This window comes from Pedobacter sp. KBW06, assembly GCF_003852525.1.
Lineage (GTDB): Bacteria > Bacteroidota > Bacteroidia > Sphingobacteriales > Sphingobacteriaceae > Pedobacter.
On record NZ_QAJL01000001.1, the window covers coordinates 589,667 to 647,337 of the forward strand.

Consider the following 57,671-nt stretch of genomic DNA (forward strand, 5'->3'; position numbering starts at 1 on the left):
ATGCCAACCAACAGGAACAACTGATCGGCTATGTCACACTTAAAGCAAATGTCAACTTTGACGAACATGGGTCCAGGATCCAGCTGGGAAAAGTACTCCCTCCATATATGGTACCACTGGTCATTGTCGTCATGGACAAAATGCCAAGACTGCCAAGTGGTAAAATCAACAGAAAAGAACTGCCTGTTCCTGAGGTATTGATGCAGGTAAAACCGGAAGAAACCATCGAGATTCATCCGGATGACCCTTTGCACAAAAGGGTAATGGCGGGACTCGCCTACCTGTTTCCAGGAAGAACCATCAATCCCGAAGACGATTTCTTTATGGACCTGGGCGGGCATTCCCTGCTCGCGGCCTCGCTCTCCTCCTGGCTGAGGAAAGAAGGCGGCGTTCAACAGGCCTCCCTAAAAGACATTTATACCAACCGTCCGATCAGTAAGCTGATCCAGACCTGGGAAATCGCAGCGGAAAAAGCAGAAAAGAACGCTAAAAAAGAAAAAGAACCTTTTCATAAGATCAGTTCCCTGCGGTACTGGATTTGTGGCATTGCACAAGGATTTTCTTTATTGGTCATTTACGGCCTTTTCGCCGCACAGATCTTTGTGCCTTATCTTGGCTATTATTACGAAGTGGCAAAAAGCGAAACCGATAACGGAGATACCTTCTGGGCGATCATTACGGCACTGGTCCTGTTCTGCTTCATTGCCCCTTTATTTTCTTTACTGAGCATTGTCTTAAAATGGCTCTTACTGGGAAAAACGAAAGAGGGAGACTATCCGCTCTGGGGAAGTTATTATTTCCGTTACTGGCTGGTTAAATCTATCCAGCGACTGGTTCCGCTTCAATTCATGAACGGCACACCGCTATATCCTTTTTACCTGCGGATGATGGGCATGAAAATGTCGCCGGATTCACAGATCAGCTCCATTACCGTAGGTGTGGAAGACCTGCTGGAAATAGGAAGTGATGTCAGCATCAGCTCAGGTGTGGTACTCAACAATGCCACGGTAGAAAACGGACTGCTGAAACTGAGAAAGATCAAAATTGCCGACCATGCCTATATCGGAAGTGGCGCCGTAATTTCCGGAGGAACAACGATTGAAGCCTGGGGCGAACTTCAGGACCTGAGCCACCTGCAGTCAGGACAAACCATTGCTGCCGGAGAAGTCTGGAAAGGAAGCCCTGCAGAACCTGTAGATAAGAAAAGACCGGAAGAACTGCCTCAGCCGATCCATGTTTCGGCTTTCAAAAGAAAGTGTTATGGTTTGCTATATACCATCCTGCTCATTCTCTTTCCCATCGTGATCCTGCTGCCCCTGATACCGGTAATTGAGATCCTGAACTACATGGACACACAGGCCCCGGATTACAATTTCAACTACTTTGTTCATATTCCACTGCTCACAATTTTATATTTATCCCTTTACACGGTAGAAACGGTAGTGCTTTCCAGATTGCTGCTGTATAAAATGAAACCAGGCACCTACCCTGTTTATGGCGGGGTATATGTCCGGAAATGGTTATCAGACCAGCTGATTTCAACCTCGCTCATCGTGCTGCATCCACTGTATGCTACGGTATACATCTCTTCCTTTTTCCGGATGCTGGGGGCTAAAATCGGTAAAAACACAGAAATTTCAACAGCCAGCAATGTCACCCATACGATGCTGGAGATCGGCGATGAATCTTTTATCGCAGATGCGGTAACTTTAGGTGAAGAAGACATCCGCGGACAACAACTGATCCTGGACCATACCAAAGTCGGAAACCGGAGTTTTGTAGGCAACAGCGCCCTGGTACCACAGGGTTATGAACTGGGTGATGACATGCTGATTGGTGTCTTATCGATCCCACCTACCGCGGAACAGCTGGAGCAAACCCATGCAAAGGACTGGTTTGGCTCTCCGGCAATTGCCCTGCCTAAAAGACAGGATAGTGGGAATTATCCGGCTTCATTAACCACAAACCCTTCCATTGGCAGAAAAACAGCACGTTTTCTCATTGAAGGAATCCGCATTATTCTCCCGGAAACGGTGATCATCTGCTGCAGCGTCTTGTTTGTAGCTTATTGCCATGACCTGGTGAAAGACCGGACCCTGTTACAAATCCTGAAGGAAACACCGAAACTTCCTTTTTATTATTTGTTCTATATGGGTGGCCCTGCATTACTGGTAACGCTGCTGCTGAAATGGCTTTCTATAGGAAAATTCAAAGCAGAACAACACCCGATGTGGACGCATAAGGTATGGCGCAGCGAAGCCAATACGACAACTTATGAGGCACTTGCTGTGCCTTTCCTGCTGGAATTCATGAAGGGCACCCCTTTCCTTCCAATGGTACTGAGCCTTTTTGGAGTGAAATTCGGAAAGAGGGTCTGGCTGAATACGACCGACATTACCGAGCACGATATGGTGAGCATCGGTGATGACAGCGCATTGAATGAAGATTGCGGGCCTCAAACCCACCTTTTCGAAGACCGCGTGATGAAAGTCGGCACCGTAAAAATCGGAGCGAGATGTAGCATTGGATCCAGATCGATCATTCTTTACAATAGTGAAATTGGGGATGATGTGAAACTGGAACCTCTTTCTTTGGTAATGAAAGGAGAGAAACTCGCCAATGGAACTGAATGGACCGGAAGCCCGATCAAATTATTATAAATGATGAAATGGAAAACAATCAGGATTTAATTAAAGAACTCATCACCCTTCTTGCCAATAACAGATGGCATGAAGAGGACATCAGCGAAATTTCAGAAACTGTAACCTTCGCTTATAACGACCCCGAAGCTTACCTTGATACGGATGAAGGTGCCGAATTGACCTGGTTGCTCGAGGTAGATCCGGAAGGGATCCCCGCATGGGTGATCTTCAATGAATTGTATGATGTTTTCGTTGTCTGTGATAAAATAGACGAATTACATGAACAAATTCAGGAAGTATGCCCTGAAGCACCTATCCCCGACTTCCCTTATGGACAGTTCCCTGCTACCCCCGACTATTTCATATGGCTGGATAAACTGCTAAAGGGAACGCCTCCAGGCTATCAGTTGATTTCATTTGGCGACAGCTATGGCGATAATCTTCAGGGCCTGATCGTCAGCCGGGCAGACACAGAAAGGATTATACATTTATGTAAACAACTGAACATTAAAGCCAGCAAATCCATGTTAGATTAACCGATTTTCATTACGCTTTTCCGCCCCTGTCCCTGATTATTTTCCATTAGCAGATGGGCTTCCTGTACCGTTTTCACACTGAGCTCCCCAACAACATGTATGGCTGGCGGACTAATTTTACCGGCTTCAATCAAGGCGGCAACCTGATTCAGGGACTCCCTGTAATAGCCCAGATTGTTGCCTAAAGAAGGGGCGTAATTGGAGATATTCATCACCACACAGCCCTTATCAAAGAGTAAACCTCTTGTTCGTTCAGTTCCTAAAAAGGTCACATCAAGATAGGTGCCGTTTACTTTCAGCACTTCTGCGGCAACTTCTGAAATCTCCCCTCCAACAATCTCCACCACAACATCAAATAGCTCCCCGTTATTCGCCGCAATGAGCTGCGCAGTAAAGTCTGTATTTTTATAATTGATCACCTGACTTTCATCCAGCCCCAGTGCAAGTAGCGCCTCCTTACTTTTTTGGCTTCCGGCAGTACTGATGATCTGATGAATTCCATGGGATTTCAATATAAGAATCAGAAAGCTCCCCACCGCCCCGGATCCCCCGGTAATAAAGATCTTTTGTTCCGGCCGGATCTTCATTCGCGTAAAACATTGCCATGCCGTTAGTCCGGCAGAAGGAATTGCTGCAGCTTCCTCAAAACTGATATTGGAGGGCTTATGGGCAATCATTATCGGGTTTATAGTCATATATTCTGCATAACTTCCATTGGACCCTTTGCTTCCTGATGCCGCCATCACTTCATCTCCAGGCAGAAAACCGGTTACCTGACTCCCTACTGCAACCACCACTCCGGACATTTCCCTCCCCAGAACCGGCGAAGTCATGAGCTGTTTCTCCCGCCGCCCTTGTCTCATTTGATAATCTATAGGATTAAATGCTGCCGCTTCAATCCTGATCAGTACCTCTTCTGCCCCTGGAACAGGATTTTCTATTTCAGCGAGATGAAAATGATCCACATCACCGAAACCTTCTAATACAATTGCTTTCATTTTAACTTTAGTTTTATATTTGTGAATAGCACCGTTGCAAACCTACAATACAAAAAATCAATTATCCATCACTCCCTTTTTTGGAAGTAACTCATAAAAAAATGAGTAGCCCTATGATCAAAGAAAACTCTTCAAATGCTGCCAACAAAGCCTTTCTGTTTCAATCCTGCCGGATTAATGCGGCTCTGGATGCCATTTCAGGAAGATGGAAAGCACTCATCCTCATTCACATCTACGAAGGCGTAAACCGCTTCAGCCTGTTAAAAAATGTATTGCCGGGAATCTCAGATCAGACCCTGGGCAAACAACTTAAAGAGATGGAAAGAGATGGGCTGCTTTATAAAGAGATCATCGCAGAAGTCCCGGTAAGGGTAGATTATCATTTGTCTGAGAAAGGAAAAGCCTTACAACCGATCCTGGTTAGTCTTTCCGATTGGAATGACATGAAATAAGTACTATACGTCGCTATTGATCACTTCCAGCAGCAGTTTATGCATTTCATCAGGATTAAAAGGCTTGGACAGGACATATAAAATTCCCATCTCTGCCAACCTCATCCTCACTTCTTCCAGAATATCTGCGGTAAAAATCACCACTTTTGTCGCCGGATGCTCTACCTGTACCTGCCTTGCCAATTGGTAGCCATCCATTCCGGGCATATGCAAATCGATTAAGATAATGTCAAACGCCTTCTCCTTCAACATCACCAATGCAGTATATCCATTATCAGCCTGCTCTGCATCAACACCAAAATTTCCCAATTGACGCCTGGCGACGAGCAGGTTAACCGGATTGTCATCAACAATCAGCAGATTTAATCCAGGCAGGATATTCCGGACCTGTCCTTCTCCCTTAAGTACTTTCCTCATTTCCGGCCTGTGGACAATCTTAAAATCGATTTCGAACTCAAATACGGTTCCTTCGTCCATTCTGCTCCGCAGTATGATCTCGCTTTTAAACAGACTCACCAGGCCTTTGGTGATGCTCAAGCCAAGTCCTGTACCCTGCTGCTGCCTGTGACTCGCCTGCTGTACCTGATGGAACTTATCAAACACGAGGTTATGAAGATGATCGGGAATCCCTATCCCGGTATCCTCGACCTTAAAAAGCACCCTCACGACATCTTCCTTTTTACTTAGGGTAGTCAGGCTCACCACAACTTCACCTTTCTCCGTAAACTTAATCGCATTCCCGATCAGGTTATTGAGGATTCTTCCCAGGCGCAGTTCATCAAAAAAAATGGTGGAAGGAATCTCCTCATCCATATGAAACTTCAGCTCAAGGCCTTTCACTTCTGCAAGGGAATCAAACTGTTTAATGATATTTCCCACTAAAGCAGTAAGATTGCCTTCCGTTTCATGAAGCTCCATTTTCTTATTTTCAATCTTTTCCAGATCCAGGATGTCGTTCACAAGATTCAGCAAATGGTTAGAAGAAAAGCTCAGGTGACCAATATATTCCCTCGCTTGAGGATCAGGAAAATCTTTCTGGTTCAAGAGGTTACAAATTCCGATAATCCCGTTCAGCGGTGTTCGTATCTCATGGCTCATGATGGAAAGAATTTCAGTTCTCTTCCTCGCCACCTGCTCTGCCAGGTTTTTGGCCGCAATGAGCTCCTCCTGATTTTTTCTATTGTGGGTAATGTCTTTTAAAATCCCCCTGAACGATTGCACTGTGCCATTCTCCAAAACCGGAACCCCTGCAAGTCTGACCCACTTTTTGTTCTTCCTGGCAGAAGTCAGCTCCAGCTCAATGTCAAAAGGCTGAGATCCTTTAAAGGCCTCATTCAGCGTATTCAGTAAAATGATTTTATTGGAATGGTCAAAGTAATCGAAAATAGATTTATAATCCAGGACCACATCATGGGCAAGATCTTTAATGTCGTTAATTTGCCGCGTGACAAATAAATCCCTGCTGAGCAAATGGTACTCCCAGCCTCCCATTTTAGAGATATCCAAACCTATATCGAGTAAGTTATTGATTCTTTTCAGCTCTAATGTGTTTTGCTGCAGCTGATCGCTCATCAGCTTTTTAGAGGTAATGTCTTCAATTACACAGATGACCCGAACGCCCTCCGCCGCTTTCCCCACATCAATCTTCTGAAATTTCGCGCAGTACCATAAATTTTTGTTCAGGTCAAAATCAGGATAAATACACTCCTGCCGTTCTCCGGAAGCAAGCAAAGCATTTATACATTCGATAAAAACATAAGCAAAACCACCCATAACCTCTATCAAGGTCTTGTCAATGAAGAGTTCAGGCGGCATAAACAGCTTTGTTTTATCTTTTACCCAGACTTTTTTGATCACAGTATGTTCATCCAGCTCCAGAATAATATCATCAAGTGATTCTATCAGCGACTGTAAACCGGCGGTCTTTCTCAATTGAACTTCCAGCTCCGGGGCCGTCTTATCAGACAGGTTGATAAAAGAAAGCATGCCATTGATAAAGGGTATTGCTGATTTTATTCCTTCATAATGCTCTGCGGTAAAGGCTGCTCCCGAGCGAATAAGATAGAACAGCCCAAGGATCCCATCTTTATCCCTGATGCTGCAGATCAACATACTTTGATCGCCGATTTTTTTAATCTGATAATGTTTCCCGGCATTCGCCCGGGTATTTTGAAAGGTGGCATGCAAAAGACCAATCTGCCCCTCATTTACAAAGAGGTCTCCTAACCTGTTTTTATTATTGATCAATCCTGCACAATTGCTTTTTGTAACCCCGCACAATTCCTGAAGCAATTGCCGCAGCACCTCTTCTTTATGCTCCGTAGCATAAAAAGCGTTCTGAAACTGCAAAAGCTTGTTAAAAAAAGCCAGATCAGGCTCTGCCAGATAATTATTTGTTAGATCAGCCAAGGACCGCATAGGATATTCATTATTCTTTAGACGCTTGCTCAATTTACATAAATAACCCAAAAACAAACCCTCTTACCGGAGATTTATGACATAAGTTAAATAGCAGGCAACATTATTTAGAGAAAGTCATTCTCACCTATGAATCTGGAAACCATCCCCTTACAAAACAGGGATTTCCGGACCGGCCAAAGCTAGGGAAAGAGCCGGGCCTGGTATAACATTCCCTGATCGGCAGCCAGGGCAAAGTTGGAAACCGAAACCCCCAGGAGCCTCACCTTCTTTCCTTCCAGGTCTACCGAAGCCAATAAGGATTGAGAAACCTCATTGACCATCGCTATGGTTTTGATCTCCTCCGTAAAGGATTTACTTCTGGTAATCTGCTTAAAATCACTGAATTTAATCTTCACCGTCAGCGTCCTTCCATAAAGCTTGTAAAGACTCATCCGCTGAAACACGATCAGGGCGATTCTTTCCAGTTCAGGGTTCATTTCCGACAAGCTTTCCAGGTCGTAAGAAAAAGTATCTTCAGCCCCGATGGATTTAGTTTCCTGATTGGGCTCTACTTTCCGATGATCGATGCCCCTTACAATCCTGTAAAAAAAACGGCCACTCTTCCCAAAAAGATGAACGAGCTCAGCTTCAGTCAATTTCTTCAGATCGGCACCGGTATGTAAACCCCTGATTTTCATCTTTTCAGCAGTCACCTTTCCCACGCCATGGAATTTTTCTACCGGTAACTGCGCGATAAATCGTTCTACCTTCGAGGGCCCGATAAAGGTAAGCCCATCCGGTTTGTTCATGTTGGAAGCCACCTTTGCTACAAACTTATTTACCGACACGCCTGCCGAAGCGGTCAGGTTCAGCTCAGCCTTAATCGCTGCCTTGATTTCTTTGGCAATATCTATGGCCGATCCGATTCCCAATTTATCATTACTCACATCCAGATAAGCTTCGTCCAGCGACAAAGGTTCGATCAAATCGGTGTACCTGCTAAAGATCTCCCTGATTTTCCGGGAAACGTCTTTATATACTGCAAATCTTGGGTAAACGAATATAAGATGAGGACAGAGCTGCTGCGCTCTTTTAGAGGACATCGCCGAATGAACACCAAAAGCCCTGGCCTCATAACTGGCCGTAGCAACCACCCCTCCACGTCCTTCCGGACCACCGCCGACAGCCAGGGGTTTCCCCCGAAGTGAGGGGTTGTCTCTTTGCTCCACAGACGCATAGAATGAATCCATATCAATGTGTATAATCTTGCGCTGGGGCTGTTGCTCTAAAGGATTCATAAGGCCGGGGCCCTAAAATTATAAAATAAAATCCTGAATAGCGATAAACAAGAAAGGCCTGCAAATTGCAGGCCTTTCTCATGACATTCAAAGTAGATTACTTTGTGTTTTTTTTCTCAGTTACTTCAGTACGGATGTCCTGAGCAAGGCCTTTTAAATCCTGCATTGCTTTACGTACTCTTGTACCAGCAGCACCGTTTCCTGAATTATAAAATTTGTCTGCATCAGCTTCAACGCTTGCAATAAGTTCTTTAAGTTTCGAGAATTTTTCCATGTTTTTCTTTCGTTTAAGATTTTAAATATATGATATAACGCTTTAAAGTTAATAATTATTGGATTTCCACCAAATGAATATTTATGGATAATACTCTTTTTTTTATTGAACAAGCCCATTTTTACACAAAAACTACCCTTAAACCCCTGTTTCGTTTAAATAAAACGAACAAATAGATGAACAAAACAGCACAAATATATTTTCAAAAAAATTGCCTGAAGGCCTAAAATAAGGCCTGACCGCTACTTTTTTAGTATAAATACTCCCGGAGAAGCGCCGATTTCGAACTGTTTTGTAAGGTCTTTATCGCTTTATCTTTCAACTGACGGATGCGCTCCTTACTCAGCTTAAAAATAAAGACCATGTCGTCAAGTGTGGTCTGAGGATAACCAAACAAACCATAGTAATAATAGATGATCTGCCGTTCCCTTTCCGACACGATCATTAAAAACCGGCGGATATCTACAAGCAGGGATTCCTGCCACAACCGCTGATCCGCAGCTGGTGCATTTTCATTCGGAATCAGGTCTTTCACCGTAGTATCGCTATCCTCGCTAAGCAATGCATCCAAAGATTGTGACATTGGGGCATGAGAAAGAAAATCAACGGCCTGTTCGTCGGAAATCCCCATCTCCTCGGCAATTTCCTCAACAGTAGGGAAACGGCCCAGCCGCTGCTCCAGCACCTCTGCCGCCCTATATGCCTTTGTAATCCCCACAACCTGATTTCCCGGCAACCGTACCACCCGCCTGTTGTCCGCAATAGATGCCATAATGCTCTGGCGAATCCACCATACCGCAAAAGAAATGAACTTAAAACCTTTGCTCTCATCAAATCGGCCACTTGCTTTAATCAGTCCCTTATTTCCCTCGCTAATCAGGTCCGAAAGCCTCAGCCCATGGTCCTGATAACCTTTGGCCACAGACACCACAAAACGCAGGTTGGCCCTGATCAGCTTATCGGCAGCAGCACGATCTCCCGCACTGATTCTCTTGGCCAGCTCAATCTCTTCTTCCGGGCTTAACAAATCAATCTTTCCAATTTCATTTAAATACCGCTCCAGTGAATCCGTTTTACGGTTGGTAATGGATGGTGATATCCTGAAATGTCTCATAAAAAATTTCAATAGGTTAATAATTCAGTTGGTTAATTAAAATCTGTGATGTAAATCCACAAAGATTTGCCTTTCAAAAAACCCGGTAAACATTAGTTTATAAGAGCGCAAGAAATCATGAATTGTGATCGCAAACAGAAGGCCTGACCAACACAACAAACATGATTTTCAGCCGCTTCCCGAAACAAACGTATAAAAAAATAAATACACTAAGTGCAAATTAAAAAAATATATTTTATTGACAAATAATACAATAAACAGTCTTTTTAACCAACAAATAAAAAACTACTTTTCAAAAAATATACACTAAGCAAAATTTTGACTAAACATAAATTTATGTAATAAAAAAAGCCAGCAATCTTGCTGGCTTTCCTGTAGACGATAAGAATATAATATGGTTATTTGATCTTCACTACCGCACCCGTCCTGACAGATTCGTCGCTGGCAAAAGCAACATTCAGACTATTGAGCGCATCCTGTGTAGGCCCGCTGAGGTCCAGATCCTCCAGTATTGCCCTCAGGAAATGACGCTGCTCCCTGGTACACAACTCCTGATGATCAGGCTCATCACTCAGGTCTATCCATTCATCCTGCTTTGAAAACTGCCCCTGTCCATCCAGCGCTGCATGATGGACTTTAATGGACTCAGTCTTGGTATGTGCATCAATCAGGTCAGACTTCCCTGCCCCTCCGGCCTCTTTTGCAAGAATCGAGACCGCACCCTTCGGCCCGATCACATCTTTCACAAAAAATGCAGTTTCACTGATCATCGGCCCCCAGCCAGACTCATACCAGCCCACAGAGCCATCCTCAAAACGAATCTGCAATTGCCCGTAATTATAATTACCCTCAGGTATATCCTCCGTTAAACGCGCACCAATTGCAGTCACCTGCACCGGTTTCGATCCTGTCATCTGACACATCACATCAATGTAATGCACCCCACAATCCACAATCGGGCTCAGGCTCTTCATCAGGTTCCGGTGTACCATCCATTTAGCCCCCTGGCTTTGCTGGTTCAGGTTCATGCGCATTACCAAAGGTTTCCCCAGATCCTGCGACAATTCAATAAACCGTTTCCAGGAAGGATGATACCGCAAAATATAACCAACCAATAACTTCCTGTTGTATTTCTTTGCAGCATCCGCAACCCGCTGTGCAGCTTCCATACTGTCTGCCAATGGCTTTTCTATAAAAACATGACAACCCTGTTCCATTGCCTTTATTGCAAAGGCTTCGTGCGTATCCGGATAAGTGGAAATGCAGACCGCATCGGGTTTTGTACTTTCCAGGGCCGCTTCGTAATCATTAAACAAAGCATAACCAGCACCTAACTTTTCATTCAACAGGACTTTACTTGCTCCTCTTGATACCAATCCGCAAATCTCAAATCCATCCAGCTCATGATAAGCAGCAGCATGGGATGCGCCCATATTACCGCAACCCACCACAAGTACCTTAATTTTTTTTTCTGACGACATATCTCAAATTTATTATTTTAATTGATAAAATGAAGACAGCACCGGCAGCAACTCAAATCAATCTGCTGAATTTTAATAAAGCCTCAGAATAATACCTTAAATTTGAGAACAGATCAATTATTAAATGGCATTCATCGACTATTATAAAATTCTGGGTATTGACAAGAAGGCTTCTCAGGACGATATAAAAAAAGCCTACAGAAAATTGGCAAGGAAATATCATCCGGACCTCAACCCCAACGACAAGGAATCAAACAAGAAGTTTCAGGAGATCAATGAAGCGAACGAAGCGCTTAGTGATCCTGATAAAAGAAAAAAATATGACGAGTATGGCGCAAACTGGAAAAACTCAGAACAGTTTGACCAGTCCCGAAGGTCACAATCAGGAGGACGTACCCAAAATCCGTTTTCCGGAGGAGGATATGGTGCTGCCGACTTCGGCGGCGGAGGAGACTTTTCAGACTTCTTTGAATCGATGTTCGGTGGCGGAAACAGAAGCTCAGGCAGAAGCAGCGTAAAATATAAAGGCCAGGATTACCAGGCTTCATTACAGCTTAAACTGCGGGATGCCTATAAAACCCACAAGCAAACCTTAACCGTTAACGGGAAAAATATCCGCATCACGATACCTGCCGGTATTGCAGACGAACAGGTCATTAAATTAAACGGGCATGGTGGCCCGGGTGTAAACGGAGGCCCTGCCGGCGACCTTTACATTACCATCAATATTGAAGAAGATGCGATGTTTAAAAGATTAAATAACGACCTGTACGTTCAGCAGGAAATCGACCTGTACATTGCCGTATTAGGAGGTGAAGTTACGATAGAAACCCTGGATGGAAAGGTAAAACTAAAAGTTCCTGCCGGAACACAGAATGGCACAAAGGTGAGGCTAAAGAACAAAGGATTTCCTGTCTATAAAAAGGAAGGGGAATTCGGAAACATGTTCATCACTTATGCCATCCGTATTCCTGCCGAGCTGAGCGACAAACAAAAAGAACTGTTTAAAGAACTACAAAACCTGAGTTAATCCCAACAGCCATGGAAACAGAATTCATCACCATCACTGAATATTGTATCAATTATGACATAGACCCTTCTTTTATCGTTTCTTTAGAAGAGTCAGGCATCATCATATTCACCATCATCGGAGAAGAAAAGTTTATCCATCAGGAACAATTCAGCGAGCTGGATAAATACATCCATTTACATTACGAGCTGCAGATCAATATTGAAGGAATAGATGCCATCAGGCATTTACTGCAGAAAGTAAGCCAGATGCAGGAGGAGATCAGGGAACTGAACAAAAAACTCCATCTGCAGGGATAAATTCAGCTTGCATTTTACAAAAAATTACTAAATTCACGGATGGCTTCATCTTATTCTCTTGCCGAAGATCTTTCTACCCTCCAGCAATATTACCCCTACGAAACTGAGGAGCCTTACTCACCTACTTTTAATATTGGCATTTACATGCCGGGAATGGTCATCACTGCCGATCAGCCCAAACTGATTAGAAAAATGCATTTCTCTATGGTTCCCTTTTTCTTTAAAGAGCGGAAATCAGCGATGTGTGATGCGAGAAGTTCCCAGATCCTGATCAAACCTGTATTTAAACAACTGGTTACTGCCAATAAACGCTGCCTGATTTTAGCCGATGGCTTTTACATCTGGCAGAGATTTGGCGCAGAGAAATACCCTTTCCGCTTCCAGCTAAAAGACCGTCAGGTCTTTGCAATGGCAGGACTCTGGTCGGCCTGGATCGATCCGGAAACAAAAGAAAGATACGAATCCTTCTGCATCGTCACTACCCCTGCCAATCCCCTGGTCAGAGAAATCAGGAAATCTATGCCGGTTATCCTGACTCCGGAAACCGAAAAAATATGGCTGAGCAAGGAAACAAACGAAGAAGAATTACTGGCCACCTGCACCGCCTACCCGGAGGAACAAATGATCAGGTTCCTGGTTTCCAAAGACATTGCAGACAGAAGCCTCAATGATGCAAACCTCATCAAACCGCTGAACTACGTTCCGGCCTAATCCTCAACTCTTTTAAAATGACTGATCAGGGCAGAAAGCTCAGACTCGGCAATGAGCCTGGGATCTGCAAATTGCTTTTTTAATAAATTTCGGGGAACCTTTACCAGACCGGTAGTGGTCTGTAAAATCACCTCTTTTTCTAACAGTGTATGAGAAAAATAATCTCCTACATTAGGGTTCAGCTCGGATAACCTGATCAACAGCTCATAAAATACAAAAACGGGAATACTCACAGCCCAAAGGTAAAGTAAGGCGCTTTTAATGTTAAATTATCATTACATCAACAAATACTCCTGATTTAACATAGCATTAACCAAAGCCGCAAATTCATTATTAAAAAAGATTATCCACATATGGATAAATTAACATTATCATAACATTCAAACTCATTATTTTGCGCCAAATATCAAAACTATGAGAATAAAACACCTACTTATCTACAGTTGCCTGACTATCTTCACTATAGCAGGTTGTTCAAAAAAAGACGAGACTCCCGCTACCTACAAAATTTCAGAAGATTTCGAAAATGGCCGTAAAACAAGCTATGCTGCTAAAAACGATACACTCATCACAGGGATCTGGAACTTTGATGACGCACTGGCGGGTAACCAGGCCGGAGATTTAAAAAACGGACTAAGAAGTGCCAGACTAAGAACCGGCAAGATCACCATGAATTTCGATGTAAGCGGCCTGAAAACCCTGTACATCAGTCATGGTAAATTTGGAAAAGATGCCAACTCTACCTGGCAATTGTTAATGTCAACAGATGGAGGTACTACTTTTAACCCATTGGGTGCAGAGATTCAGGAAAGCAATGTCACTTTGGTAACAGACTCCTTCCAGATTGATGTAAAAGGAAAAGTACGTTTCCAGATCAGGAAGAGCAGTGCAACAACCAGGATAAACATCGATGACATCACCTTTAAAGGAACAGGCGAGTCCGGAATCGTTCCAGGCAAACCGAAACCGGAAACAGATCCCGGAAATGGCGGCGAAACCCCTAATCCAGGCCCCTCTTCCAGAGACCTTGTGGTTGGTGCAGATGCGCAACCCCTAACGGGAGATGACAGCAATGCCTTGCTCGGAAACCCTTCAGAAGCCAGCGCATTAACACCTGAAAACTATCTTTTAGACATGCGTTATTACATGCAATCCTACAGCAGCAGCAGAGGGATCCCGAACTGGGTAAGCTGGCATATAGATGCCAAGAGCCTGGTTAAAGGAACCGAAAGACTGGATAATTTTGCATCCTATACAGGTTTGCCTTCTGCATTCTACAAGGTATTAAACAGCAGCTATACCGGCTCAGGTTTCGACAGAGGCCACAACTGCCCTTCCGGAGACCGCGTAAGCTCCAAGGAGGCCAATGGTGCAACATTTTTCATGAACAACATGATCCCTCAGGCACCAAATAACAATCAAAAAACATGGGAAGGCCTGGAAAGCTATCTGCGCTCACAGGTGACTTCCGGAAATGAAGTATATGTTGTCATGGGAAGTTATGGAACTGGTGGCGTAGGAAGTTCAGGAGCAATGACCACCACGATCGACAATGGAAAAGTTACCGTGCCAGGTAATGTATGGAAAATTGCCGTCATTATTCCTGAAGGAAATGGTGATGTTCAGCGCATCAGTGCTGCGACAAGAGTAATCGCAGTCAATACGCCAAACATCAACACCGTAGATTTCGACTGGAAAAAATACATTGTAACGGTAAGTGACATCGAGAAAGCAACAGGATATAAACTCCTTTCCAGCTTACCTCAACCGGTACAGGACGCTTTAAAAGTTAAAAAGGACTCGGGCAATTAAGCCGGGTTCCAAACCCATAAAAAACGGTTGTCCAATGTTGGGCAACCGTTTTTTTATTTCATACCGGCCCATAAAAGCCGGTTATTTAAGGCTTCAATACTGAGTGGATGTCCTATCTTTGTACTTACATGAAACCCTACCTCCGACTTTTCGACTTTTCCCAGAAAATCAACTATAAAACTGAGATCCTGGCCGGCCTGACCGTCGCCATGACCATGATGCCCGAATCCCTGTCTTTTGCCATCCTTGCCGGATTTCCTCCTTTGGCAGGACTATATGCCGCATTTATCATGGGACTCGTAACTGCCATTTTTGGTGGAAGACCCGGACTGATCTCCGGAGGTGCCGGAGCTACCGTAATCGTCCTGATCGCTTTAATGAAATCACATGGGCTCGATTATGTGTTCGCAGCAGTGGTCCTGGCAGGGATCTTTCAGATTGCCATCGGCTTATTTAAACTCGGCAAATTTGTACGCCTTGTTCCTCAGCCCGTCATGTTTGGCTTTGTAAACGGACTGGCAATCATCATCTTTATGGCGCAGCTCGAACAGTTCAAGGTCAATGTAAACGGAGAAATGCAATGGATGAGCGGCAATGCACTCTACCTCATGCTTGGACTCGTTGCCCTGACGATTGCGATTGTAGTCGCATTACCGAAGTTCACAAAGGCCATTCCCGCCTCTCTGGTGGCCATTATCGTGGTCTTCCTATTGGTGTTAGGATTTAATATTGATACTAAAACCGTTAAAGACATTGCTTCTGTTAGCGGGGGATTTCCTCCTTTCCATATTCCGGAGGTGCCTTTTAACCTGCAAACCCTGCAGGTCATCTTTCCCTACGCCCTGATTATGGCCGCTGTGGGTTTAACCGAAGGTTTATTAACCCTAAATCTCGTTGATGAAATTACCGACAGCAAAGGAAACAGCAACCGGGAATGTATTGCCCAGGGAACAGCAAACATGCTCAATGGCTTTTTCTTTGGCATGGGTGGATGTCCGATGATCGCCCAGACACTGGTAAATCTTTCTGCAGGTGCAAGGGCCCGTTTATCGGGAATCATCGCTGCGCTAACCATTCTCGTGATCATTCTCTTCGCTGCGCCCATCATAGAAAGGGTACCCATGGCTGCTTTAACCGGGGTAATGATCATGGTAGCCATTGGAACATTCGAATGGATGAGTTTCAAAATCGTCAACAAAATGCCAGGACAGGATATATTTGTCGGCATTCTCGTGGCCGGAATTACCGTCTGGCTTCACAACCTTGCCTTAGCCGTACTGGTTGGTGTGATCGTCTCTGCACTAATCTTTGCCTGGGAAAGCGCCAAAAGAATCAGGGTTAAAAAGTACCTGGACGACAATGGAATCCTGCATTACGAAATCTATGGCCCCCTGTTTTTCGGCTCCGTAGCAAATTTTAATGAAAAATTCGACGTAGCCAATGACCCCCGGGAAGTGATTATTGATTTTAAAGACAGCAGGATTGCCGACATGTCGGGGATTGATGCGCTCAATAAACTCACAGAGCGATACCATAAAGCAGGAAAAAAACTACAGCTTTTCCACCTGAGTCAGGATTGCCGAAACCTGTTAAAAGACGCAGAAGGAGTAATTGTCGTCAACATCCTGGAAGATCCCACTTATAGAATCGCTACAGAAAAACAATAATAGGGCAATGAAACCCATCCAGGGAGCTTATTCCTAAAAAATTCATGCCTAAAAAATAAATAAAACAATCACATGACTTTGAATTCTCTATATTAATCGTATTATTGCAATGTATTAATCAACACAACATGGGACTTACCAAATCAGAGATCTTTACCGACGAGCAAAACCAGTTGTCACAGCTTCTGAAAGCCATGGCACACCCTGCCAGGATTGCCATTTTACAAAGGATCCTCATTTCCAATACCTGTATCTGCGGAGACCTGGTAGAAGAACTGGGCCTGGCACAAGCCACCATTTCCCAACATTTGAAAGAACTCAAAACAGCAGGGCTGATCCAGGGAACCATCGAAGGTGTGAGTGTTTGCTATTGCATCAACCCGGTAACCTGGAAATTGATGGAAAAGCAATTGGGTGCTTTCCTGTCTGCTTACAAAGGCGAAGCTCATTGCTGTTAAAAAAAATTGTCCATATCAATCGTAAAATTGCAATATTATGAATACAACCACATTAATGAACTGGCAAAGCTTTAAATCAAAGCTTCAGGAGCATCCGGAACTGATGCTCCAGTTCCAATATGCCGCAGACAAGTGGGTAGATGCCTCTTACCACATCACCGAAATCAAACAGGCCCCTATCGTATCGGTAGACTGCGGCGGAGTGATGAACTCTTGGACGGAAATCATTGTCCAGCTTTGGGAACCTTCAGAAAAAGGCAGCGAAAGAGCCATGCAGGTGAGCAAAGCCCTGTCCATCGTGCAATTGGTAGAGAAAACTTTGCCATTAAATCCATTGGGCATCCTGAAGATCGAATTTGGAAATTCTCAATTCGACACCAGACAGATGTTTCCGGGAGCAATCAACCTGGATGGAGAAAACCTGATCGTTAACCTCATCCCTGATGCCACACAATGCAAAGCCATTGGCCGCGGAGGAAGTTGCGGTACAACCGATACCGGAGAAGAATGCTGTGCGCCTGCCGCGAGCGAATCAAAACCTAAAATTCAATTGATCAACCTTGCTTCCGACGGACCAGTATGTGGCCCGGATTCCGGATGCTGTTAATCGCTAATTTATAAAAACCAGGAAACCATGATGAAAAAAGTATTGGTATTATGCACTGGAAACAGTTGCCGCAGTCAGATTGCAGAAGGTTATTTAAGACATTTTGCTGGAAATAAAGCCATCATTTACAGCGCAGGCATAGAAACCCATGGCCTAAATCCAAGGGCCATAGCAACGATGAAAGTAGATGGAATAGACATTTCTGCCCATACCTCCAACAACATCGACGAATATCGGAACATCAACTTCGATTTTGTGATCACGGTCTGCGATAACGCGAAAGAAAACTGTCCTTATTTCCCTACCAAGGCCGTAAAATTCCATTACAACTTCCCTGATCCGGCAAAAGCAACAGGAACGGAAGATGAAATCAACGCGCAATTTGCAGCAGTACGTGAACTGATCAAGCACTATGCGCAGAACTTTGTAAACGAAAACCTCGGTTAGTCCTATGTCTGCAAATCACTGCTCCCCAATAAGCGAAAGAAAGAAACTTAGTTTTTTAGACCGCTACCTTACTTTATGGATCTTTCTGGCCATGGCCATCGGTGTTGGTGTTGGCTATTTCATTCCCTCCTCTTCAGGACTGATCAATTCCTTTTCCAGCGGAACAACCAATATTCCACTGGCCATCGGATTGATCCTGATGATGTATCCGCCACTCGCAAAAGTGAAATATGAAAATATGGGGGAAGTGTTTAAAGACACCAAAGTATTGAGCACCTCTCTGGTGCTCAACTGGGTTATAGGCCCCATACTGATGTTTATCCTGGCCATTACCTTCCTCAGGGATTATCCGGAATACATGATCGGACTAATCCTGATCGGTCTGGCCAGGTGTATAGCCATGGTGGTGGTATGGAACGAACTTGCAGAAGGAAACAGGGAATACGCGGCTGGGCTCATCGCCCTCAACAGCATTTTCCAGGTCTTATTATACAGTGTTTACGCCTATGTATTTATTACAGTCCTGCCCCCTTTATTTGGATTGAAAGGGCTGGAAGTAAACATTACCATTGCGCAAATTGCCGAAAGCGTGGCCATTTACCTGGGCATTCCTTTTGCCATGGGCATCATCAGCAGATACAGCCTCATCCGCTTAAAAGGAGAAAAATGGTTCCAGGAAAAGTTCGTTCCCTTTATCTCTCCCATCACCCTGATCGCATTGCTGTTTACGATTGTCATCATGTTTAGCCTGAAAGGAAAACTGATCGTTCAGATCCCTATGGACGTCGTTCGCATTGCCGTTCCATTGACCATCTATTTTGCCCTGATGTTTGTATGCAGCTTCTTTGCAGGAAGGTATTTCGGTGCAGACTATTCCAAAAGTACGTCGATTGCCTTTACCGCTACCGGAAACAACTTCGAACTGGCCATTGCCGTAGCGATTGGCGTCTTTGGCATCAACTCCGGACAAGCTTTTGCAGGTGTGATCGGTCCTTTAGTTGAAGTGCCTGCATTGATTGCACTGGTTAATGTCGCTTTCTGGTTCAGGAAAAAGTACGATATCAGCTAATATTCAACGAAGCAGGACAAAGGCTCTATTTTGGATATTATTAATTCTGCTTTCTTAATACATCATTCAGGTTTAATGGCTTGAGTAGTATTAACCTTCCTCGTATTAAAAGGAGGACCTAATGTCATTCCTATCAACTTCATATTCTTTCCATCAGGTTCAATAAACACAAACTCGTACCTTTCTTCTTCAGATGGAGCAAGGCATTTGACACCAATTTGAATCAGTTGAATTAATGAAACCGTTTTGATTTTTTTAAATTTCTCAAGGTTAATTTTCTCTTCCTTTTTACGGTAAATATTATAAAAAAAGGGGATTCCTGTTGCAGATGGATAACATCCGCATTTGAGAATATATACCATAGCATTCCCTTCTCTTTCAATAACAAACATCCTTTCCTTAACAGGGATTGCTGCTGTATCCAACAGGTAATAAACCGTATCTTTTTTACCTCCCCCTTTTTGTGCATGCAAATTTTGAGTACTAAAGAGTAGAAAGCCAAATAAACACATTACTATATTTTTCATAATTTATGAGTTTATTTACATCCTGTTTTCGGTATTTTATTTATTGATTCTAACTGTGCTACATTAAAGGCTTCCAATTCACTGAACTCGTTTAACCACCTTCTAGTCCTTCAGGAAACCAGGACGCATAACCAGCTACTTCCTGTTTGGCTTTATCAGAAACAGGAAGTTTCCAAATCTCAAAAAAACGACTAAGATTGGTCTTTGTGGCCTTAGAAATACCTACAAACCATAAGTCAATCTTCTCCTGATTTGACTTTGAATACCCTTCCTGCGGAACCGCCCTGAACGTTCGGTTCACTTCTTTGATCGGGCCCCATCCAAATTTATCAATCAGCTGGATATACATGCATAGCGCAATAAAAGGATCTTCAGCCCATTTTTCATAAGTCGGAAAGCTGGAAAGGTATTTCTTTACCTTTTCTTTTACTACTTCCTTGCTGGAGATCGCCTCATGGTTGTATATTCCTTTTTTTAACACCTGATCATACACATACATGGAATAAAGGTTTACACTTACCTCTCCAAGCCCATTAAAATCTGTGACCCAAAACTGATGGCGGTGCCCAAGCTCATGGAAATGGCCCCAGGAACCTTTTGAGCGAAGTATACTTTCATTCAACATCCATTCACAGCTCAGATCATCCGGTACCACAATCCGGTCGGGTATCGTAAACATATAGCCATAGGCCACCTGACGGTCAACGATCATACGCTCCTGATGAACCCTTTCTCTTGAAATAATCGCCAGATCTGCATCTGCATCCATAACTTCATTCCAAAATTCCATCAGCTTTGCCGGATGCTCCAACTGCCGGATGCGATAAGAAGGAACCGTCAGCACAATTTTATCTGTAGCCAGCTCTGCCCATGGGGCCGGATAATTGCGGATGCTGTTCTGCCAATCCGCTTCCGTCGTCTCTCCCAATTTAAAGTATGGCGCTTTAACGGCTCCTTCTACTTCAATATCGATGTTTTTTAGTTTAACCGAATCGCCAATATTAATCATCAGCAAACCTCCATAAGGAGAAAAAATCTCGGTTGTTTTTTTGTCGAGTTCAAAAACACGGGTTAAATCGACCCCATCCCTTGTCAATTGATCAGTTTCCATGAGGTCATCTTTATGAACACCAATCTGGGCTTTTAACTGCAATCCAAGATAGGAATCAGCTATCCTGACTTTCACCTTCTCTCCTGCGGGAATGTACAATCCGGTACTATGGGAGCGGTAAAAAACAGGAGGCGGATCCAGCAATCCCTGAGTTCCTACCCTGACCGTGATCACCACCTTTTCATTTACCCGCTCTGCATGATCAGGGACTTTCCCAGGAAAAAGATCGCTGGAAGGAGATTTCCAAACCGTATGCTCCCCAATACCCAGCTTTTTTTCATTCAGCTGCCTGGCGATATTATAGGCCCATTTTTTTCTGGGTGTGGAAATGTCTATCGGCTTTTCCATTGTAGGAATTCCCAGGCTATCCTTTACGCCAAAAATCACCTTTGCTTTCTCCAAAACCGCTGCACCCAAGGGACTATAGGCGGTCATCAAGCCGATTGTGGGTCTAACCCCATACTGTTCCTCCAGTTCAGAAAATGCAGGCTTCCCCTCCTTAAACAGCAAAGGAAATATGGTTTTCAATTGTAAATAAGCAGGGATATTATCGGTATATAAACGATTGTTAGCCGTTGTAGGCACCAACAAGGTATAGGCATTAAACAAACCCGCTTTTGTAAAAACATCATTTATTTTAATTAGGTCAGACTCAAAAGACTTTGACTTATCCCGGTTTTTAAAAATCTTCGGATAAGGAGAAGCAAAAATCAGCGTCCCACCTTCCCGGACAAAAGACTCAAGCTGAACCCTTTTCAGGGAATCTCTTACATCGTCCATCAGAAACAAGGTATGGGTATTCTTTTTGATCTGAAAATCCTTCACCTGATAAACTTCTCCTTTTTTCTCTTTTAATAAATCAGAAAAAGCACGATCTATATTTCCAAAAACACCAATTTTTCCTTTCCCTGCCCAATCTATCGTATTTCTGACCAGTTGAACAACAGACTTATCCCGCAGCAATTTATCCTGAAAATAGACAGGAGAACCAAACAAAATGAGCTTTCCTTTGCCCAATGTGGAGGAGGCTATCATAGAAATCATCGCGTCCAGATTATCTTCCAATTTTGCAAACGCAATCACCTCCGGCTCTTCATTTATGGTATAAAAAACCGAAAGCACCTCCGTACTGTCCGGAAGTGGAAGCTGCTGAACCCCTCTTAACAAAATAGCCTGGTCTTTATGCTGACCAAAACCAGCACTAAATACAAAGAGAAGCGAAAAAAGAAGACTAAACCGGATTTTGTTGCTGTTCATACTTTACGATACTTTCCTTAAAGAAAAGGAGAATAATCTGTAAATGAAAGTACGGGATCTATATCCTTCCTTAAAAAATAACATAAAATGTAGCCATACTTTAAAAAATTATATAAGTTTGCGATGTGAGATACTTAGCTTTCATATTTACGTTCTGCGTTCTGGCCCTTTCAGTATGGCCATGTTGTGACGATGAAGCTAACCTGAGCGCACATGAAACCCAATACAACGAGGTAAAAGAGGTCCCTTGCGATGCTGAAAACAGTCCGCATACCTGCTCTCCCTTTTTTCATTGCAGCAGCTGTCAGGCTTTCGCGCTTACCAGTCCTGCCTATCTTGCACAAACTACCGCACCCTTTAAAAAAGAAATCAGTTATCCTGAATTGCCCATTTCTCCGGTAATCTTATTTGCGGGCGACATCTGGCAACCGCCTCAGTTGGTATAAATCATCTCTTTTTCCCGATTTATTTATTTACCCAACCATTCATGGCCAGGATTTCCTGCCATTTAACAGGCTATAAAACAGACGCGACGTATGTTTGACAAGATTATTTATTTCTCCATCAAGAATAAACTGGCAATAGGTTTAATGACCCTATCCCTCATCATCTGGGGCATTTATTCCTTAACAAAGCTCCCCATTGATGCGGTTCCCGACATCACCAATAACCAGGTACAGATCATTACCCAGGCTCCAAGCCTGGGTGCCCAGGAGGTAGAGCAATTCATTACCGCCCCGATAGAACTGGCCATGGCCAATATCCCGGAAGTGATCGAGAAACGATCCATCTCCCGATCAGGAATTTCGGTAATCACCATCGTTTTCGAAGATGAAACCGACATTTACTGGGCAAGACAACAGGTTGGCGCTCAATTGAAAGAAGCAGAATCCAACATCCCTAAAGGCCTTGCTTCCCCCACCCTTGCCCCGATTACTACCGGGCTGGGAGAGATTTACCAATATGTACTCCATACCAAAAAAGGATATGAGAAAAAGTATTCTGCTACAGACCTCAGGACCTTGCAGGACTGGGTAGTCCGGACACAACTGGCCGGAACCAAAGGCGTGGCAGAAGTGAGCGGATGGGGAGGTTATGTCAAACAATACGAAATCGCCCTGGATAATGATAAGCTCAACTCCCTGAACATCACCATTGCAGACATCTATAAAGCCCTGGAAAACAACAATGAAAACACCGGCGGTTCCTATATCGAGCAACAAAGTAATTCCTATACCATCCGCGGCGTGGGTCAGGTAAAAAGCCTGGCTGATATTGAAAAGATTGTCGTTAAAAATATGGGCGGCGTGCCGATCCTGATCCGTGATGTGGCCACCGTTCAGTTTGGGGCAGCTACCAGATATGGAGCCGTTACCCGCGATGGTGAAGGCGAAGTGGTGGCAGGAATCACACTCATGCTAAAGGGTGAGAACTTCAATGAAGTCATCAAACACGTCAAACAAAGAATCGTTCAGATTCAGAAATCACTTCCGGAAGGTGTGGTCATCGAACCTTTCATCGACCGGACAGAGCTTGTGGGCAGGTCCATCAGTACGGTTCAGAAAAACCTGATTGAAGGGGCCCTGATCGTGATTTTTGTCCTGCTATTATTGCTGGGCAACTGGAGAGCTGGATTGGTGGTGGCTTCTGTAATCCCCCTTTCCATGTTATTCGCTTTTGGGATGATGCGCTTATTTGGCGTTTCCGGAAACCTGATGAGCCTTGGTGCCATCGATTTCGGACTCATTGTAGATGGTGCGGTCATCATTGTGGAAGCGATCATATTCCGGCTTAGTGCAAGAAATGCAGGTCATGATGCCATTCCGCTCAGTCAGCCGCAAATGGACGAAGAGGTATATACGGCTTCTTCTAAAATCAGAAACAGTGCTGCCTTTGGCGAGATCATCATCCTGATCGTTTACCTTCCGCTGTTGTCACTTGTCGGAATTGAAGGAAAAATGTTTAAGCCCATGGCTCAAACGGTGGTATTTGCCATAGTCGGAGCATTCATCCTCTCTATGACTTATGTTCCAATGATGACGGCTTTATTTCTCAGCAAAAACACAACGCATAAACCCAATATCTCAGATAAGATCATGGATGGCCTGCGCAGGGCCTATCAACCAGCCCTGGTACAGGTACTGAAATTCAAAAAATTAACCGTCGCCTTTGCCATCGTCCTTTTTCTCCTGACCCTTTGGGTATTCAACCGCATGGGTGGAGAATTCCTGCCGCAACTGGAAGAGGGCGATCTGGCCGTGGAAATCGCAATGTCGCAGGGAACCTCCCTCACACAGGTAGTGGAAACCTTCGGCAAGGCCGAAAAGATCTTAAAAGAACAATTCCCGGAGGTGAAACAAGTTGTCACAAGAATTGGAAGCGCCGAGATTCCTACCGATCCTATGCCGGTAGAACGGGGAGACATGATGGTGGCCATGAAACCTAAAGAAGAATGGACCAGTGCCAGCTCAAAAGCAGAAATGTCGGAGAAGATGGAGAAAGCATTGTCCATCTTACCGGGTGTCAACATTGAAATCACGCAGCCCATGCAAATGCGTTTCAATGAACTGATGACGGGTGTCCGTCAGGATGTGGCAATAAAAATTTATGGGGAAGACCTGGATGTTTTAACCCAGCAAGCCAATAAAATCTCCCGCTTAATTGCCCCGGTGCAAGGTGTAAATGAACCCTTTGTAGAGCAAGTGACCGGTCTGCCGCAGATTGTGGTAGAATACGACCGCGACAAAATCGCGCAATACGGACTGACGATTTCAGATGTCAATACCTTGCTAAAAACCGCCTTTGCAGGCAACACCGCAGGCGTCATCTTTGAAGGAGAAAAGCGGTTTGAAATGGTGGTCCGCCTGGAAAGAGAACTTAGAGAGAACATTTCCAGCATTGAAAACCTATACCTGCCACTTCCTTCGGGAAATAAAGTACCTTTAAATCAGGTGGCCAATGTTGCACTAAAAAATGCCCCTGCCCAGATCTCCAGAGAAGACGGAAAACGCAGGATCTATGTGGGTTTCAACGTCAAAGGACGGGATGTGGAACGTACGGTATCAGAAATTCAGCAAATCCTGGATAAGAAATTAAAACTGCCTTCGGGTTATTACCTGACCTATGGCGGACAATTTGAAAACCTGAAAAAGGCCAAAGACAGGCTGTCTGTTGCAGTTCCAATCGCCTTGCTCCTGATCATGGGTCTTTTATATGCCACCTTCAAATCATTCGGCCAGACGATCCTCATCTTTACGGCAGTTCCGCTTTCGGCAATTGGAGGAGTTTTCGCCTTACTGCTGAGGGACATGCCTTTCAGCATCTCTGCCGGCGTAGGTTTCATTGCACTTTTCGGGGTCGCCGTCCTCAATGGCATCGTACTGATCGGCTATTTCAATCAACTCAAAGAAGAAGGAATGACAGACATTTATCAACGGGTAATCGAAGGGACTAAAGTCAGACTTCGCCCCGTAATCATGACTGCCGCTGTGGCTTCCCTTGGCTTCCTGCCAATGGCCTTGTCCGGCAGCGCAGGTGCAGAAGTACAAAAACCACTGGCTACGGTAGTCATCGGCGGACTCCTTTCTGCCACCCTGCTGACCTTATTCGTCCTGCCTTGTCTGTACCTTTTGTTTGCAGATAAAAAGCTTACAAAGATCAAAACAGGCAGTTCAGCTAAGGTTCTGATCCTCGCTGCGGTCTTTAGTTTTACACTTGCAGGAAACAGCAGCCCGGTTCAGGCACAAAACAACCCGGCTCAGACACAAAGCAGCCCGACTCAGGCACAAAATATCAGCAGCCCGCTTAGTCTGGACAGCATCCTTTCCATGGCGGTTCAGAACAACCTGAAACTGAAATCTGCCAGTCTCGGAACCGCACATGCCAAAGCCCTCCAAAAAACAGGCTTTGATCCCGGAAAGACCGAATTTTCCCTTTCTCAGGATCCAACCAGTGGCGGAGGTAATGACAATGCCATCAATGTCACGCAGACTTTTGCATGGCCGGGCTTATACAAAAACCAGCAAAAGGTACTGAACCTGCAAACCGCCCTCTCCGAGCAATCGGTCCGATATACCCGTGCAGAAATCATCAGGGATACTAAAATCGCCTACTACCACTACCTGTACTTTCAGGAAAGCCTGAAAGTCCTTAATTTTCAGGACAGCGTTTACCGGAACTTCATTAAGAAAGCGGAAGTCCGCTTTAAATCAGGAGAGACCTCCAATTTGGAACTCATCACTGCCAGGAACAAATACCAGGAAGTACAAACCCTAAAAAACACAGCCAAAGCGGGATTAAGAGTCCAGGAGTTACAGCTTCAGCAATTGCTGAACACCAAAGCACCGATCTTACTGGCTGAAAAAACGCTCCCTGTGCTATCGCCCCGGGCAAATGAAACCTTAGGCAGCAGCAGCAATCCGCTGATGGATGTTCATCAGCAGCAGATTGAAGTGGCAAAGGCAAAAATCAGCCTTCAAAAGGCCAAAGCTTTACCTGATTTCACTCTTGGTTATAGTCAGCAGCTCGTAATCAGGTCTTTCGACCCCGCAAAACTGAACCGCGACTATACACCGGGCACCAGGATTGCAGGCCTTCAGTTTGGTGTTGCCGTGCCCTTGTTCAATGGCGCTGGCCGTGCAAAAGTAAAAAGCGAAAAGATCGCTGCACAGATGGCAGAAACAGAGTACCAGAATGCGCAGCATCAATTCGAAATTCAATATGAACAGGCATTTCAGGAGTACCTGAAAAACAAACAGACCGTTGATTATTACACCTCTGAAGGATTAAAACAGGCCGGGGAACAGTTGCGCATTGCACAAGTCTCTTTTGATCTCGGCGAAATCGGTTACATGGAATACGTCCAGAACATTTCGCTTGCGGTTCAAAGTAAGATCACTTACCTGGAAACCCTCAACCAATTAAACCAAACGACCATTCAATTAGCATTTATCAAAGGAGAATAATCAGATGAACTTATATAAAAAACAAATCCAGCTTGCCCTTATGATCGCCATTTCCATGAGCATCAGCCTGAGTTCATGTACCGGAAACAAGGAAAAATCAGCAGAAAAAACAGCGGCAGCCAAAGAAGAAGGGCATAGTGAAGAAGAACATGGGGAAGAAGGCCATAGCGATGAAATCGAATTGACGGAACAACAAATGAAGGCCGTAGACATTCAGATCGGCAAAATTGAAGAGAAAAACCTGACGGCAGTAGTAAAAGCCAGCGGACAACTCGCCGTACCGCCGCAAAATGAAGCCAAGGTAAACCTCCTTTCCGGTGGAATTATCCGCAGAATCAGTGTGCTGGAAGGACAGAAAGTAAAAAAAGGACAGGTCCTGGCCATCATAGAAAATCAGGACATGATCCGTTTACAGCAGGACTACCTTTCTTCAAAGAATGGGTTCAGCTTTGTTGATGCAGAATATAAACGTCAGCAGCAGCTCAAGGCAGCAGATGCAGGAACAGGCAAATCCTTCCAGCTTGCCGAAGCAAATTACCGTGCTGAACAGTCTAAAATCAAGGCTTTGGAACGCCAGCTGCAACAACTGGGCATCTCTCCTTCCAGGGTTTCTTCCGGTAAGATCAGCTCAGAAATCCCTGTCTTGGCCCCTATTGCCGGGACCATAGGTACAATTGCCGTTACCACAGGCGCGTTCATCCAGCCGGGAACTTCATTAATGGACATCGTAGACAATTCCAAGATTCACGCAGACCTGCTGGTGTATGAGAAAGACCTTTTTAAGGTTCATATCGGACAAAAAGTAAGCTTCAGGTTAACGAATCAGGAAAACCAACAGATTGAAGGGGTCTTAAACGGCATCAACAAATCTTTTGAAGACGATACCAAGGGGGTAATTGTCCATGCGGTCATCACGAGACCATTGAGCAACCTCATTCCCGGAATGTATGTAACCGGACTGATCAGCGTAGGAACGGCACTTTCCCCGGCTGTGCCGATTGATGCTGTGGTTAAAGCAGAAGGCAAGGAGTATATTTTCATCGTGGAAGAGGAAAAAGCAGAAGCGAAAGAAGCCGGCCATGGCACACATTTCAAAAAAGTAGAAGTCGTTACCGGAGTTTCAGAACTGGGTTATATCAACATTACCCCATTGGAAAAACTGCCGGCAAACACACGTTTGGTAACCAAAGGAGCATTTTACCTGCAGTCAAAATCTTCAGGCCCTTCAGAACACAGCCATTAAATTCCTAATTTAGCAAACAATGAAACAACAGATAGGGTACATGGCACTGGTAGTTGCCGATTATGATGAGGCCATTGCGTTCTATACCCAAAAGCTCCATTTCACCTTATTAGAAGACACTGTCCAAAGCCCTACAAAACGCTGGGTCAGAATTGCTCCTCCCGGATCTCCGGAATCCGGCCTTTTATTAGCAAAAGCATCGAACGGGGAACAGAAAAGCCGGATTGGAAACCAAACCGGTGGCCGGGTCTTTCTGTTTCTCTACACTGATGATTTCTGGAGAGATTATCAGGACATGACCGATAAAGGAATCAATTTCATCAGGCCACCAAAGGAAGAAGATTACGGAACGGTGGCTGTTTTTGAAGATCTTTATGGTAACTTATGGGACATCATACCATCAAAATAAACACGTATGACAAAAGACATAGAACACAGGCTCAAAAATAAGGACATCAACCCTACTGCCATGCGCTTACTGGTACTGGACTTCCTGACTAAACAGGTCGCCGCGATCAGCTTAAACGACCTGGAAAAAGGAATGGGGCCCTCAGACCGGATCACCCTGTACCGCACCTTAAAGACCTTTGAGGAAAAGGGACTGGTACACAGCATTGAAGATGGAACGGGGGCTACAAAATATGCTTTATGTGAAGACAATTGTGATGGCGACCATCACCATGACCTCCATGTCCATTTCTACTGTAACACTTGTAAAGAGACTTTTTGCCTGCCAAATACCAAAATTCCCGAAATCTCCCTGCCCAAAAGATTCCAGACGGAAGAAATGAACCTGATCATCAAAGGAATTTGCGATCAGTGCCATTCCGGCTAACATTGCAATAGCATTGCATCGTCATAGCGAGTACATTTGTACTATAAAACCTATGACGATGCAAGAATCTAAGAAACTCAAAGACTGCTGCTCAACAGAAGAAAACAGCAATACTGCTACCGCTACCGCGCCTCACAAACATAACGGTCAGGCGCATTCACATAAAAACCATAACCATGCGGGCCATGACCATAAGGATCATGACCATTCAGCAGAAGAACATTCTGATGATGACGGACATAACCATGGCTCCGGAGAACCTGAAGGATGGCAAAGCCACTGGCCATTGTTGACCTCACTGGCCATCGTTCTCGTGATGTTGACCCTGGAATATGGCTTCGACATCACGTTCAGCAATTACATCCAGCTGGCCATTTTTATCCCCGCCTATCTGCTTGCCGGATATAACGTATTGGAACTTGCCTTCAGAAAAGCACTGAGACTGGATTTCTTCAATGAATTTTTCCTGATGAGCGTGGCTACACTCGGTGCTTTCGCCATCGGTTCTTACAGTGAAGGTGTGGCCGTAATGGTGTTCTATTCTATCGGGGAATGGTTCCAGGATGCCGCAGTAAACAGGGCAAAAAGAAGCATTAAAGCCTTGCTGGACATCAGGCCGGAAAGTGTGGATGTGATCCGCGAAGGAAAAGTAAGTACGATTGCGCCTGCTGAAGTACAGATCGGAGAGATCATCCAGGTAAAACCGGGAGAAAAGGTGGCGCTGGACGGGGTTTTATATTCCGACAAAGCGACTTTCAATACCGCAGCCCTGACCGGAGAGTCCAAACCGGATGCTAAAGCCAAAGGCGAGCAGGTCCTGGCCGGAATGATCAACCTGAACCAGCTGGCACAGGTAGAAGTAAAATCACTGTTTAAAGACAGCAAACTGAGCAAGATTCTTGAAATGGTGCAGGATGCGACCGCCAGAAAATCACAAACGCAATTGTTCATCTCCCGGTTTGCAAAAGTATATACCCCAATTGTATTCCTCCTTGCCGTACTGGTGGTGGCCCTTCCCTATTTTATTGTCGCCAATTACAGCTTTCAGGAATGGTTTTACCGCGGACTGGTATTCCTGGTAATCAGTTGTCCATGTGCCCTGGTAGTATCTATCCCATTGGGTTATTTTGGGGGAATCGGACTCGCATCGAGAAACGGAATCCTGTTTAAAGGATCAAATTTCCTCGATGTGATGACCAAAATTGATACGGTGGTGATGGATAAAACGGGAACGCTGACCAAAGGAGTCTTCCAGGTACAGCAAGTGGTTACCGATGGCATTGCAGAAAAAGAGTTCATCCAACTCCTTGCGGCGATAGAAAGCAAGTCGACCCACCCGATCGCCACAGCGATCGCTCAGTACGCCGAAACCGAACCAAACCACGATAGTATTGGCGAAGTGGAAGAAATTGCAGGACACGGCTTAAAAGGGCTGATCAGCGGCAAAGAAGTATTGGCAGGGAATGCCAAACTGTTAAAAAAATACAATATCCCATATCCTGAAGAAGTGGATGCCATTGTAGACTCTGTAGTCGTGGTGGCCATCAATCAGCAGTTTGCCGGATATGTGACCATTGCCGATGAGATCAAGGAGGATGCAAAACAAGCCATCGCAGACCTGCATGCTTTAAACATTAAAACCGTGATGCTCAGCGGCGATAAACAAAGTGTCGTAGCTAAGGTTGCCGCATTCCTGGGCATTGACTTCGCCTTTGGCGACCTGCTTCCGGAACACAAAGTGGAGAAAGTAGAAAACCTTAAAAAAGAAGGAAGGTCAATCGCCTTTGTCGGAGATGGGGTAAATGATGCACCGGTAGTGGCATTGGCCGATGCAGGGATTGCCATGGGTGGCCTTGGAAGCGATGCGACGATAGAAACTGCCGATATCGTGATCCAGAATGACCAGCCTTCGAAAATCGTCTCTGCCATAAAAATCGGAAAAGTAACCAGAAGTGTGGTTTGGCAAAACATCATCCTCGCCATGAGTGTAAAAGTGATCGTGCTGATCCTTGGTGCAGGAGGTGTAGCGACCCTTTGGGAAGCGGTAATTGCCGATGTAGGGGTTGCTTTGGTCGCCATCCTGAATGCGGTGCGCATCCAGAGAATGAAAATGTAATTGCCAACCAGGTTTACTAATATGCTCATTCGGGCGACAAGAAAGTCGGATATTATCGCGGTATTGCATTTGCAACCGATAATATCCGATTTCTAATGAAACACCAATCCATTTTCTCCCTGCTGATCCTTTCGTTCAGCGCCCTGCTCTTTTCTTTCATCAATGACGATGGGTCCTGGACTTCCAGATTCCTCAACATCAATAAAAATGGCAGCATCACCTACCATCCTGACGAAAAAGGTAATACCATTCCGGATTTTAGTGCAGTTGGCTATCACCATGGATTAAAGGAAATTCCGCAAGTCGGGGTTGTTAAAACCTTAAATCCGGTAAACGGCGATGCAGGCGAGATGATTCAGAATGCCATAGATGAGGTTTCTGCGCTCCCTGCAGACGCGAATGGGCATAGAGGTGCCATTTTATTGACAAAGGGAACTTATGTCATTGCCGGAACCCTGAACATCGAAGCCAGTGGCATCGTTTTAAGAGGATCAGGAAACAACGCTGAAGGAACAAAACTCATTGCCACGGGAAAAGGATTGCGCTCGCTCCTTAAAATCAGGGGCAAGGGAAAAATCACAGAAGTCCCGGACAGCAGGGTTCAGATTACCGACAAATATGTTCCTACAGGCGCTAAATCTTTCAAAATAAGCAATACCAAAGGCTTAAAATCCGGCGATAAGATCATTCTTTTCAGACCGGGAACGGACAACTGGATTCATGACCTTCAAATGGACCGGATCGAGGCCAGAGAAGGCACCAAACAATGGACAGGCACGGACTACAACCTCAGCTATGAGCGGGAAATCGTTAAAATCCAGGGCAATACCGTCTTCATAGACAATCCGGTCGTAATGGCACTGGATCAGCAATACGGTGGCGGAAGCATTTTTAAATACGAATACAAAGGCAGAATTCAGGAAGTGGGGATAGAAAACATACTTTTTGAATCCGAATATGCCAGCGATACCGACGAAGACCATGGCTGGATCGCAGTAGATTTTGACCATATTGAAAATGGATGGGTGACCGGAGTCACCTCCCGTTTCTTTGGCTATGCCTGTGTGAGCCTGGATGGCGGAGCGAAAAACATCACGGTAAAAGATTCCAAATGTCTGGATGCAAAATCGGTGATTACAGGTGGAAAAAGGTATTCTTTCAATAATAACGGACAGCAAAACCTGTTCATGGACCTGGAAACGACTGAAGGCAGGCACGACTATGTGACCGGCGCAAAGACCTGTGGACCAAATGTATTTTACCATTGTAAGTCGAGAAATACACATGCCGACATTGGCCCTCATCATCGCTGGGCCAGTGGAACGCTATACGACAACATCGATACCGATGGAGAAATCAATGTTCAGGACCGTGGAAACTGGGGAAGCGGACACGGCTGGGCGGGGGTAACACAGGTAGTCTGGAACTGTAAAGTGAAGTCTGCAGCGATTCAAAACCCCTGGGTATCAGGTAAAAATTATGCGATTGGCCTGCAAGGTAAAAAGCTTGAAGGCCGGTTAAAAGGTAAACCAGATGGGGAATGGGAAGGGCAGGATCAAAAGGGTTTACAACCAGCCTCTCTGTTCCAGGCACAGCTAAGGGCCAGAGAATTGAATAAATAAAATGTAATTCCATATCCTACGGATATTAAAACATCTAAGCTGTAAAAATCGACCTCTCTACTTACCCCTTCGTCCCTCTTCTATTTCAGCTGTGGCAAAAACTGCCACAGTTGAACTTTCTATTAATTCGCCTTCTATGAAACATTGGACAAAAAATTAAACTCAAAAAACCAGCTCTTCGTTAATTAAAATTAAATAACTATCTTTATACGACGATTCAATTTAACCCAAAAATCTCAGGATCATTCGATAAAAAATCAAAAATCCATTTTCACTTTCCATCATATCAAGCATAGTTCCCTCTCTATTCGGGTCGATATTCCGTCGTACTGAGTCCACGGTAAGTCCACATTAAGTCCACGGCAAGTCCACGTTTTTCCGGTAAAAGCCGGACTCACCATGAACTTACTGTCATGCAAGCCTGGATTCAGTACGAACTCAACCCAAACTATCCCTACACAGGGATTAACTTCAACTTAAACTAACCTGAATTTACTGTCCTGTTGCTTTTAGAATAAAATCAACAATCACCTGCGGATTCGGAAGACTATGAGGGTGGTGTTTCCCTTCCGGCTTATGAATAATTTGAATATCCCCACCGGCAAGTTTAATCTTTTCCGCAAAGGGAAGGCTGTTTTCTGCCATTGGAACCACCTCATCGATATCACCGCAAACATGTAACATGGGATACTTTCCTTTTACGATGGCTTCAATCTGATCAATCGGACTGCCCTTAAAGGCCATAGCAGCTGCATCTGTCTGATAACCATAATCTTTCAGGAAGGTTGCCCAGCTTTCTTTACTTCCAGGCCCCTGCCCTTTTCCTCCCGGCCAGCTTTTGAGGTCCAGCACCGGATTATCGGCATACACACAGGCTACTTTGCCGGGATTGGCCGCTGCCCAGTTATAGACATAGACACCACCCCTGCTCATTCCTTCCATAACCGCTTTCTTTGCGAAGCCCATCTTTTGCAGTGAAGCGTAAAAATCATTCCAGATCCGGATGGATTCCGCATTGCCAAACAGCTCTGCTACATCACAATAGACCAAATAAAACCCTCTTTCCAGCAGGGCAATGTCGGTTTGTGGCTCATGTCCCCAAAACCTCGCCCTCCAGATCCAGGGCATTCCTTTGGCCACTTTCTTAGGCTGTACAATTCTTGCTTCACGCCCCTGAAAGCTATATTTAAGGCTTTCATAGCCGTAAAAGGAACCCACCTGTACCGGGGTTTTAAGTTTGGCCGCCACAGATTTTGTCTGTTTTGTCTGTTGTTTGATGAAGGATTCCAGGCGAAGCGCAATGAAATTATCGCCTGTAGCATTGGGATGGATTTTATCCGCCAGTAATGCTTCTTTATCTGCAAATAAGGAATAAAGATCGAGGATCTCCAGTTGCTCATCGAAGGCTATTTTTTGGATCACAGGGATCATGCTCTCCCTGAGGTAAGTTCCTGAAATGCCAAATTTCTCATCCGAAAAAGCCTTGATCGGGAGCAATAAAACCACCCTTGGCTTCGTGCTTAACCCTTTAAAAGCCCGGACCATGTCTTTATAATCGGTTTCAAATCCAGGCATCTCTTCCCGGTTGACCTGCTTGCTGTCGTTGGTCCCCAGTTTGATGAAAACCAGGTCAGGAGCGGAGTTCATTACCTGTTGATATTCGGGCGTATTCCAATAAGGTTTATTCCCTTTTTTCAGCATCGTCGCCCCGCTTACACCAAAGTTCAACACCTCATACTTACTCCCCAGCAAGGCCTGTAACCTCGCAGGATAAGATTCAGTGGAGCGGTCTTTCAATCCGGAACCATAGGTGATGCTGTTCCCCACACAGGCAATCCGAAATTTAGATTGCGCATAAACCTGACCGGCGAACAGCCAAAATGCACATATTAAGCAATATTTAAATAAGGTTTTCATCAGTATATATTTTATCTGCCCGTTACGATATCCGTTCCTTTTAGCCTCAGCTGAAGCTGTGCATCGAATAAAGAACGCGGAAGAACGGGTGTTCCCTGCAACTCATTTACCCCTGCATTTTCAAAGGTAACCAATCTGTCGGAAGTAAAACCTTCCAATATCGGGGCTGCAATGGTATAGTTCCTTCTCCTGCTCATATCCCAGAAATTATAATGTTGGTCTTTGGCAGATTTATGATGAAAATTCCAGATTACCAATTGCTTACCATGGTGTGGATGCCCGGGTTCCGGACCACCAAGATTGTAAAATACCCCGCCATCAATATCATCGTATAAAGTCGCATAAGGCTGCCCCGAATGGATGTCGAAATTCTGGTCTGTTCCTAAAGAACAATGTGTGATGACCGTTCCAACGGCACTGTAACCCGTTCCGGCACCATGGTGTTGTGCGCCATTGAAAGAACAATTTTTAATTAACACGCCATAACCTGTACGGGCATGGATCGAAGCATGCCCCTTCTTTCCTCTGAAATGGGTGTTTTCTATAGTAATCTGGTATCCTGAACGGATAAAAACACCTTCATTCAGGTCATGAAACTCACAATTCCTGATCCAGCTGTTTTTGAGGTATTCCATTCCAACGGCCTCGTAAGCGTAATCATGGATTTCATTCTTATGGTGAATAAACGATTCCGGGTAATTTTTCCAGTTGCTGGAGAACAAGAGGTCTTCAATGCCACATTCCGTTAAGGAAATATAAGACTCCAGGGTCCAGCTTGCGGAGCGGACCATTTTGAGATCCAGGTGCAGCGGATTCTTAAAAGTCACCTTATTCCCTTCGATCTTTTCAATCGTATGGATCTCATAAATCTGCATTCCACCATCCGCTCCAAACAGTCTTGACCACTGGGGTTTCAGGTCCAGAGGAGCAAAGTATGCCCTTGTAAATTCTTCACTTTTATGACGGATCACTACATCCTGTCCGACCTGCAGACGGCTCCTGTCTTTGACCCTTACGCTGAAGCTTTCCCTGCCCGCATCTTCGACAATTGTGGTCAACTTTTCCGGCGCTTCTCCGGAGGGTTTGAAGAGAAACTGACGGCCATTGATCCGCATGTTTTCCTGGTAGATTTCTGTCCCTCCTGACGCACTTCCACTGCCCTTTAAAATGATCCCGCTTTTGGAAATCCGGATCTGTTTTTTAGCATCTCCATCGGGGGCAATGAGGTACTTTCCAGGGGAGAAAAAAACAATGCCCCCACCAGGATTTGCTTCCGCGGCATCCACCGTTTTTTGAATGGCTTCATCATCATATTTTTCATCGTTAGGTATCCCCCCGTAATCGTCTACCCTGAAGATCTTTTTACCTTCCGCCGAAGGCAGTGCGCTTTCCGACCAGTGGTAACCGGCATAAGAAAAATCGGGGAGGACCGGAGTTGTTCCGCTTTGTTTTGCCTTCACAAAATCAACCCAAAGTGGTGCTGTTTTTTGTGCTTTCATGGGCAATGCCATCAGCAGAAAAGGAAAGGCAAAAAGTGCCTTATTCCTATGTTTTATAAGGGATATTTGGGGTATTTTGGTCATAACCTCTGGTAATACGCTATTTTACTGAAAATATAAACACCTAATCCTCAGAATTAAAACTAATTTATGATAATCTTTTTATTAAGGTCAGAAAATCCAGAGGGCCCAACCTGCTCTGATTTCCAGAAAGGTTTAAAATCAGCTTGTCCCGGCCTTAAAAAAAGCCCGTCCCTGCTCTTTTTCAACTCCTCATTTTTGAGTTCAAATCCCCTACCCTTCCCGCCCGCAAAAGAAGTACTGAAGATCAGGTTGTCCTCAAAATTTACGACTACTTTTTCGTCGTACCATTTTAAAGGATCGCTATTGCTGACGATGATGTTCTTCGCAAAGTAAGTATTCAAAGCAGGCAAATACCGGTCCTTTCTGTAACCTGCAGCGATGGCAAAAGGCTCCTTACAATTGACAACCAGGTTGTCAGTAATCACCGCATTTTTCACCTGCCAGTGACTCACGAGGATTGGGTTCGGCAAGCCTGCCATTACAGAAATTGCAGCACTGTTTCCGGTGCCGGTCAGGTCCTGAAAATAGTTGTCATGAACCCGGTGATCTTCCCCGATAATCCGGACACCTCCGGTGCCTGGTTTCCCATTCCCGATGAAGTAATTTCCACTAACTTCAGATTGGTTCCCATGCCTTAAAGTCAGCGTCGCTTTGCACTCATAAAAGAGGTTATTGCGAATGATATTTTTTCCCGATTTAACCGAGACCGCTTCGATTTCCCCATTGCAATGTTCGAAGATATTTTGCTCCACAATGGTAAAGGAATCATGGAAAGACCAGGTGCTCGTTCCGATCCTGATCGTCTCTCCTCCGTTCCTTCCCAGTTCCGGACGCGGGCCGAAATAGTTATGGTCAATCTGGTGGTAATTTGGTTTCGCGGAAAGCCAGACCACCATCGTTACCCCCTGGTGACTTTTCCCCTGTAACAGGCAATGGTCAACCCGATTGTGGGTCCCCCTGAGCGAAACCCAGGTATAATCCACCTTGTCATCAGCACTGTTGTAATCGGTAATGCTGGTATTGGTAAGCCTGCAGGAGAAAGATTTTTCGGAAAAATTGATCACCTCTCCTGAATCCAAAGCGCCTTTCGCAAAAGAAAGTCCGTCAACCAGCAACCATGAACCATCGATGTCCAGTGTAGAGTTTCCATTTAGAATGGTTTTCCCTTGATTTGCGGCCATTAAAACGATAGGACGATCTTGTGAGCCAGTTCCTTTAAATTTCAGCTGCTGATCCTTCCATTCGCCTTCCTTCATCAGGACCCGGTCGCCGGGTTTTAGGTTAAGGGCAGAAAGTTCTTTCGCAGAGCTGACCGGATAATCTTTTGCGCTTGCGCTGAAACTGGCAACCAGCAATAAAGCAAGACTCAAAAATATTGTTTTTCTCATGATCAATCTAATCTAATGCCCCTGTTTTCATTTCTTTCTTTGGCTGATCGCCATGCTGACTGGCAATGTTCCCTTCAAATTCCACCTTAATGACGCTCGCTACGGCATCAGGGGCCTGGGCAGGTAAAGTCAATAACAGATCAAATCCTTTGGTTTGCGCAGCTACTTTTCCGTTGCCGGCAAGCAATCTGGCAGAAATCACTTTATTTTTTACTCCGGGAATCAGCAATTGACCGTTTGAAGGCCAGTTGAACACCGAAAAATAAAGTGTCGTTCCTTTTTTAGTTTCTTTCTTTGTACAACGTCCCCAATCTAATGGCGACAATGGACTGGCTTTCGTTCCATAAATGGACTCACTGTTCACTTTCATCCATTTTCCGATATCGCTCAGCCTTTTTACACTTTCCTCAGGGAAGGTTCCATCAGGCTTAGGGCCAATATTTAACAGGTAATTTCCTCCTTTGGAAGCGATATCTGACAGGTTACGGATCAGTGTTTCACTGGACTTCCATTTGTGATCTGAAGTCCTGAATCCCCAGGTTCCGTTCATGGTCATACAGGTTTCCCAGTCCTGGCCATCCAGCTCTGCCTGGTTCGGGATTTTCTGCTCCGGAGTTTTGGTATCGCCGGGGAAGTTAGGTCTTTTTAAACGGTCGTTGGTAATAATGTAAGGTTGCGTTTTTAAGGCGTCCTGAAGTTTTAAAGCCGCTTCATCGGTCATATTTGTAGGGGTATCCCACCAAAGTACCGCAATGTCCCCATAATTGGTCATCAGTTCTTTGACCTGCGGAACGGCAACGTCATCGATGTACTGGTCAAAAGTTTTGGTCTGTTGTGCAGGGTCCCAATGGCCTTTATTGGCTAAAGTATAGGCATCAACCTTTACAGAATCCGGGTTTGCCCAGCCTTCACTCATGACTTTCCTCGCGGCAGCACCCCCGGGATTGTTCCAGTCCTGTGCCTGAGAGTAATAAAACCCCAGCTTTAGCCCATATTTTTTACAGGCTATTGCCAGGGGTTTTAACAAATCTTTACCATAAGGAGTAGCGTCTGTAATGTCCCATTTACTTGCTTTCGAATTAAATAAAGCAAATCCATCGTGGTGTTTTGCGGTGATAACCAGGTATTTCATTCCTGCATCTTTGGCCATCTTTACCCAGGCATCGGCATCATACTTTGTCGGATTAAAGCTTTTTGCCATTTCCTGATATTCAGCAACGGGGATCTTGGACCTGTTCATGATCCATTCCGCACCCCCTCTCCGTTGTTCTTGTCCACGGTAGACTCCGGCAAACTGCGCATAGACCCCCCAATGGATAAACATCCCGAATTTTGCTTCACGCCACCAGGCCATGCGCTCATCTTTAGAGATGGAATGCTGACCATAAGCCAGTTGAATAAAGAAAGAAAATGCCAGAAGCAGGGAAAGTGATATTTTACGCATAACGGTTATAAATGGTTTTATTGAATCTTCTAATTTAACTTCTTTTTACTGGAGGGCGCTCTCTTCAATTGGCTTATGGTTCAGCAATTTTAACGTTTAATGTTTTGCTTACTGAGCGGCATCGGCATAAGTAGTCCCGATTCTGATCTTTTTCACAAAATGGGTCACCTGTGAGGAATCCCCACCGTATACACCCCATTTAGGATCACATTCCGGTACCGCATCCAGGGTCCTGCAATATAAGCGGTCACTGCCATTTGAAAGTGTTTGTTTCACGCCATTGTACCAGAATTCGATGAATCCCACCGTTTTGTCTCTGGATACTTTCATACGGATCACAAACTTAAGCCAGGCGCTGGTAGAAAGTGTGGTAGACCAGGGAACGGTCGCCACATGCTGGTCGTCAAAATGCTGCAGCTCCAGTTTTCCGTTTTTGGTACGGACCATCAGGGGGTGATTTTGAAGTGAACCATCTGTAGGATAGGATTTCCACTGGAACAGCGCCTCTGTTTTCAGGTCTGTCGGCATATAGATCTTACTGGTCCAGCCGATATAGATTTCATCCCCTTCCTGGGCACTATAGTTTTTAGCCCCACGACCCTCGGTTCTGTGGCTTCCCGATGGTTTTAAAAATTTCCAGACCAGGGTCCCTGTTTCATCATTTACAGTGGTTACCGCTCCTGTTCCTTCAATGTTAATGTTTTTCCAAACGTTAGCTGAGCCATTGCTCGCATCTCCGTTAAAGAGGACAGACATGATCCCGACATCGCCGGAGCTGCTGGCCATAGCCTTGTTCGCCGCCAGGGCCGCATCCGGTTCCTTTTCCTTTTTACAACTTGACAATAACAGTCCTCCACTCATCAATACAGCAATCATTACTTGGTTTGTTTTCATAATTTTAATGTATATAGTTTAGTATTTGGTTAATTCTTATTCTCAATTGCAAAAAGGCCGGTTACCGTCCTATTTCAATTTCTCTGCCCTAAGCAACGCTTCCAGGTAATAATAATCTGCATAAGATAAAGGCTCATTAACCTCTGTATCTGAAGGCTTTGAACCTGTACTGCTGGTAAGGATAAATCCTTTGTTCTCCCCTACCCTTGCGGTATAGGTATTGGCCATACTTTGCATCATCACCGCTGCTTTCTCTCTGTAGTTTTTCTTTTGAGCACTATAATCACTCAATTCATAAAGTGCGGAAGCAATCACGGCGCCGGCCGATACATCCCTGGGTTCGTTCGGGATATTTGGCGCATTAAAGTCCCAGTATGGAATCAGGTCTTTCGGCATATTTGGATGGTTCAGGATAAACGCAGCAATGTTTTCTGCCTGTTTCAAATACACCGGATCTTTCGTGTAACGGTAGCATAAGGTATATCCGTAAAGTGCCCAGCCCTGTCCTCTGGACCATGCCGACTCATGGCTATAACCCTGATGTGTGTTCTTTTTCAGTACTGCACCCGTTGCAGGATCATAGTCGATCACGTGGTATGAGCTGTAATCCGGACGGAAATGGTTCTTCATCGTCGTGTTCGCATGGCTCACTGCAATCTTATGGAAAGAAGAATCACCACTTAACCTCGTCGCCTCGAAAAGCAGTTCCAGGTTCATCATATTGTCGATGATCACCGGGTTTACCCATTTCTCGCGACTATGGTCCCAGGAAAGGATGACCCCTGTTTTTGGATTGAAACGGCTGACCAGTGTTTTTGCCGACTGAAGGATCACTTCCTTATAATGCGCATCATTGGTGAGGCGGAATCCTGTTCCGATGCTGCAATAGACCTTGAAGCCCATATCATGGGTCGTCCCGTTTAGCTTTTCCTTTTCGATATCGGCAGAGAATTTCTCTGCTTCCTGCTTCCAGTTTTGCTGTTTTGTATATTCATAGAGGAACCACAAGGTTCCGGGAAAAAAGCCACTCGTCCAGTCCTTTGAGGCCACGAGCTTCAGCTTTCCATGTTCTATTGTTCTCGGAGAAACCAGTCCGGCCTTTCCTGAGCTGTGTTTTGCTTTGTCAATCTCTCCAAGCATCACCTTGGTTTGCAGGGCAGCTTTGTCAAAAGCCTTTTTAACGTTTACTTTTTGTGCGAAAGTGCTTGTCTGTAATACTGAGAGGGCTAATACGGTAAAGAAGTATCTTTTCATTTTTTATATGCTTAAGTTTTTATACGGTTGAACCTGCTGCGTTAATGAACAGGGATCAATTGAATTTCCAATAGTTTCATCAGCTCCGTTCCAGAAATCTGAACAGGGCTGATTTTAAGTTGTGCCGCTCCCTTTTTTAAATCGGCGATACCAATTTCCTGAGTCTGTACCCCGGTTTTTAAAGGCAATACCGGAAGCTCTTTTTTGAAATCCCCGAGCTGAACAAGGTAAGTCCCACCGGCTCCTTCCGGTGCCAGGTATTTGACCAGCACCTTATATTTTGAGGTTTGTAAGTTTTTAAGCTCCCAGGTAAAAAACTGCGTCAGCGCTTTCCATCCATCCACAAAGTAGCGGTCGGTTTTTCCATCCCCAAAGCCGAAAGCTTTGCCATGCTGCAGGGCATCAAAAGACAGGAATCTATTCCTATTCTGACTGGAAAGCAGGCGGGCTCCTTCCGCTTTTACCGGGGCATTCAGCTCCAGAACAAGCACTGCATCTGAGCCATCAGGCGACAATACAGGAACATCAATGCGGAGATCTGAACTGCTCAAACGCTTTACATTGAGTTTCTTTTTAGACTCATCGGCAAGCAGATAAGCAGACTTAACTTCAGTATCCAATCCCCCAAGCAGCAATTTCCCGTCTTTGGGCCAGTCAAAGACATGCAGGTAAACGGCCTGATCTTTCTGCGTCGCTACCCCCCATCCTGGAATGGGTAAGGTAGAGCGCTGAGTTCCGAATACCGAAGCAGCATTCTGCTGCAGCCAGCTTCCTATGCTGTCCAGAATCCGGCTGTCCATCTGGTCAAAACTGCCATCCCCTTTCGGGCCGATGTTCAGTAAAATATTGCCTCCGCGCGAAGCAGCATTGGCGAGTAACCGGATAAAGAATTTAGCGGGTTTATGACTGTTGTCGTGTTTCGAATACCCATAAGATTCGTTCGTTGTGGGAATGGCTTCCCAATCTCCATCTACGGTACGAAGCTCCGCAGGGCGGTCGCCGGTATTCAGGTAATCCCCAAAATTTCGGGAAGCACTTCTCGCCAGACGTCCGTTGACCACAATATCCGGATCTGTTTCCCGGATGGCCTGAAGGATGCGCAGGTTCTCAGAAAGCGGCAGTTTATGTGGGGTGTCAAACCAAAGAATGTCCGGATGGTATTTATTGATCAATTCCTTAATCTGCGGAATCGCCTTCTGGTCTACATATTTTGCCGCTTTAGGCAACCATTCCGGATGGCTATCGAACCAGTTTGCTCCACCTATGAGCTGGTCCCCTCCCGGATTTTTATACTCCCAGTCGTTCCCGGGTGCATCGGGATGATCCCAGTCAAAAGCATGGGAATAATAGAACCCGAACTTCATTCCATGTTTCTTTGCCGCAGCGGCGAGTTCCGCCATCGGGTCACGCTTAAAAGGAGTCTGGTCGATGATGTCAAAATCAGATACTTTGGAATCAAATAAGGCAAAGCCATCATGGTGTTTTGCGGTGACAATAAAATAATGCATCCCCGCTTTTTTCGCGTTCAGAATCCATTCTTCTGCGTTAAATTTCAAAGGGTTAAACTCATGGGCAAGTTCCAGATAGGCAGCCCTGCTGATCTTTTCCTTTCTCATCAGGTGTTCTGCATAGCCATTTACGACTTTCCCCTTCCATTCCCCTTCGGGTTTGGAATAGAGCCCCCAATGCACAAACATGCCGAATTTAGCCTCCCTCCACCATTGCATCCGCTGCTCATGGCCTTTCATGGAATCGGCCCACCATCCATTTTTGGCGGTGTTGATGGCCTGCTCATCGCGCAGCTTTGCCTGATTGAACATTTCCTTATCCTCATCACCTGCCACCTGAGCATATCCGGCAGCGGCAATTAAAGAAAGGGAGCAACATAAAAAGGCCGACTTACAATTCATCCTGAGCTTCATATCTGTGTTGATATTGGTATATTAAAGGTTAATTGATCCAGATGATTGGGTTTCTAACCGGCAGGTTGCGAACCACTTCCTCTACCTGAGGGTCATGATCCAGCTTTTGCCAGGTCCGCAGCCAGTCTTTCTGCTTAAATTCTGAGGCACCGAGGAGTAAAAAGGGCTGTGCCACCGGCCAGTTTTCCCAATGCATCACATCCGGTTTCAACGGCCATTTGCTTTTGTCTTTTATAAATGGATACAGGTAGGCAATCCCTTTCTGAATGGATTTCCCATCTGTGGTTTCGTACTTCCAAAGGTCATCTGCGGGAGTAGAAAGGATCTGACAGAGGGTTGTCATGGCATCTAAATTAAAGATGGAATAACCATAAGGTTTGGTACGGCTCAGCTCCCTTGGAAAGCTGCCGTCCAGTCCCATCTGATTGGGCAAAAGCACTGTTTTATACCGTTCCCTGCAAAAAGAAAGGAGTTTTTCATTCCCGGTCAACTTTGCAAAAGCCGCAACCTGCATGATAAAACAGGTACCGTGGTTGTTCTGTGCATTCATTTCATCCTTGCCATAAGGATGGCTCATCAGCCAGTTCAGGTAATCCCCGAACCATTGCTTTGTTCCGGAAAGGACCTCCCTGCTCAGTGCTTTTTCCATCACCAGGACCCCCTGAGCAACTTCCAGCAGCTGAATGGTATCGATAATACCGATTCCTCTTCCGGTAAACCTTCCCTGAATGGCCTGTGCAAAGGCCAGGCTCGGGTTCATCCGGCTGCCTTCGCTGATGAACCAGGCCTGCAAATGAACCATTGCCTGTTTCGCATATTTGTGATCTCCGGTAATTTTATAGGCGGAAGCCAGGGCACCAATGATTTTGCTAAAGCGGATCATCGCCAGTCTGTGGGCCACAAAATTATCGGGGTTGGTCATCCCATCGCGCTGGATATACGGTCCTGCAGGGTTTGCAGGGTCCGGCCACCAGTAATCCCCTTCCGAGTAAAAATCATGGATTCCTCCGGCACTTCTTGGAGAACCGGCCGCGGTTACCGTTACCGGTTCCTGCTGCATGGCCCATACAGCCTGTGCAAGCACTGTTTTTTTCAAAGTCAATACGGCCTGCTTTTCCGGGCTTTGGGAAAAAACATTCCCGCCAAAGCCTGTCTGAAACAACGTAAAGCATATTATGATTAATCTTTTCATGGGCTTAATTGCTGGTCATTGCTTTAAAAACGATTTGATCAAGGGTATTGGGCTTTCCCTTTTCTGCCCTGGAAACCGATGTTTTTAACCTGCCATCAGCCCCTTTTGTAATGTTGATCTCCCTGAAACTGAAATCTCCCTTTTCATAGTTGAAACTCTCCCCGTCATCGTCATAAAGCAGGTATTTACCGGGTTTATTTCCATAATACCTGATCTCCAGGTTGATCTTGTCTGCAGGTTTCGGCGCATGCATCAAAGCAGGGCCCATAGGGATGATCCCACCGTCTTTTACATATACCGGGATCTTGTCCAGTCCGGGAGTAACGGTAATCACTTCCCCCTCACCGGCATATTTGCCGGTGTAAAAGTCAAACCATTTCCCTCTTGGCAGGATCACCGTTCTGCTGGATTTACCGGCAAACATCGGCGCCACCAGGAGGTATTCTCCGGCCATGTACTGGTCTTTAACTTCTTTACTCACCGCCTCTACGTATGGGTTATCTTCCAGATTGCTGCTTTTCAGTTCCTTTTGCACTTCCGACAGGAAGCCCTCTTCGAGGTTCATCGCCCGGAATGGCGGAATTCCCTGAAAATGGTATTTCGCAAACTCGCTGTACCAGTAGGGCATCATTTGCATGCGCAGGATGGCCATATCTTTTACCTGTTGCTCTACTTCAGGATATGACCATGGTTTTGTTCCGCTGGACCAGGCATTGATCATCGCCATTGGCGAGAACACCACCGACTGCATCCTGCGCAGCCATTCCTCTCCCGTTTTCGAAGCCCTGGCTTCCGGAGTCCAGAGTACACCGGAAAAACTGCTGTTGATCAGCGCGGTGATAAAATCTTCATGGTTATAATAATCGTTGTAAATCACATAAGGCAAGGCGGTTCCTCCTCCGTTGGAGGCGCGAACCAGGCCATAAGTACGCTGGTTCCGCTGATGAAAGAGCTCCGCGCTGTACCGTTGGATCAGCAGGCCATAGGTCTGACGCAGCTGTTCCGCACTCTTTCCCGAAGGAAAACTGGTCACATCCGGCCATAAATAATGGTCATAACCATCCACCTCGTCAAATTTATAGCCGCTCACGCCGAGCTCTACCTGCCCTTTTTTGAGCTGCCCGAACAGTATTGCCCTCGCCTCCGGCATGGTCAGGTCTGCCACAGCACCCAGCCATACGGTATGGTCGGCAGTATAAGGTTTTAGATCTTTATAGATTGATGCCACAGGAGACACATATGGATTGGTCCATAAATTTAGCCTGATGCCCTTGCTGAGCATGTTTTTAACAAAACCGGCAGGGTCGGGATAGCGGCTTTTGTCCCATTCAAAAGTACAGGGATAAGCTTTGCTTTGCCAGCCTGGTTCCAGACCGATATAGTCCAGCGGGAAACCTTTATCCGCAAATGCTTTGGCTTCATTTTCTACTTCTGCTGAAGTATAGAGGGTTTTTACCCTTTGGGTAAATCCCAATCCCCAGCGTGGAGGCAAGGGGCCGCCGCCATTGAACAGGTTGTAACGGCTTACCGCATCCAAAGGTTTAGGGCCTGCAAAAACGTAGAATTCCACCCCTTCCGCAGGGACGAGGATTTCTACCGCATCCGAATAAGGACGGGAAGACCAGGTTTTATCGGTATTGCGGTCTTTCGCTTCCGGCGCGTCTTTGCTGTCCCTTCTTACCGCAGAACCGGCATAAACTTTCAGGTAACGCGCAGAATTGATGAATACACCATAGCCGTCAGAAGAGACATAAAAAGGAGTCGGTGCATGGGTCCGGCCATTGTCTTTGCCTCCATAATGGTCTACATGCAGTTCGAGGATTTTCCCTCTCTGATGAACGGTTTGAAAGTTCAGTCCGAAGCCGTAAAGCTGTTCCTTTTTGGTCAGGGGGAAGCGGAGATAGGTTTTACCATCCTGGACTCTGGCCACAATTTCTTCTTTGATCAAAGGGAAACCGGCATCGCCAAGGCGTTTCAATCCATCCATTGCCGGACTTGCGCCGGAGGCGGTCAGCAGGTTATAGCTTTCCGGTTTGCCCACACTTCCTTTCCAGATTCCCGGGGCCACCTGTTCCCATTTAATCTCCTGCGCCCGGACCAGCAGGCCCGTCAATAAAAATACAGTGCAAATTAAGATCCTTTTATACATGAGCTTACAGGGCTATGATTTGATATGTTTTTCCTTTTTCCGTCTTGAAATCGAGCACAGATCCATGTCCGATGTCGAGTTTTTCCAGGCGTACTTTTGAATTGTTCTGATAGGGAGGCAAATAAGCCTGTTGTGTAAGGAGGTTGCTGTTTACTCCTTCGGCATCTTTTCCGCTCGCAGCAAGCACTTTTCCATTGACATCAAGCACTTTAACAGGCTGTAAAGTTCTCAGTCTGCAATTCCCTCCTATTTCTGATTTGAGCATTGCCGATACCAGTTTTCCTTTTTTCCAGCTGATGTCTGCCACAAAATTCCCCCGGGCTTTGATGCCCTGAATGCGGCCTTCCTGCCAGGCTTCCGGTAATGCAGGCAATAAACTGATCATACCATCCTGACTTTGCAGCAGCATTTCGGTGATTCCTGCGGTAGCACCAAAATTACCGTCGATCTGGAATGGAGGATGCGCATCAAATAAGTTCGGATAGGTTCCTCCCCCGCTCATTTGCGCTTTGGTTAAGGTCGGATCGATATAAGTAAAGGCATCTTCCAGAATTTTGTAGGCATGGTTGCCATCCTGTAACCTTGCCCACCAGTTGATTTTCCAGGCCATAGACCATCCTGTGCTCACATCTCCCCTGAAGATGAGGCTTTGTCTCGCCGCACTTGCCAGCTCGGGAGTTCCAAAAACGGAAATCTGGTTGCCGGGAAACAGGCTGAACAAATGGGAAATATGGCGGTGTGTATCTTTTGGATCGTCCCAATCCCGGAACCATTCCTGTACCTGTCCATACTGACCGATATGAAAAGGGTATAATTTTTCCCGTGCAGCACTCAGTTCTGTCCTGAATGCGGCATCTATATTTAAAGCCTCAGTAGTCCGGATTAAGTCCGTAAACAATTGTCTGAGGATCGACATGTCCATTGTTGAAGCTTTGGAAAGCTGGTATTCTTTGCCCTGAATTTTAACGGTATTCTCGGGCGAAGTGGAAGGACTGGTAACCAGGTAACCAGTCTGCTCATCCCTGATTAACCATTGCAGCATAAATTCAGCAGCACCTTTCATGAGCGGATAAGCGGTTTGTTTTAAAAACACCTTATCGCCGGTAAACTGATAATGTTCAAACAGATGGGTACTGAACCAGGCGCCACTCATCGGCCATGCCGACCATCGTGGCATTCCCTTAGGGTCCCAGTCGTAACCTCCGGGGGGAGAAGTTTTGGCCCAAAGGTCTGAATTGTGGTGTGCTACCCATCCTTTATCGATGTTGTAGTTTACTTTTGCCGTCTTTGCACCGTTTACTGCCAGCTCCTTCATAAAGTCGAACAGCGGCTGATGGCATTCGGAAAGGTTGGCATTTTCGGCCAGCCAGTAATTCATTTCGGTATTGATATTGGTGGTATAATTGCTTCCCCATGGTGGTTGTACAAGGTCGTTCCAGATCCCCTGAAGGTTGGAAGGCCTCGATCCCGGCCGGGAAGCAGCGATCATTAAATACCGGCCAAACTGATAATATAAGGCTTGTAATCCCTGATCATTTTTAGTTTTTGCATATTGTTTCAGGCGTTGATCTGTGGTTTGCTTTTCGGCAAGCGGGTTGGGATGAAGTTCAAATTTAACGCGGTTAAACAAAGCCTGGTAATCTTTGATGTGTTCGGATTTTAAAGTTTCAAAACTTTTAGAAAACACGCGGTTCATATTTGCCAGCGTTTCTATAGCCGGATTTTTACCTTGCAATCCGGGAGATTTATCAAAGCCATTGAAACTTGTCGCCTCGGTAAGATAGATGGTCACTGCATTGGCATTTTTAACGACCAGCTGATCTCCGGATCCGCTGAGGGAACCTCCTTCATTTTTGATCCTTAACCGGATCTCAAAGCTCATCCCCTCCTGCTCATCATACTCCACCTGTTTGGGTTCATAATCCCGGTTGGCGACAAACTTCGGGGCTTTTCCTTTCAGCAACAGCTCATTGCTTCCTGAGCTGTTGGTTTTAAACCTCAGCTTGCTGATCAGTCCGGCATTGAAGCTAATGGAACCCGGTTTATTGGCTGTAATCCTCATCATCAATGCCTTGCCCGGAAAGCTGGTAAAGACCTCTCTTTTATAAGAGACTCCTTTTAATGTATAGTTTAGGGTAGAAATGGCATTCTGAAGGTTCAAATCTCTTTGGTAACTTTCGGGAATGCTGTCCTGCGGGTTAAACTGAAAGAACAGTTCTCCCAGAGGAAGGTACCTCGCTGAATACGGCCCCTGCATTTTCTTCCAGAGTACCGCTGCTTCATCATATTTACCTTCTTCAATTGCTTTTCTAACCTCCGGAAGGACTTTAGGTCCGTTTGTATTGTTCCCCGGATCAGGAAAACCCGACCATAAGGTATTGTCATTTAAAGCAATGCGCTCCCTGCCCACGCGGCCATAAACCATTGCTCCTGTTTTCCCATTCCCCAAAGGCAGGGCTTCCTCCCATACTTTCGCAGGGCGGTCATACCATAGCCTGAGGGGACCATTGTTTTGCGCATCGGCATTTACACTGATGAATACGGCTCCTAATAACAAAAACTGGGTAAATTTCATTTCAAATCTTTAAAGTTCAATAAATGTGGAGGGCAGGCCATCGGCTTTTACACTTGCCACGCTCTTTCCATTATTTAGTTTGATGCTGATCTCAGCACGACCATTTCCTACCTGCACTTTGCGCGAACCACGGGCAGTACCCTGATCATCGATCAGTTTGCCATCACCGGTCAGGCCGAAACTGATGTAATTTTGTGCATCCAGACATAACACATTGTTCTTGTCCAGGATTTTCACGCGGATCAGGGCAATCCCATCTTTTTCCGAGACTTTCTCCAGGATCATTTTTGCAGGTTTATCCCATTTTGCAGTCTGGTATTCCTGGGTAATCTCGTCGGTAAATACTTTACCATTTTTCTTACCTACTGCTTTGATGGTATTTTTGCCTTCATTGAAACTGACCATCCACCTCAATCCCGCTGCCGGGAAGTCCTGCGAATCGCGTTTCTTTTTGCCCAGGCTTTTGCCGTTCAGGAACAGCTCTACTTCATCCAGGTTGGCGTATACTTTGATCATTTTCTGCTCATCCGCATTTCCCCACCTTACCGGCCATGAATGCCCGTAGATGTGAACCATGGGTTCGCTGGTCCAGTACGACTGGAATACGTAATACGCTTCTTTTTTGGTAAAGTCACGCTCAATCACCCCTTTCTGGTTCATATACGGTACCGGATTGTCCGGGCGTACGGGTGTAGAAAAGTCTTTAAAAGGCCAATAGGCTGCTCCGGTTAACCAGAGCATGGTTTCCTGCTCTTTTAAATGCCAGTCGATGAGGTTAACGATATAACTTTCACTCCAGTCGCCATCTTTAGATACACGCGCACTTCCCCCAAACAGGGAAGCATCTCCTGCCCTTTCATCTGCTCCTTTGCCTGTTTTCACCTGGCTCAAAGCATTGTCCGGGTTTTCAGAATGTCTGCCGGCATGGCTGTCACCACCCCATTCTACATGGAAAAAATGATCTACCTTATCAAATTCTGTTTTGGAAACCTCTTTATATTCCGTATAAATTCCACGGTACCATCCTGCCCAGATGGAAGGAGAATAGACATCTACGATGTCTTTACAGAAATCACATCTTCTGATCGCTGTTTTTCTGGATGGGTCCAGGCGATGAGAAAGGTCGTTCAGCTCTTTCATAAACTCCCTGATCTTATGCTGATCAAATTCGCTGAAATCTCCCGGCCAGTCGTTTTCATTTCCCATTCCCCAGATGATGATCGAAGGATGGTTATAATGTTGCTCCACCATATTGGTCAACATGGTACGTGCCTGATTTTTATAGGATTCTCCACCCAAGCCGCCCCTGCACCATGGAATTTCTTCCCAGACCAGGATGCCCAGGCTGTCGCAAAGCTCAAGTACAATTCTGGACTGCTGATAATGTCCAAGGCGGATAAAGTTGACCCCCATATTTTTCATCAGCACCATTTCCTCGCGGATCTGGTCCTCTGTCATGGCTGCCGCTACCCCTGCATGGTCTTCATGGCGATGTGTTCCCCTTAACAGGAGCCTTTTGCCATTGAGCAGAAATGGTCCTTTTTTAACGAATTCAAAGTTTCTGAAGCCCACTTTTTCTTTGTGGACTGCCCATTCTCCGTTGGCAAGAATGCTCGTTTCTACGGTATAAAGGTTTGGATTTTCCGTCGACCATAATTTCGGATTCTTTACCGTCGTTTCCCAAAGGTCTTTGGTTCCATAAAATGCTTTTAGTTCTTTCTTCCAGCTGCCGACTAATTTTCCCTGAGGGTCTTTTACTTCGATCTTAACCAATACCGTATCTACGCCATCGGGGTTCCATAACCTGGAAGCGATTTTTAGCTGTCCGAGACTGCCTTTCACATCCACACTTGCAGTGGCAAAGACCTTTTCTGCGGAAACCTGTGGGGCATAAACCAGGTTTAAGTACCGGTATAAACCACCATAGATGTTAAAATCAGAAAGGTCTGAAGGGATCATTTCCAGGTCCCTGGAATTATCACAACGGATTTCCAAAGGGATTTTCCCCTTAAACTGCTTTTGAAACAAAGGATTTTTACGGAAAGCCTCCACTGCAGCGGTAATGTCTGCAGTCCATTCGTCGTAACCTCCTACATGTTCCGCTACTTTCACATCATAGATATAGACCTGTGTTTTTTGTCCGGAACCTTCAAAGTGAAGGAGTGTGCGGCCATTCTTATAGGGGTTGTTTACCGTTAGCTGGCTGCGATACCATCCTGGTCCCTGATAATAGTTCAGATCCGGGTCCACGGCATCTGTCGCATTGAAACAATGCGGCAGACTGACGTTTTCCCATAAAGGTACACTTTCCGGATTTCCTGCTTTCACAGGCCTGATGGCTTCATAAATACCACCCAGGTCACCTTTCAGATATTCCCAGTTTTGCGTTAAACGTTGGGTTTGTTGTGCTCGTAAATGACTAAAAAGGATCGTGCAAAAAAGGGCTAAAATTAGTTTTCTCATAGAGGTTTCGGTAATCTGTAAGGATAGATAGTCGCTCCATAAACATGAACGATAGCATTGGTAGCGATGTAACCACCGGACCTGTTTTTAGTTTTGTCGTTGATCATGATCGGCGCCAGGTCATCATTGTTCACGATTCTCAGTTCCATTTTTCCTTCCTGATCAAAGCCGGTTCCGTTGTTAAAATAGCCGAGAAGAGATTTTTTGCTGGCGATACTTGCCGGAGGCAGCATCGTTTGCACCACCATATTGTCCAATGCGATGTTGTTAAAGTTGTAGGTACCCTGGATCATCAGGTACAGAAAAAAGTTTTTGACATCTTCTTTAGGATAATCTTCCCATTTTTCGGCGATCCTGGTCGGTGGCAATCCTGTTGTCGGATTTACCGGTCCTGTGACGATGGGGAAATCTACCCATAAACCGGCAGATGTTTTTTTGGTTTTTGAATCGTATACCCTAACGGCATCATTGTGCAGAAAAATGAAGGTCATCCCCTGCTTTTCATAAGCTGCAAGGTCGATTCCTGCATAGTCAAGCCCTTTCCTCATCCATTTGAAAACCGTATCCTTTGTGTTGGTCGCGGATTCATAAGAGCGGCTTTCTAAAAACTCTCTGGCGGTGATGTTGATGTGCGGGTCCAGCGTTTTATGTTCGTAATCGTATTTCTTTTGCAACTCCATATCGAATAATGTACATCCCGATAATGGCAGCAACAATAAAAAGGCATACCTTTTCAATATTAATCTGATCGTATTCATAATGCTATTTTTAATCTGTATAACCAGGGTTTTGAATTAATTTTCTGTTGGAGTTCAATACATTTCTGTGGATTGGCCAGTAGGCTTTGGTTTCCGGATTCAGGAAACCAGGGGCTTCCAGATTTCCTGCCGCAAGTTGCCTTCTTTTAAGAATCGGGTCCATCACTTCTTTCACTTTATTGGTCCGCACCAGGTCAAACCATCTTTTGCCCTCACCGAAAAGCTCGAGTTGTCTTTCGTTCAGAATTGCATTTTCCATCGCCGTTTGGTTGGAAACCAACGGATCACTGGCCAGGTATTCCGGCACCATTGCCCTTTTGCGGATAAAGTTCAGGTACTTTAATGCACCTGCAAGGTCGCCACTGCCATTCAATGCTTCCGCGTACAAGAGATACATATCTCCGAGGCGGTACATCGTCAGGTAGACCGGTAAATACTGATTACTTGCAGGAAAGAGGTCTGCAGCTGTTGGTGCGGCGGCTGTAGGATACCATTTCAGGAAGCGGTCCCGGTTTGGTTTCGGCTGTGCAACAAATACATCCGCCGTTTGTCTTGGTCTGATGTCGGTAGACCTTGTGGTCGCCGACTGAGGCTGGAACCAGGTGGCCCAGATGCCCTCGTCTATGCTGATCTGTTTATTGTTATTGGTCCATGAGGTTTGCATACAGGCACAGCCATTCTTTAAGAAGTCCCAGTGAATGCTCCAGATGGTCTCATTGCTCGTTGCAGGTGCTGCGAACAGGGTCTTCCAGCTTGCCGAAGGTTGAAGATTGGCCTCACTTACTCCTGCATATGCCGTACCCAATGGTCCTTTTGCAGCAAAGAGGTTCTTGATCCATTTGATGGCATTCGGATAATCTTTCTTCCACATATATACATCTGCAAGTGTGGCGCAAATGGCAGCCTCTCCGATATTGTATACCACAGGTTTTGATCCTTTCACCACCAGGCTATAGGCTTTTTCCAGATCCGGGATGATCACCTGAGAAATGATCTTGTCTTTGGATTCTCTCGGGAAATTTGCCGACTCCGCAATGTCAAGATAAGGCTCCAGTCTGATCGGGGCATCTCCCCAAACGCGAACCAGGTAAAAATAACTCACTGCACGCATGGCATAGGCCTGGGAAAGATAACTGTCCGACAATGCGGGGGTCAGGGTAACATCCAGGCTGGCGGCCTGAGGCATAAATTTGATTGTGCTGTTTGCCCTGCCAATTACGGCATAAAGGCCAGTCCAGTCTGAAAACTGATTCGTCGGTGTCAGGCCGTTCAAAGCAATTTCATCTACGTAATCTTTGGTATAGGCCAGGAAGCGGTCAAAATTATCGGCGCGGTATTCGCCCCAATAAAGGTATTTTTCAGTGTACTGGCTATTTCCCACCATTTCCTGCTGAAACTGGGCATAAACCCCTGCCAGAGAGGCTTCCATATCGTACCTGTTTTTATAAAAATCACCGATCCCCACCTGCGCCAAAGGTTTCTCCGTTAAAAATTTCTTACAACTGCCCATCGAAAGCACTGTAGCTAAGGCAGATATCGCGATTAACTTTCTCGTTTTCATCTTATTAAAAATTAATGTTTACACCAAAACCAAACTCTCTTCTTCTTGGATATTTTCCGGTATCATCACCCGGTGTCAATACATTGTCCGTACTAAACTCAGGATCGTAACCACGGTAATTGGTCCAGGTCAGCAGGTTTGTGCCATACGTATAGACCGTTAAACCTTTAAGGAAAACGCGTTTTGCCCATTCCGGATCCAGGCGGTAAGAAAGGCGGGCACTCGACAATCTGATGAAAGAGGCATCTTCGATATAAAGGCTGTTCTGATTGGTTTTCAGGTTTCCGCGGTTATTTCTTTCTACATAATAAGGGTATTTGGTCTGATCGCCTGGTTTTCTCCAGGAATTGTACACCATCTCCGGAGATCCGGCACCTGTGTTGGAAGGGTTATTCTGGGTTTGCAATAAGCTATTGTAGACTTCTGCTCCAAAAGAACCATTGAACAGGAAGGAAAGGGAGAAGTTTTTGTAACGTACATTGTTCATGATACCCAGGTAATAATTCGGGGTAGCATTGCCAAGGATCTGACGATCTGCATCATCGATCACACCATCAGGTCTCACTTCCTCCCATTCTGCATCTCCACCTTTCAGTTTACCATCTGGTGCACGTTTGCTTTGCACATTGCCTGTATATTCCTGTCCGCCTAAAGTGTATACTGCTTTTCCATTGACATATTTAGGTTTGCCGTTTTCCAGCACCACTTCCAGCTTTTTCCAGTTGTCATCATAGGCATTTGATTCATCCCAGGCATAAACACCCAGGTTTTTCCATCCGTAAAAGTTCCCCATTCGTCCGCCTTCTTCCACATACCATTTGTTTCCGGCGAAGAAAGGAACCCCATCTGCCAGTTTCAGCACTTTACCCCTTTCGAAAGAGATATTCGCCGTCACATTCCATTCAAAGTTCTTCAATACAAGCGGTGTTGCGTTAACCACAAACTCCAGACCTCTGGTCTGTATTGTTCCTACGTTGACCTGTACTTTAGTATATCCGGTTTCTTTAGCAATCTCTCTCGGGTACAACAGGTTGGAGGTTTTCTTCACATAATAATCTCCGGTAAAGCCCAGGCGGCCTTTAAAGAAGCTCAGGTCTAAACCGATGTTATTTTGTGTAGTTGTTTCCCATTTGATAAATTTATTACCAAGGATCGAAGTCGGCGCTGCAGAACCCACTCCATTGTAGTTCCCGTTAAAGGTAATCCTGGTCAGCGATTCATAATCACCGATCTGGTCGTTTCCTAGCTGACCGAAACTGTAACGTATTTTTGCATCTTCCAGAAAAGATTTCGACCATGACATGAATTTCTCATCAGAGAAGCGCCATGCTGCCGAAGCAGAAAGGAAATTTCCCCAGCGGTTTTCAGGGCCGAACCTCGAAGAACCATCCCTGCGGTACGTTCCCTGTAAGATATACCTTCCTTTATAATTGTATCCCAATCTGGAAAACATAGATACGGTAGCATTTGCAGTGGCTTCAGAAAAGGTTTTAGGGCCATTCACATAATCCGGCAGGGTGACAAAGATTTCCTCACTCACACTGTTTAAATATTCCGTATGTACGCGGTCCATTCTTTTCCGGTCTGCACTGAATCCCAATAAACCAGAGAAGTTATGGTTTTCCTTAACCGTCTTATTGTAGTTTAAGAAAGCCTGGTATTCCCAGCTAAAGTTCTTTTTCAGTTCATTTCTTCCTGAATTCTGATCTTTGTTGGCAGAAATGATCCTTGGTGCAAAATAAAGATTCTGGTAGTTGTCCAGCTTTGCATTGAACAAGGTGGTAAATTTCAGGTCTTTAGTGGCCTGATAATCCAGCTGGTTATTGAACTGACTGGAATAGGTTTCATCTTCATCCCTTTCAAACAATGCCTGGGCAATTGGGTTTCTTTTGGAGGCCACATAACTTGTTAGCTTGCCATCAGGATAGTAAATCAGGGAATAAGCAGGCCTGTCGATCACCACCCTCACCGTATTTCCGATTGGGATCTGATTTCCTTTTTGCCAGCTGAAAGACATGTTGTTTGAATATTTCAGCTTCGGAGAGAACTGATAGGCAATATTGATCCTCGACTGTAAGCGTTTTGCCCAGCTGTTGATGATGATAGACCTATCATCGAGGTAATTGATACTGGTATAATAGCTCAGCCCCTTTTGACCGCCGCTGATGCCCATTTTGATCTCTTTCTTTTGCGCCAGGTTTCCCAGCAGGAGTTCCTGCAGGTTATTATCGGCATTAAAGCTTGGATTCAGGGAATCTGTTCCGTTTGGTCTGGCCTGGATTTCGCGGAATGCCCTTACTTCGGCAGAGTTGCTCACGGGAATGCCATGGGCCAAACGCCCGAATACATGGTTATAGGTCAGGTCTATGGCAGGTTTTCCGTCCTGTCCTCTTTTGGTGGTAATCAGGATTACCCCGTTTGCTGCTCTGGAACCATAGATCGAAGCCGAAGCCGCATCTTTTAAGACTTCCACATTGGCAATGTCTGTAGGGTTGATGTTTGCACCATCCGGGTTGATCACTCCATCTACTATATATAAAGGTCCGTTACCTCCGTTGAGTGTCGAGGCACCACGAATCTGGATTGATCCTGTTGCTCCCGGTGCACCACCGCCATCGTTCACGATCAATACCCCTGCGGCCTGCCCTTGTAAAGCGTCGAAAAGGTTGACTGGCTGACGTTCCAGGATTACTTTTTCATTGATCGAAGAACTCGCACCCGTCAAATCTCTCTTTTTCGCCACCCCACCATAACCGGTCACCACAATTTCATCCAGGTCGGAGAAATTTTCTTTAAGGCTGATGTTGATGCTCGCTTTGGTTCCCACCGTTACTTCCTGCGAAACGTAACCGATATAACTAAATATAAGGACCGAAGTTTCTGAAGGGACGTTCAGGTTGTATGCCCCATCTACATTGGTAGAGGTTCCGATGCTGGTTCCTTTTACCTTAACACCTACACCGGGAAGCGGAACGCCTTTATCGTCTTTCACGATCCCTTTTACTTTGTTTGTTTTTTGCGCAAATACAGCGGGCGAAAATAAGATGCCCAGTGCCAGTAAGACGATTACGCCAACCTGACGGATATTGCACACTTTCCATTTGTTAGACAAATAGAGGTTCTTAGTATAAATTTCCTTCATACTTCTGTTTTAAAAAAATGAGTAAATATTTTAATTGATCATCGACTGATTCATCCGGTTTTCCCGGTTACAGTCGCTCAGGAGGGTGATGCCGGTAATCCCTTAGGCTCGTTTTGATGGTGGTTCTCATGCTCGTTTTGGTTAGGTTTTATATGGGTTGGGTATAAGGGATGATTTTCGTTTGTTTATCTTTATTCGGTTACAAATTCCCGCTGGTAACAGAGCGGGCTTTTCCCGGTAATCTTCTTAAAACACTTATGAAAGCTGGCAAAATTATTAAAGCCGCTGTTATAACAGATTTGTTTCAGGTTGAGGTGTGCTTCGATCAGGAGCTTACAGGCTTGTCCGACTTTAATTTCGGTGAGGAACTGCGAATAGGTTTTGCGGGTCCTTGATTTAAAATAGCGGCAGAAAGAGTTCGGGCTAATTTTGGCGACGTCTGCAATTTCTTCCAGACAG

The 57,671-nt window shown here is 45.3% G+C and carries 43 protein-coding genes (2 of these 43 running past the window's edge); 19 read left to right on the top strand and 24 right to left on the bottom strand.

Annotation, left to right across the window (positions count from 1 at the left end; genetic code table 11):
* Positions 1 to 2,660, top strand: partial view of a Pls/PosA family non-ribosomal peptide synthetase gene (locus DBR43_RS02355; protein ID WP_124577545.1) — the 3' portion only. It extends 1,309 nt beyond the left edge of the window; the window shows 2,660 of its 3,969 coding nt (coding positions 1,310-3,969); the start codon falls outside the window, past its left edge; its stop codon occupies positions 2,658 to 2,660.
* Between the two features lie 8 nt (positions 2,661 to 2,668).
* A complete protein-coding gene (locus DBR43_RS02360; protein ID WP_124577547.1) occupies positions 2,669 to 3,178 on the top strand; it encodes a hypothetical protein in 510 nt (169 codons plus the stop codon).
* On the opposite strand, the gene DBR43_RS02365 is transcribed toward DBR43_RS02360, so the two are convergent.
* Complete coding sequence (locus DBR43_RS02365; RefSeq protein WP_124577550.1) at positions 3,175 to 4,176, bottom strand: zinc-binding alcohol dehydrogenase family protein; 1,002 nt, start codon at positions 4,174 to 4,176, stop codon at positions 3,175 to 3,177. The two genes, DBR43_RS02360 and DBR43_RS02365, sit on opposite strands and share 4 nt — an antisense overlap.
* 113 nt (positions 4,177 to 4,289) lie before the next feature.
* On the opposite strand from DBR43_RS02365, the gene DBR43_RS02370 reads away from it, so the two are divergent.
* Positions 4,290 to 4,628: a winged helix-turn-helix transcriptional regulator gene (locus DBR43_RS02370; protein ID WP_124577552.1), complete on the top strand. Its 339-nt coding sequence runs from the start codon at positions 4,290 to 4,292 to the stop codon at positions 4,626 to 4,628.
* A gap of 3 nt (positions 4,629 to 4,631) precedes the next feature.
* Here DBR43_RS02370 and DBR43_RS02375 read toward each other — a convergent pair whose 3' ends face one another.
* The 5 genes from DBR43_RS02375 to DBR43_RS02395 all read right to left on the bottom strand — a co-directional run bounded on the left by DBR43_RS02375 (position 4,632) and on the right by DBR43_RS02395 (position 11,195).
* Positions 4,632 to 7,037 (bottom strand): response regulator, encoded by a 2,406-nt coding sequence (locus DBR43_RS02375; RefSeq protein ID WP_158622401.1) that lies wholly within the window; start codon positions 7,035 to 7,037, stop codon positions 4,632 to 4,634.
* A 191-nt stretch (positions 7,038 to 7,228) separates the two neighbouring features.
* Positions 7,229 to 8,278 carry a DNA polymerase IV gene (dinB, locus tag DBR43_RS02380; protein WP_233602816.1) on the bottom strand — a complete coding sequence of 350 codons (1,050 nt, stop codon included), beginning with the start codon at positions 8,276 to 8,278 and terminating at the stop codon, positions 7,229 to 7,231.
* A gap of 145 nt (positions 8,279 to 8,423) precedes the next feature.
* Positions 8,424 to 8,600: a hypothetical protein gene (locus DBR43_RS02385; RefSeq protein ID WP_062547595.1), complete on the bottom strand. Its 177-nt coding sequence runs from the start codon at positions 8,598 to 8,600 to the stop codon at positions 8,424 to 8,426.
* A 250-nt stretch (positions 8,601 to 8,850) separates the two neighbouring features.
* Complete coding sequence (locus DBR43_RS02390) at positions 8,851 to 9,714, bottom strand: RNA polymerase sigma factor RpoD/SigA (RefSeq protein ID WP_124577558.1); 864 nt, start codon at positions 9,712 to 9,714, stop codon at positions 8,851 to 8,853.
* Between the two features lie 398 nt (positions 9,715 to 10,112).
* A complete protein-coding gene (locus DBR43_RS02395) occupies positions 10,113 to 11,195 on the bottom strand; it encodes a Gfo/Idh/MocA family protein (protein WP_124577560.1) in 1,083 nt (360 codons plus the stop codon).
* A 124-nt stretch (positions 11,196 to 11,319) separates the two neighbouring features.
* On the opposite strand from DBR43_RS02395, the gene DBR43_RS02400 reads away from it, so the two are divergent.
* Genes DBR43_RS02400 through DBR43_RS02410 form a run of 3 tightly spaced genes read left to right on the top strand, consistent with a single transcriptional unit; the run spans position 11,320 to position 13,235 of the window.
* Entirely contained in the window at positions 11,320 to 12,225 is a 906-nt protein-coding gene (locus DBR43_RS02400) for a DnaJ C-terminal domain-containing protein (RefSeq protein ID WP_124577562.1), read from the top strand.
* An 11-nt stretch (positions 12,226 to 12,236) separates the two neighbouring features.
* Positions 12,237 to 12,524 (top strand): chaperone modulator CbpM, encoded by a 288-nt coding sequence (locus DBR43_RS02405; RefSeq protein ID WP_124577564.1) that lies wholly within the window; start codon positions 12,237 to 12,239, stop codon positions 12,522 to 12,524.
* A gap of 39 nt (positions 12,525 to 12,563) precedes the next feature.
* On the top strand, positions 12,564 to 13,235 hold the full coding sequence (locus tag DBR43_RS02410) for an SOS response-associated peptidase (RefSeq protein ID WP_124577566.1): 672 nt from the start codon (positions 12,564 to 12,566) through the stop codon (positions 13,233 to 13,235).
* On the opposite strand, the gene DBR43_RS02415 is transcribed toward DBR43_RS02410, so the two are convergent.
* A complete protein-coding gene (locus tag DBR43_RS02415; protein WP_124577568.1) occupies positions 13,232 to 13,468 on the bottom strand; it encodes a hypothetical protein in 237 nt (78 codons plus the stop codon). The genes DBR43_RS02410 and DBR43_RS02415 overlap by 4 nt on opposite strands.
* Before the next feature lie 181 nt (positions 13,469 to 13,649).
* Between DBR43_RS02415 and DBR43_RS02420 the strand changes: the two genes are divergently transcribed.
* From DBR43_RS02420 to arsB, 6 genes are all read left to right on the top strand, one after another.
* A complete protein-coding gene (locus DBR43_RS02420) occupies positions 13,650 to 15,047 on the top strand; it encodes a DNA/RNA non-specific endonuclease (protein WP_124577570.1) in 1,398 nt (465 codons plus the stop codon).
* A gap of 128 nt (positions 15,048 to 15,175) precedes the next feature.
* Positions 15,176 to 16,714: a SulP family inorganic anion transporter gene (locus DBR43_RS02425; protein ID WP_124577572.1), complete on the top strand. Its 1,539-nt coding sequence runs from the start codon at positions 15,176 to 15,178 to the stop codon at positions 16,712 to 16,714.
* Positions 16,715 to 16,842: 128 nt separating this feature from the next.
* Positions 16,843 to 17,172: an ArsR/SmtB family transcription factor gene (locus DBR43_RS02430; protein ID WP_124577574.1), complete on the top strand. Its 330-nt coding sequence runs from the start codon at positions 16,843 to 16,845 to the stop codon at positions 17,170 to 17,172.
* Positions 17,173 to 17,209: 37 nt separating this feature from the next.
* Entirely contained in the window at positions 17,210 to 17,779 is a 570-nt protein-coding gene (locus DBR43_RS02435; protein WP_124577576.1) for a DUF6428 family protein, read from the top strand.
* A gap of 30 nt (positions 17,780 to 17,809) precedes the next feature.
* Positions 17,810 to 18,226, top strand: coding sequence for an arsenate reductase ArsC (locus DBR43_RS02440; RefSeq protein WP_124580388.1), 417 nt, complete (start codon positions 17,810 to 17,812; stop codon positions 18,224 to 18,226).
* Positions 18,227 to 18,230: 4 nt separating this feature from the next.
* On the top strand, positions 18,231 to 19,295 hold the full coding sequence (arsB, locus tag DBR43_RS02445; RefSeq protein ID WP_124577579.1) for an ACR3 family arsenite efflux transporter: 1,065 nt from the start codon (positions 18,231 to 18,233) through the stop codon (positions 19,293 to 19,295).
* A gap of 62 nt (positions 19,296 to 19,357) precedes the next feature.
* Here arsB and DBR43_RS02450 read toward each other — a convergent pair whose 3' ends face one another.
* Both DBR43_RS02450 and DBR43_RS02455 read right to left on the bottom strand, forming a co-directional pair.
* Positions 19,358 to 19,822 carry a hypothetical protein gene (locus tag DBR43_RS02450; protein WP_124577581.1) on the bottom strand — a complete coding sequence of 155 codons (465 nt, stop codon included), beginning with the start codon at positions 19,820 to 19,822 and terminating at the stop codon, positions 19,358 to 19,360.
* Positions 19,823 to 19,913: 91 nt separating this feature from the next.
* The gene (locus tag DBR43_RS02455) at positions 19,914 to 22,190 is read right to left on the bottom strand and encodes a M60 family metallopeptidase (protein ID WP_124577582.1); all 2,277 of its coding nucleotides are present in this window, start codon (positions 22,188 to 22,190) and stop codon (positions 19,914 to 19,916) included.
* A 125-nt stretch (positions 22,191 to 22,315) separates the two neighbouring features.
* Here DBR43_RS02455 and DBR43_RS02460 point away from each other — a divergent pair, with 125 nt between their 5' ends.
* From DBR43_RS02460 to DBR43_RS02490, 7 genes are all read left to right on the top strand, one after another.
* Complete coding sequence (locus tag DBR43_RS02460; protein ID WP_124577584.1) at positions 22,316 to 22,636, top strand: DUF6660 family protein; 321 nt, start codon at positions 22,316 to 22,318, stop codon at positions 22,634 to 22,636.
* Between the two features lie 90 nt (positions 22,637 to 22,726).
* Positions 22,727 to 27,154 carry a CusA/CzcA family heavy metal efflux RND transporter gene (locus DBR43_RS02465; protein ID WP_124577586.1) on the top strand — a complete coding sequence of 1,476 codons (4,428 nt, stop codon included), beginning with the start codon at positions 22,727 to 22,729 and terminating at the stop codon, positions 27,152 to 27,154.
* A gap of 4 nt (positions 27,155 to 27,158) precedes the next feature.
* Entirely contained in the window at positions 27,159 to 28,397 is a 1,239-nt protein-coding gene (locus tag DBR43_RS02470; RefSeq protein WP_233602817.1) for an efflux RND transporter periplasmic adaptor subunit, read from the top strand.
* 19 nt (positions 28,398 to 28,416) lie between these two features.
* A complete protein-coding gene (locus tag DBR43_RS02475) occupies positions 28,417 to 28,806 on the top strand; it encodes a VOC family protein (RefSeq protein WP_124577588.1) in 390 nt (129 codons plus the stop codon).
* Positions 28,807 to 28,812: 6 nt separating this feature from the next.
* A complete protein-coding gene (locus DBR43_RS02480) occupies positions 28,813 to 29,232 on the top strand; it encodes a Fur family transcriptional regulator (protein ID WP_124577590.1) in 420 nt (139 codons plus the stop codon).
* Between the two features lie 58 nt (positions 29,233 to 29,290).
* Positions 29,291 to 31,348: a heavy metal translocating P-type ATPase gene (locus DBR43_RS02485; RefSeq protein ID WP_124577592.1), complete on the top strand. Its 2,058-nt coding sequence runs from the start codon at positions 29,291 to 29,293 to the stop codon at positions 31,346 to 31,348.
* Between the two features lie 95 nt (positions 31,349 to 31,443).
* On the top strand, positions 31,444 to 32,970 hold the full coding sequence (locus DBR43_RS02490; protein WP_124577594.1) for a hypothetical protein: 1,527 nt from the start codon (positions 31,444 to 31,446) through the stop codon (positions 32,968 to 32,970).
* A 492-nt stretch (positions 32,971 to 33,462) separates the two neighbouring features.
* Here the strand turns inward: DBR43_RS02490 and DBR43_RS02495 are convergent, their stop codons facing one another.
* From DBR43_RS02495 to DBR43_RS02565, 15 genes are all read right to left on the bottom strand, one after another.
* Complete coding sequence (locus DBR43_RS02495) at positions 33,463 to 34,887, bottom strand: GDSL-type esterase/lipase family protein (RefSeq protein WP_124577595.1); 1,425 nt, start codon at positions 34,885 to 34,887, stop codon at positions 33,463 to 33,465.
* A gap of 11 nt (positions 34,888 to 34,898) precedes the next feature.
* A complete protein-coding gene (locus tag DBR43_RS02500; protein WP_233602818.1) occupies positions 34,899 to 36,470 on the bottom strand; it encodes a DUF4955 domain-containing protein in 1,572 nt (523 codons plus the stop codon).
* A gap of 59 nt (positions 36,471 to 36,529) precedes the next feature.
* Positions 36,530 to 37,858 carry a polysaccharide lyase 6 family protein gene (locus DBR43_RS02505; RefSeq protein WP_124577597.1) on the bottom strand — a complete coding sequence of 443 codons (1,329 nt, stop codon included), beginning with the start codon at positions 37,856 to 37,858 and terminating at the stop codon, positions 36,530 to 36,532.
* A 7-nt stretch (positions 37,859 to 37,865) separates the two neighbouring features.
* Positions 37,866 to 39,302, bottom strand: coding sequence for an alpha-L-fucosidase (locus tag DBR43_RS02510; RefSeq protein ID WP_124577599.1), 1,437 nt, complete (start codon positions 39,300 to 39,302; stop codon positions 37,866 to 37,868).
* A gap of 108 nt (positions 39,303 to 39,410) precedes the next feature.
* Positions 39,411 to 40,196 carry a heparin lyase I family protein gene (locus DBR43_RS02515; protein WP_124577601.1) on the bottom strand — a complete coding sequence of 262 codons (786 nt, stop codon included), beginning with the start codon at positions 40,194 to 40,196 and terminating at the stop codon, positions 39,411 to 39,413.
* A gap of 69 nt (positions 40,197 to 40,265) precedes the next feature.
* Positions 40,266 to 41,450, bottom strand: a complete 1,185-nt coding sequence (locus DBR43_RS02520) for a glycoside hydrolase family 88 protein (protein ID WP_124577602.1) — start codon at positions 41,448 to 41,450, stop codon at positions 40,266 to 40,268.
* Positions 41,451 to 41,491: 41 nt separating this feature from the next.
* The gene (locus tag DBR43_RS02525) at positions 41,492 to 43,372 is read right to left on the bottom strand and encodes an alpha-L-fucosidase (RefSeq protein ID WP_233602822.1); all 1,881 of its coding nucleotides are present in this window, start codon (positions 43,370 to 43,372) and stop codon (positions 41,492 to 41,494) included.
* Between the two features lie 28 nt (positions 43,373 to 43,400).
* On the bottom strand, positions 43,401 to 44,564 hold the full coding sequence (locus DBR43_RS02530) for an alginate lyase family protein (RefSeq protein WP_124577604.1): 1,164 nt from the start codon (positions 44,562 to 44,564) through the stop codon (positions 43,401 to 43,403).
* Between the two features lie 4 nt (positions 44,565 to 44,568).
* On the bottom strand, positions 44,569 to 46,713 hold the full coding sequence (locus tag DBR43_RS02535; protein ID WP_124577606.1) for a glycoside hydrolase family 31 protein: 2,145 nt from the start codon (positions 46,711 to 46,713) through the stop codon (positions 44,569 to 44,571).
* 4 nt (positions 46,714 to 46,717) lie between these two features.
* Positions 46,718 to 49,288, bottom strand: coding sequence for a glycosyl hydrolase family 95 catalytic domain-containing protein (locus DBR43_RS02540; protein ID WP_124577608.1), 2,571 nt, complete (start codon positions 49,286 to 49,288; stop codon positions 46,718 to 46,720).
* 9 nt (positions 49,289 to 49,297) lie between these two features.
* On the bottom strand, positions 49,298 to 51,751 hold the full coding sequence (locus DBR43_RS02545; protein WP_124577610.1) for a glycoside hydrolase family 2 TIM barrel-domain containing protein: 2,454 nt from the start codon (positions 51,749 to 51,751) through the stop codon (positions 49,298 to 49,300).
* Positions 51,748 to 52,509, bottom strand: a complete 762-nt coding sequence (locus tag DBR43_RS02550) for a hypothetical protein (RefSeq protein ID WP_124577612.1) — start codon at positions 52,507 to 52,509, stop codon at positions 51,748 to 51,750. The genes DBR43_RS02545 and DBR43_RS02550 overlap by 4 nt, the downstream gene beginning before the upstream one ends.
* A 10-nt stretch (positions 52,510 to 52,519) precedes the next feature.
* Positions 52,520 to 54,070: a RagB/SusD family nutrient uptake outer membrane protein gene (locus tag DBR43_RS02555; RefSeq protein WP_124577614.1), complete on the bottom strand. Its 1,551-nt coding sequence runs from the start codon at positions 54,068 to 54,070 to the stop codon at positions 52,520 to 52,522.
* Between the two features lie 4 nt (positions 54,071 to 54,074).
* On the bottom strand, positions 54,075 to 57,212 hold the full coding sequence (locus DBR43_RS02560) for a SusC/RagA family TonB-linked outer membrane protein (protein ID WP_124577616.1): 3,138 nt from the start codon (positions 57,210 to 57,212) through the stop codon (positions 54,075 to 54,077).
* 191 nt (positions 57,213 to 57,403) lie between these two features.
* A protein-coding gene (locus tag DBR43_RS02565; protein WP_124577618.1) for an AraC family transcriptional regulator crosses the window boundary here: on the bottom strand, positions 57,404 to 57,671 show its 3' portion. The gene runs 605 nt beyond the window's last position; 268 of the gene's 873 nt are visible here — the last part of the coding sequence; the start codon falls outside the window, past its right edge; its stop codon occupies positions 57,404 to 57,406.

Coding starts and splice junctions, on each gene's coding strand:
- arsB (WP_124577579.1), top strand. CDS start 18,231: ATGTCTGCAAATCACTGCTCCCCAATAAGCGAAAGAAAGAAACTTAGT.
- DBR43_RS02560 (WP_124577616.1), bottom strand. CDS start 57,212: ATGAAGGAAATTTATACTAAGAACCTCTATTTGTCTAACAAATGGAAA.
- DBR43_RS02555 (WP_124577614.1), bottom strand. CDS start 54,070: ATGAAAACGAGAAAGTTAATCGCGATATCTGCCTTAGCTACAGTGCTT.
- DBR43_RS02495 (WP_124577595.1), bottom strand. CDS start 34,887: ATGAAAACCTTATTTAAATATTGCTTAATATGTGCATTTTGGCTGTTC.
- dinB (WP_233602816.1), bottom strand. CDS start 8,278: ATGGATTCATTCTATGCGTCTGTGGAGCAAAGAGACAACCCCTCACTT.
- DBR43_RS02485 (WP_124577592.1), top strand. CDS start 29,291: ATGCAAGAATCTAAGAAACTCAAAGACTGCTGCTCAACAGAAGAAAAC.
- DBR43_RS02505 (WP_124577597.1), bottom strand. CDS start 37,858: ATGAGAAAAACAATATTTTTGAGTCTTGCTTTATTGCTGGTTGCCAGT.
- DBR43_RS02525 (WP_233602822.1), bottom strand. CDS start 43,372: ATGAAGCTCAGGATGAATTGTAAGTCGGCCTTTTTATGTTGCTCCCTT.
- DBR43_RS02455 (WP_124577582.1), bottom strand. CDS start 22,190: ATGAACAGCAACAAAATCCGGTTTAGTCTTCTTTTTTCGCTTCTCTTT.
- DBR43_RS02370 (WP_124577552.1), top strand. CDS start 4,290: ATGATCAAAGAAAACTCTTCAAATGCTGCCAACAAAGCCTTTCTGTTT.
- DBR43_RS02405 (WP_124577564.1), top strand. CDS start 12,237: ATGGAAACAGAATTCATCACCATCACTGAATATTGTATCAATTATGAC.
- DBR43_RS02470 (WP_233602817.1), top strand. CDS start 27,159: ATGAACTTATATAAAAAACAAATCCAGCTTGCCCTTATGATCGCCATT.
- DBR43_RS02360 (WP_124577547.1), top strand. CDS start 2,669: ATGGAAAACAATCAGGATTTAATTAAAGAACTCATCACCCTTCTTGCC.
- DBR43_RS02475 (WP_124577588.1), top strand. CDS start 28,417: ATGAAACAACAGATAGGGTACATGGCACTGGTAGTTGCCGATTATGAT.
- DBR43_RS02465 (WP_124577586.1), top strand. CDS start 22,727: ATGTTTGACAAGATTATTTATTTCTCCATCAAGAATAAACTGGCAATA.
- DBR43_RS02545 (WP_124577610.1), bottom strand. CDS start 51,751: ATGAGAAAACTAATTTTAGCCCTTTTTTGCACGATCCTTTTTAGTCAT.
- DBR43_RS02540 (WP_124577608.1), bottom strand. CDS start 49,288: ATGAAATTTACCCAGTTTTTGTTATTAGGAGCCGTATTCATCAGTGTA.
- DBR43_RS02440 (WP_124580388.1), top strand. CDS start 17,810: ATGAAAAAAGTATTGGTATTATGCACTGGAAACAGTTGCCGCAGTCAG.
- DBR43_RS02410 (WP_124577566.1), top strand. CDS start 12,564: ATGGCTTCATCTTATTCTCTTGCCGAAGATCTTTCTACCCTCCAGCAA.
- DBR43_RS02515 (WP_124577601.1), bottom strand. CDS start 40,196: ATGAAAACAAACCAAGTAATGATTGCTGTATTGATGAGTGGAGGACTG.
- DBR43_RS02530 (WP_124577604.1), bottom strand. CDS start 44,564: ATGAAAAGATTAATCATAATATGCTTTACGTTGTTTCAGACAGGCTTT.
- DBR43_RS02430 (WP_124577574.1), top strand. CDS start 16,843: ATGGGACTTACCAAATCAGAGATCTTTACCGACGAGCAAAACCAGTTG.
- DBR43_RS02550 (WP_124577612.1), bottom strand. CDS start 52,509: ATGAATACGATCAGATTAATATTGAAAAGGTATGCCTTTTTATTGTTG.
- DBR43_RS02480 (WP_124577590.1), top strand. CDS start 28,813: ATGACAAAAGACATAGAACACAGGCTCAAAAATAAGGACATCAACCCT.
- DBR43_RS02510 (WP_124577599.1), bottom strand. CDS start 39,302: ATGCGTAAAATATCACTTTCCCTGCTTCTGGCATTTTCTTTCTTTATT.
- DBR43_RS02450 (WP_124577581.1), bottom strand. CDS start 19,822: ATGAAAAATATAGTAATGTGTTTATTTGGCTTTCTACTCTTTAGTACT.
- DBR43_RS02535 (WP_124577606.1), bottom strand. CDS start 46,713: ATGTATAAAAGGATCTTAATTTGCACTGTATTTTTATTGACGGGCCTG.
- DBR43_RS02425 (WP_124577572.1), top strand. CDS start 15,176: ATGAAACCCTACCTCCGACTTTTCGACTTTTCCCAGAAAATCAACTAT.
- DBR43_RS02385 (WP_062547595.1), bottom strand. CDS start 8,600: ATGGAAAAATTCTCGAAACTTAAAGAACTTATTGCAAGCGTTGAAGCT.
- DBR43_RS02420 (WP_124577570.1), top strand. CDS start 13,650: ATGAGAATAAAACACCTACTTATCTACAGTTGCCTGACTATCTTCACT.
- DBR43_RS02365 (WP_124577550.1), bottom strand. CDS start 4,176: ATGAAAGCAATTGTATTAGAAGGTTTCGGTGATGTGGATCATTTTCAT.
- DBR43_RS02390 (WP_124577558.1), bottom strand. CDS start 9,714: ATGAGACATTTCAGGATATCACCATCCATTACCAACCGTAAAACGGAT.
- DBR43_RS02520 (WP_124577602.1), bottom strand. CDS start 41,450: ATGAAAAGATACTTCTTTACCGTATTAGCCCTCTCAGTATTACAGACA.
- DBR43_RS02400 (WP_124577562.1), top strand. CDS start 11,320: ATGGCATTCATCGACTATTATAAAATTCTGGGTATTGACAAGAAGGCT.
- DBR43_RS02395 (WP_124577560.1), bottom strand. CDS start 11,195: ATGTCGTCAGAAAAAAAAATTAAGGTACTTGTGGTGGGTTGCGGTAAT.
- DBR43_RS02500 (WP_233602818.1), bottom strand. CDS start 36,470: ATGACCAAAATACCCCAAATATCCCTTATAAAACATAGGAATAAGGCA.
- DBR43_RS02435 (WP_124577576.1), top strand. CDS start 17,210: ATGAATACAACCACATTAATGAACTGGCAAAGCTTTAAATCAAAGCTT.
- DBR43_RS02490 (WP_124577594.1), top strand. CDS start 31,444: ATGAAACACCAATCCATTTTCTCCCTGCTGATCCTTTCGTTCAGCGCC.